At 62.1% G+C, this 57,671-nt stretch carries 52 protein-coding genes (2 of these 52 cut by a window edge); 22 read left to right on the top strand and 30 right to left on the bottom strand.

The window, feature by feature from the left end; genetic code table 11:
• The 7 genes from hemB to hemE all read right to left on the bottom strand — a co-directional run.
• A protein-coding gene (gene hemB / locus VVR12_RS00510; protein WP_368549166.1) for a porphobilinogen synthase crosses the window boundary here: on the bottom strand, positions 1–741 show its 5' portion. The gene continues 273 nt to the left of window position 1, outside the view; the window shows 741 of its 1,014 coding nt (coding positions 1–741); the start codon lies at positions 739–741; its stop codon lies beyond the left edge, outside the window.
• 2 nt (positions 742–743) lie between these two features.
• On the bottom strand, positions 744–1,616 hold the full coding sequence (locus tag VVR12_RS00505; protein ID WP_368549165.1) for a uroporphyrinogen-III synthase: 873 nt from the start codon (positions 1,614–1,616) through the stop codon (positions 744–746).
• Entirely contained in the window at positions 1,613–2,578 is a 966-nt protein-coding gene (hemC, locus tag VVR12_RS00500; RefSeq protein WP_368549164.1) for a hydroxymethylbilane synthase, read from the bottom strand. The genes VVR12_RS00505 and hemC overlap by 4 nt, the downstream gene beginning before the upstream one ends.
• A 1-nt stretch (position 2,579) precedes the next feature.
• Positions 2,580–3,917 (bottom strand): ferrochelatase, encoded by a 1,338-nt coding sequence (locus VVR12_RS00495; RefSeq protein WP_368549163.1) that lies wholly within the window; start codon positions 3,915–3,917, stop codon positions 2,580–2,582.
• Positions 3,918–4,706: a hydrogen peroxide-dependent heme synthase gene (hemQ, locus tag VVR12_RS00490; protein ID WP_368549162.1), complete on the bottom strand. Its 789-nt coding sequence runs from the start codon at positions 4,704–4,706 to the stop codon at positions 3,918–3,920. It lies immediately after the preceding gene.
• A gap of 65 nt (positions 4,707–4,771) precedes the next feature.
• Positions 4,772–6,256 (bottom strand): protoporphyrinogen oxidase, encoded by a 1,485-nt coding sequence (hemG, locus tag VVR12_RS00485; protein WP_368549161.1) that lies wholly within the window; start codon positions 6,254–6,256, stop codon positions 4,772–4,774.
• A gap of 2 nt (positions 6,257–6,258) precedes the next feature.
• Positions 6,259–7,380: a uroporphyrinogen decarboxylase gene (gene hemE / locus VVR12_RS00480; protein ID WP_368549160.1), complete on the bottom strand. Its 1,122-nt coding sequence runs from the start codon at positions 7,378–7,380 to the stop codon at positions 6,259–6,261.
• A 179-nt stretch (positions 7,381–7,559) separates the two neighbouring features.
• Between hemE and VVR12_RS00475 the strand changes: the two genes are divergently transcribed.
• From VVR12_RS00475 to VVR12_RS00460, 4 genes are all read left to right on the top strand, one after another.
• Entirely contained in the window at positions 7,560–8,861 is a 1,302-nt protein-coding gene (locus tag VVR12_RS00475) for a glutamyl-tRNA reductase (RefSeq protein ID WP_368549159.1), read from the top strand.
• A gap of 87 nt (positions 8,862–8,948) precedes the next feature.
• Positions 8,949–9,602 (top strand): TetR/AcrR family transcriptional regulator, encoded by a 654-nt coding sequence (locus VVR12_RS00470; protein WP_368549158.1) that lies wholly within the window; start codon positions 8,949–8,951, stop codon positions 9,600–9,602.
• A gap of 115 nt (positions 9,603–9,717) precedes the next feature.
• Positions 9,718–9,945, top strand: a complete 228-nt coding sequence (locus tag VVR12_RS00465) for a DUF3107 domain-containing protein (RefSeq protein WP_368549157.1) — start codon at positions 9,718–9,720, stop codon at positions 9,943–9,945.
• A 254-nt stretch (positions 9,946–10,199) separates the two neighbouring features.
• Positions 10,200–11,729 carry a DEAD/DEAH box helicase gene (locus VVR12_RS00460; protein WP_368549156.1) on the top strand — a complete coding sequence of 510 codons (1,530 nt, stop codon included), beginning with the start codon at positions 10,200–10,202 and terminating at the stop codon, positions 11,727–11,729.
• 139 nt (positions 11,730–11,868) lie between these two features.
• Here the strand turns inward: VVR12_RS00460 and VVR12_RS00455 are convergent, their stop codons facing one another.
• Positions 11,869–13,302, bottom strand: a complete 1,434-nt coding sequence (locus tag VVR12_RS00455) for a GuaB1 family IMP dehydrogenase-related protein (RefSeq protein WP_368549155.1) — start codon at positions 13,300–13,302, stop codon at positions 11,869–11,871.
• A 24-nt stretch (positions 13,303–13,326) separates the two neighbouring features.
• The gene (locus VVR12_RS00450) at positions 13,327–14,154 is read right to left on the bottom strand and encodes a PHP domain-containing protein (protein ID WP_368549154.1); all 828 of its coding nucleotides are present in this window, start codon (positions 14,152–14,154) and stop codon (positions 13,327–13,329) included.
• A gap of 95 nt (positions 14,155–14,249) precedes the next feature.
• Between VVR12_RS00450 and VVR12_RS00445 the strand changes: the two genes are divergently transcribed.
• Positions 14,250–15,779 carry an aminopeptidase P family protein gene (locus tag VVR12_RS00445; RefSeq protein WP_368549153.1) on the top strand — a complete coding sequence of 510 codons (1,530 nt, stop codon included), beginning with the start codon at positions 14,250–14,252 and terminating at the stop codon, positions 15,777–15,779.
• Here the strand turns inward: VVR12_RS00445 and VVR12_RS00440 are convergent.
• Complete coding sequence (locus VVR12_RS00440) at positions 15,776–16,663, bottom strand: general stress protein (RefSeq protein WP_368549152.1); 888 nt, start codon at positions 16,661–16,663, stop codon at positions 15,776–15,778. The genes VVR12_RS00445 and VVR12_RS00440 overlap by 4 nt on opposite strands.
• A gap of 160 nt (positions 16,664–16,823) precedes the next feature.
• On the opposite strand from VVR12_RS00440, the gene VVR12_RS00435 reads away from it, so the two are divergent.
• The 3 genes from VVR12_RS00435 to VVR12_RS00425 all read left to right on the top strand — a co-directional run bounded on the left by VVR12_RS00435 (position 16,824) and on the right by VVR12_RS00425 (position 19,991).
• Positions 16,824–18,143 (top strand): magnesium transporter MgtE N-terminal domain-containing protein, encoded by a 1,320-nt coding sequence (locus VVR12_RS00435; RefSeq protein ID WP_368549151.1) that lies wholly within the window; start codon positions 16,824–16,826, stop codon positions 18,141–18,143.
• Entirely contained in the window at positions 18,136–18,771 is a 636-nt protein-coding gene (locus VVR12_RS00430; protein WP_368549150.1) for a DUF1003 domain-containing protein, read from the top strand. Before VVR12_RS00435 ends, VVR12_RS00430 begins: the two co-directional genes overlap by 8 nt.
• 80 nt (positions 18,772–18,851) lie before the next feature.
• Entirely contained in the window at positions 18,852–19,991 is a 1,140-nt protein-coding gene (locus tag VVR12_RS00425) for a P-loop NTPase (RefSeq protein ID WP_368549149.1), read from the top strand.
• A gap of 69 nt (positions 19,992–20,060) precedes the next feature.
• On the opposite strand, the gene VVR12_RS00420 is transcribed toward VVR12_RS00425, so the two are convergent.
• Positions 20,061–20,435 (bottom strand): Sec-independent protein translocase TatB, encoded by a 375-nt coding sequence (locus VVR12_RS00420; protein WP_368549148.1) that lies wholly within the window; start codon positions 20,433–20,435, stop codon positions 20,061–20,063.
• A gap of 105 nt (positions 20,436–20,540) precedes the next feature.
• Between VVR12_RS00420 and VVR12_RS00415 the strand changes: the two genes are divergently transcribed.
• Positions 20,541–21,200 carry an O-methyltransferase gene (locus VVR12_RS00415; RefSeq protein WP_368549147.1) on the top strand — a complete coding sequence of 220 codons (660 nt, stop codon included), beginning with the start codon at positions 20,541–20,543 and terminating at the stop codon, positions 21,198–21,200.
• Positions 21,201–21,209: 9 nt separating this feature from the next.
• Here VVR12_RS00415 and VVR12_RS00410 read toward each other — a convergent pair whose 3' ends face one another.
• The 3 genes from VVR12_RS00410 to VVR12_RS00400 all read right to left on the bottom strand — a co-directional run bounded on the left by VVR12_RS00410 (position 21,210) and on the right by VVR12_RS00400 (position 22,949).
• A complete protein-coding gene (locus tag VVR12_RS00410; RefSeq protein ID WP_368549146.1) occupies positions 21,210–21,374 on the bottom strand; it encodes a DUF3117 domain-containing protein in 165 nt (54 codons plus the stop codon).
• A gap of 109 nt (positions 21,375–21,483) precedes the next feature.
• A complete protein-coding gene (locus VVR12_RS00405; protein WP_368549145.1) occupies positions 21,484–22,749 on the bottom strand; it encodes a hypothetical protein in 1,266 nt (421 codons plus the stop codon).
• Complete coding sequence (locus VVR12_RS00400; RefSeq protein WP_368549144.1) at positions 22,746–22,949, bottom strand: hypothetical protein; 204 nt, start codon at positions 22,947–22,949, stop codon at positions 22,746–22,748. The genes VVR12_RS00405 and VVR12_RS00400 overlap by 4 nt, the downstream gene beginning before the upstream one ends.
• A 212-nt stretch (positions 22,950–23,161) precedes the next feature.
• Between VVR12_RS00400 and VVR12_RS00395 the strand changes: the two genes are divergently transcribed.
• The 4 genes from VVR12_RS00395 to VVR12_RS00380 are packed head-to-tail and all read left to right on the top strand — an operon-like array spanning position 23,162 to position 26,386.
• Entirely contained in the window at positions 23,162–23,890 is a 729-nt protein-coding gene (locus VVR12_RS00395; protein WP_368549918.1) for an amino acid ABC transporter ATP-binding protein, read from the top strand.
• A 9-nt stretch (positions 23,891–23,899) separates the two neighbouring features.
• Positions 23,900–24,763 carry a glutamate ABC transporter substrate-binding protein gene (locus tag VVR12_RS00390; RefSeq protein WP_409349861.1) on the top strand — a complete coding sequence of 288 codons (864 nt, stop codon included), beginning with the start codon at positions 23,900–23,902 and terminating at the stop codon, positions 24,761–24,763.
• 40 nt (positions 24,764–24,803) lie between these two features.
• On the top strand, positions 24,804–25,487 hold the full coding sequence (locus VVR12_RS00385; RefSeq protein WP_368549143.1) for an amino acid ABC transporter permease: 684 nt from the start codon (positions 24,804–24,806) through the stop codon (positions 25,485–25,487).
• Positions 25,484–26,386, top strand: coding sequence for an amino acid ABC transporter permease (locus VVR12_RS00380; protein ID WP_368549142.1), 903 nt, complete (start codon positions 25,484–25,486; stop codon positions 26,384–26,386). Before VVR12_RS00385 ends, VVR12_RS00380 begins: the two co-directional genes overlap by 4 nt.
• A gap of 90 nt (positions 26,387–26,476) precedes the next feature.
• Here the strand turns inward: VVR12_RS00380 and dapE are convergent, their stop codons facing one another.
• Positions 26,477–27,613, bottom strand: coding sequence for a succinyl-diaminopimelate desuccinylase (gene dapE, locus VVR12_RS00375; protein WP_368549141.1), 1,137 nt, complete (start codon positions 27,611–27,613; stop codon positions 26,477–26,479).
• Positions 27,614–27,713: 100 nt separating this feature from the next.
• On the opposite strand from dapE, the gene dapD reads away from it, so the two are divergent.
• On the top strand, positions 27,714–28,679 hold the full coding sequence (gene dapD / locus VVR12_RS00370) for a 2,3,4,5-tetrahydropyridine-2,6-dicarboxylate N-succinyltransferase (protein WP_368549916.1): 966 nt from the start codon (positions 27,714–27,716) through the stop codon (positions 28,677–28,679).
• A 237-nt stretch (positions 28,680–28,916) separates the two neighbouring features.
• Positions 28,917–29,930 (top strand): UDP-glucose 4-epimerase GalE, encoded by a 1,014-nt coding sequence (galE, locus tag VVR12_RS00365; RefSeq protein WP_368549140.1) that lies wholly within the window; start codon positions 28,917–28,919, stop codon positions 29,928–29,930.
• A gap of 84 nt (positions 29,931–30,014) precedes the next feature.
• On the opposite strand, the gene VVR12_RS00360 is transcribed toward galE, so the two are convergent.
• From VVR12_RS00360 to VVR12_RS00330, 7 genes are all read right to left on the bottom strand, one after another.
• A complete protein-coding gene (locus VVR12_RS00360; RefSeq protein WP_368549139.1) occupies positions 30,015–31,301 on the bottom strand; it encodes a citrate synthase in 1,287 nt (428 codons plus the stop codon).
• Between the two features lie 191 nt (positions 31,302–31,492).
• Positions 31,493–32,626, bottom strand: a complete 1,134-nt coding sequence (gene dapC / locus VVR12_RS00355) for a succinyldiaminopimelate transaminase (protein ID WP_368549138.1) — start codon at positions 32,624–32,626, stop codon at positions 31,493–31,495.
• 173 nt (positions 32,627–32,799) lie between these two features.
• Positions 32,800–33,123, bottom strand: coding sequence for a ferredoxin (fdxA, locus tag VVR12_RS00350; protein WP_368549137.1), 324 nt, complete (start codon positions 33,121–33,123; stop codon positions 32,800–32,802).
• Positions 33,124–33,261: 138 nt separating this feature from the next.
• Entirely contained in the window at positions 33,262–33,726 is a 465-nt protein-coding gene (locus VVR12_RS00345; protein ID WP_368549136.1) for a hypothetical protein, read from the bottom strand.
• A gap of 4 nt (positions 33,727–33,730) precedes the next feature.
• The gene (locus VVR12_RS00340) at positions 33,731–34,642 is read right to left on the bottom strand and encodes a PIG-L family deacetylase (protein ID WP_368549135.1); all 912 of its coding nucleotides are present in this window, start codon (positions 34,640–34,642) and stop codon (positions 33,731–33,733) included.
• 160 nt (positions 34,643–34,802) lie between these two features.
• A complete protein-coding gene (gene typA, locus VVR12_RS00335; protein ID WP_368549134.1) occupies positions 34,803–36,710 on the bottom strand; it encodes a translational GTPase TypA in 1,908 nt (635 codons plus the stop codon).
• 259 nt (positions 36,711–36,969) lie between these two features.
• Positions 36,970–38,739, bottom strand: coding sequence for a BCCT family transporter (locus VVR12_RS00330; protein WP_368549133.1), 1,770 nt, complete (start codon positions 38,737–38,739; stop codon positions 36,970–36,972).
• A 395-nt stretch (positions 38,740–39,134) separates the two neighbouring features.
• Between VVR12_RS00330 and pgi the strand changes: the two genes are divergently transcribed.
• Positions 39,135–40,814, top strand: a complete 1,680-nt coding sequence (pgi, locus tag VVR12_RS00325; RefSeq protein WP_368549132.1) for a glucose-6-phosphate isomerase — start codon at positions 39,135–39,137, stop codon at positions 40,812–40,814.
• 107 nt (positions 40,815–40,921) lie between these two features.
• Here the strand turns inward: pgi and VVR12_RS00320 are convergent, their stop codons facing one another.
• The gene (locus VVR12_RS00320) at positions 40,922–41,614 is read right to left on the bottom strand and encodes a pyroglutamyl-peptidase I (protein WP_368549131.1); all 693 of its coding nucleotides are present in this window, start codon (positions 41,612–41,614) and stop codon (positions 40,922–40,924) included.
• Positions 41,615–41,725: 111 nt separating this feature from the next.
• Here VVR12_RS00320 and VVR12_RS00315 point away from each other — a divergent pair, with 111 nt between their 5' ends.
• Positions 41,726–42,325 carry a DUF805 domain-containing protein gene (locus tag VVR12_RS00315; RefSeq protein ID WP_368549130.1) on the top strand — a complete coding sequence of 200 codons (600 nt, stop codon included), beginning with the start codon at positions 41,726–41,728 and terminating at the stop codon, positions 42,323–42,325.
• A 45-nt stretch (positions 42,326–42,370) separates the two neighbouring features.
• Positions 42,371–42,787, top strand: coding sequence for a hypothetical protein (locus VVR12_RS00310; RefSeq protein ID WP_368549129.1), 417 nt, complete (start codon positions 42,371–42,373; stop codon positions 42,785–42,787).
• Positions 42,788–42,817: 30 nt separating this feature from the next.
• Here the strand turns inward: VVR12_RS00310 and VVR12_RS00305 are convergent, their stop codons facing one another.
• The 4 genes from VVR12_RS00305 to VVR12_RS00290 form a co-directional block, all read right to left on the bottom strand.
• Positions 42,818–44,788, bottom strand: coding sequence for a prolyl oligopeptidase family serine peptidase (locus VVR12_RS00305; RefSeq protein ID WP_368549128.1), 1,971 nt, complete (start codon positions 44,786–44,788; stop codon positions 42,818–42,820).
• Between the two features lie 56 nt (positions 44,789–44,844).
• Complete coding sequence (locus tag VVR12_RS00300) at positions 44,845–45,783, bottom strand: VOC family protein (protein ID WP_368549127.1); 939 nt, start codon at positions 45,781–45,783, stop codon at positions 44,845–44,847.
• Positions 45,784–45,892: 109 nt separating this feature from the next.
• Positions 45,893–46,897 (bottom strand): TIGR00730 family Rossman fold protein, encoded by a 1,005-nt coding sequence (locus VVR12_RS00295; RefSeq protein WP_368549126.1) that lies wholly within the window; start codon positions 46,895–46,897, stop codon positions 45,893–45,895.
• A gap of 9 nt (positions 46,898–46,906) precedes the next feature.
• Positions 46,907–47,296, bottom strand: a complete 390-nt coding sequence (locus VVR12_RS00290) for a DUF488 domain-containing protein (protein WP_368549125.1) — start codon at positions 47,294–47,296, stop codon at positions 46,907–46,909.
• A 103-nt stretch (positions 47,297–47,399) separates the two neighbouring features.
• Here VVR12_RS00290 and VVR12_RS00285 point away from each other — a divergent pair, with 103 nt between their 5' ends.
• A complete protein-coding gene (locus VVR12_RS00285) occupies positions 47,400–49,619 on the top strand; it encodes an NADP-dependent isocitrate dehydrogenase (RefSeq protein WP_368549124.1) in 2,220 nt (739 codons plus the stop codon).
• 93 nt (positions 49,620–49,712) lie between these two features.
• Positions 49,713–51,461 (top strand): DUF262 domain-containing protein, encoded by a 1,749-nt coding sequence (locus VVR12_RS00280; protein WP_368549123.1) that lies wholly within the window; start codon positions 49,713–49,715, stop codon positions 51,459–51,461.
• 242 nt (positions 51,462–51,703) lie between these two features.
• On the opposite strand, the gene VVR12_RS00275 is transcribed toward VVR12_RS00280, so the two are convergent.
• Complete coding sequence (locus VVR12_RS00275; RefSeq protein ID WP_368549122.1) at positions 51,704–52,348, bottom strand: thymidine kinase; 645 nt, start codon at positions 52,346–52,348, stop codon at positions 51,704–51,706.
• Positions 52,349–52,485: 137 nt separating this feature from the next.
• Here VVR12_RS00275 and VVR12_RS00270 point away from each other — a divergent pair, with 137 nt between their 5' ends.
• Positions 52,486–53,823: a DUF2252 domain-containing protein gene (locus tag VVR12_RS00270; protein WP_368549121.1), complete on the top strand. Its 1,338-nt coding sequence runs from the start codon at positions 52,486–52,488 to the stop codon at positions 53,821–53,823.
• 134 nt (positions 53,824–53,957) lie between these two features.
• Here the strand turns inward: VVR12_RS00270 and VVR12_RS00265 are convergent, their stop codons facing one another.
• On the bottom strand, positions 53,958–55,445 hold the full coding sequence (locus VVR12_RS00265) for an amino acid permease (RefSeq protein WP_368549120.1): 1,488 nt from the start codon (positions 55,443–55,445) through the stop codon (positions 53,958–53,960).
• A gap of 182 nt (positions 55,446–55,627) precedes the next feature.
• Positions 55,628–56,125 carry a thiol peroxidase gene (tpx, locus tag VVR12_RS00260; RefSeq protein ID WP_368549119.1) on the bottom strand — a complete coding sequence of 166 codons (498 nt, stop codon included), beginning with the start codon at positions 56,123–56,125 and terminating at the stop codon, positions 55,628–55,630.
• A gap of 129 nt (positions 56,126–56,254) precedes the next feature.
• Between tpx and VVR12_RS00255 the strand changes: the two genes are divergently transcribed.
• A protein-coding gene (locus tag VVR12_RS00255) for an ATP-binding cassette domain-containing protein (RefSeq protein WP_368549118.1) crosses the window boundary here: on the top strand, positions 56,255–57,671 show its 5' portion. It continues 950 nt past the right edge of the window; 1,417 of the gene's 2,367 nt are visible here — the first part of the coding sequence; it begins with the start codon at positions 56,255–56,257; its stop codon lies beyond the right edge, outside the window.

Genomic DNA, 57,671 nt, shown 5'->3' with positions numbered 1-57,671 from the left:
CTCCAGCACGCCTTCGCGTCCGTTGCCGGGATCTTGCTGGTAAGACTTGCGATCCCCCTGCAGGGAGGAGCCGACGGCGTCGCGGAAGGGGCCGAAGAACGCCGAGGCGTACTTCGCCGAGTAGGCCATGATGGCAACGTCCTGGAACCCGGCCTCGTCGAGGGTTGCGCGGATGGCGGCGACCTGGCCGTCCATCATGCCCGAGGGGCTGACCACGTGCGCACCGGCCTGAGCCTGGGCCAGGGCCATGGCGCAGTACGCGGCCACCGAGGCGTCATTGTCCACGACGGTGTTGCCGAAGGGGTCTTCGGTCAGCGGGCCACAGTGCCCGTGGGAGGTGAATTCGTCAAGGCAGGTGTCGGCCATGATTACGATCTGATCGCCGAACTTCTCGCGGATAGCGGCGATGGCACGGTTCAAGACGCCGTCGCTGGCCCAGGCCGCCGAACCGCTCTCGTCTTTGTCTTCGTCGCGAGGCACACCGAACAGGTCGATGCAGGCCACACCGGCGTCGATGGCCTTCTGCACCTCATCGAGAACGGTGGTCATCGTGTGCTGAAATTGGCCGGGCATCGAGGCGATGGGCTGCGGCTCTTGAATGCCGTCGCGCACAAAGAGAACCTGAATCAGGTTGCGCGGGCGCAGCTCGGTCTCGGCGGTGAGCGAGCGCATCGCGGCCGTGGTGCGGGCGCGGCGCGGACGTCGAGTCAGGTGTAGCGGGGTACGTTCTGGGGTGGTCATGGTTACTCCTTAACGTGGGGTGAGTTGCTCAGGTTGGACGCCGCGAGCGCGATGGCGGCATCGGCAAGATCGTCGGGGGCGGGGCTGGTGGAGGTCAGCTGACGCAGTCTCAGCTCCGCGGCTTTCGATGCTGTGGTCGCCCCGATCGCCACGACCGGAGGAAAATCTGCACCGTGGGCCGCGCGATACACCTTCTTCAGCAAGGACGGGGCGGTGGCGATCAGCACGTCGCACTCCCCCAGGTGTTTGGCCGCATCGGTCAGGGTCAAGGCCGTCGCGTCGGCGCTGTCGAGTGGCTGTAGCGGTGTGGGCGCGGGGAAATCGTGCATGCTGTACACCTCGAGCACCGCCACCTCCCAGCCAGCGTCCCGCAGACCCTGTTGCAGGGTGGGTCGGGCGTTGGTGCCCTGCACGCAGACCACGCGGTTATTCTCCGCCGCTACGGACGCCGGCTGCGGCCACTGCTCGAGCATGTGGCGGGCGTCCTCGACGGTGGGTACGAAGTCGACCGGCACCTCCAGCTGTGCGAGGTGGTCTCGGGTGGCTCGTCCAACGCAGGCGACCCGCGCCCGCCCCAAGGCCTCAGCCGGGTTCAATTCCTGGGCTTGAGCCCACCGGGCGAATCCGCGCACCCCGTTGGCGGAGGTGAAGGTTACCCACTCCGCCGCCCTCAGGCTCTGCGCGGTGACCCCACGCCCCCGCTGGGTCTCGAGGCTACCGTTCAGCGATTCTTCACGGAAGCACGCCTGGGAGACCGGCACGAAGACCGGTTGCAGGTGCCAGCCGCGGGCCGAGCACCGCTGGTTGAGTGCGCGCGTCAATGCGGCAGCCGCAGTGGGCGTACGGGTGATCGCCACGGTGAGGGTTTCGGTCACAGTGTCAGTTTCGCGAGGTCTCCCGCGCCCATCTGCAAGAGGTCCTCGGCCACGTGCACGCCGAGGCGGTCGGCCTGATCAACATCCAGGCTGTCGCTGGCCGCCGAGTGGCGGATGGTCTCGCTACCGTCGGGGTTGGCCACCACCGCTTCGAGCACCAATTGGCCCTCGACGATGCGGGCGTAGGTTCCCACCGGCGCGGCACAACCGGCCTCCAAGCGGCGCAAGAGCGCACGCTCGGCGGTTACGGCCAAACGGGTTTCCAGGTGGTCGATCGCCGCAACGGCACGGGCCAGTTCATTATCGGCCGCAACGTCTGAGGTGCGGATCTCCAGCGCCAGGGCGCCTTGACCGGGTGCGGGCAGCACCCGGGTGGGGTCGAGGTATTCGGTGATGACGTCGGTAAATCCCAGGCGCTCGAGGCCGGAAGCGGCCAGTACCACGGCGTCGCAGTCACCGGTGACTTTCCCGGGAATACCGTAGTCTTCGAGGCCTGCCACGCGGGCCAGGCGGGTCCCGACGTTACCGCGGATGTCCACGATCTCAATATCGGGGCGCACCGCTCGCACCTGCGCGGCACGTCGGGGCGAGCCGGTACCCACGCGAGCGCCCGTGGGGAGGGTGTCCAGCGTCAAGCCGTCTCGCGCGCACAGGGCATCTCGAGGGTCGGCGCGTTCGGGGATCGCGGCGATGGTCAGCTCATCCACCGCTGCCGTCGGCAGGTCTTTGAGCGAGTGCACCGCAAGGTCGACCTCGCCCTCGATGAGTCTGGTTCGCAGAGTCGCGGCGAAGACTCCGGTTCCGCCCATCTGAGACAGCGGCCCGGTCAGGATGTCGCCTTCGGTTTTGACGGTCACCAGATCGATCTCAATGCCGCCGGCCTCAGCCACGCGCTGCCCGGCCATGCCAGACTGGGTCAGCGCCAGCTGAGAACCGCGGGTACCGAGCAGAAATTTGCTCATACTATCGAGTTCCTTCGTCGATATCGTCGCCGGTGTAGTTGGCGATCACGGGTTTGTCGGCCCCGGGGCGTGCCGAAAGGCAACAGTTGGGGTTGCACTCGTCAAACCACCCTGGCCCGGCGCAGGCTGAGACGCGTTGAGCGTCCAGCTGCCGCGGGTCGGAGGCGGGTGCGGTCTCGGCGAACCGCTCGGCGATCATGGCTCGCAACGATTCAACATAGGCCGGATGCGTCCCCGGGGTGGGCGTGCGGACAGCGGCAAAACCGAGTTCTGCGCAGGTGTCGAGGGCCTCGGTATCGAGATCCCACTTGACCTCCATATGATCGGAGACGAACCCCAGCGGCACCAAGACCACGCCGTCGACCTCGCCCGCTACCGCGTGCAGAGCGTCGTTGACGTCGGGTTCCAGCCAAGGCATGGAGGGCGGGCCGGAGCGGGACTGGTAGACCAGCTCCCACTCGACGTCCTGTAACTGTGCGGGATCTTCATCGCGCAACTGTGCCAGTACGGCGCGCGCCGCCTCCAGGTGTTTTTCGACGTAGGCGCTGCCACCCTCGTAGTCCACACCACGGGGGCCGGCCTCGTTGGCGGCGGACGTGGGCACCGAGTGGGTGCAGAACATCACGCGGATCTTGCCATTGCCTGCGGCCCTGTTTTCGGTCTGCGCGAGCTGGGCACGCACCTGCGCCAAACCATCGCGAAGGCCGTCGACGAACGCGGTGATGAAGCCGGGGGCATCGAAGTGCTGGCGCACCTTGTCGATCTGCAGCTGGCCCGTCAGTCCCAGCTCATCCAGGGCGATCCCGTAGTCCTCGCGGTACTGGCGGCACGAGGAGTACCCCGGGTAAGCGCTGGTGGCGAGCACCAGGATCTTGCGGGCGCCGTCGGCGTAGGCCTGCTCCACGACATCTTTGACGTAGGGCTCCCAGTTGCGATTGGCCCAGGTGATCTTCACCTCCGGGCCCTTCTTCTCGAGCGCTTCGCGTAGGGCGGCGAGCAACGCGCGGTTCTGCGCGTTAATCGGTGAGACCCCGCCGTTGGCACGGTAGTGGGTGGCCACCTCTTCAAGACGCTCGTCGGGGATTCCGCGCCCGCGCGTGACATTACGCAGAAACGGAATCACGTCGTCTTGCCCCTCGGGGCCGCCGAAAGAAGAGAGGATGACCAGGTCATAGGGCTGCGGGGCAGCCGAACGCACGCGGGTCAGGTTCTCTTCGCCGTGAAAATCTGCGATGTTCTCTTCGTCCAGACGAGCAGGGCCGTTGCTGGCGGTGTTGTTCTCGTCAGTGCGCTGAGGCACGACGTCGTCGGGCACGGGGCGGGGCGCGGAATCTTTCATTTAGGCAAGCACCCCGGCTACCTCGTCGGCGGGAATGCGGCGACCGGTGTAGAAGGGGGTCTCTTCGCGGATGTGCAGACGTGCCTCGGTGTTGCGGAAGGAACGCATCATATCCACCAGCAACACGAGCTCGGGGGCCTCGAGACCGATGACCCACTCGTAGTCGTTCAGACCGAAGGTGGCAATGGTATTCGGCAACACCTGCGGGAAGTCGATGCCCTTCATACCGTGGTTCTTCAGCATCTCGCGACGCTTCTCGGGGTTCGAGTAGTACCAGTCCCAGGAACGGACGAACGGGTAAACGCAGACCCACGCCTCGGGAGCCACGCCCTTGGCGAAGGACGGAGTGTGACCGGCGGTGAACTCCGCGTCACGGTGCACGCCCATGGTCGACCACACGATCTTGGTACCCGAGAACACCTCGGTGCGGCGGATGTCGCGGATGGCGGCCTGCAACTCTTCAGGCTTGGAACCGTGTACCCAGACCATGATGTCGGCGTCGTTGCGCATGGCCGAGACGTCGTAGAACCCGCGGACGGTGACGTCTTTGGCGGCCAGCTGCTCGACCACGGAATTGAGTTCCTGGGCGGCCTCTTCACCAGTGGCGTTCGGAGATGCTACGCCCTCACGGGCGAAGACGGTGTACAGCGCGTAGTAGATACGATCGTCGCCCTCGGCCGGGGCGCCAGGCACCTGCCCCTGGATCTTTCCGTTGGCGTCTTTGGCGGTTGGCATCTGGTGGCCGTGTCCGTGGGAGTATCCGGAGTGGGAAGAAGTGGTGTCAGACATGTGGTTTTCCTTTCCGTCGGGGCACGGTGTCAACCGCTGCCCGGCAAATTTTCGGTTGGAGTGTGCTATGCGGTGAAGTCTTTTGACGCGGAAGTTTTCTCACCGCGCTGGGTGACGATGAACTCCTCGATGACGCGCTGGGTGTCTGCGGTAACGGCGGCCAGCCCGTTGCCGGCCAACCAGGCGCCCACGGCGGTCACGCCGGGGAGGTCTTTGAGCGCTTCGCGGAAGGTGTTGACCTTCTCGCGGTGGCCTGGAGTCGCGGTCGGCAACGAGCCGTTCCAGCGCACCACGTCGGCGCCGATGAGGTGAGAACGGTTCAGGGTTACCCCGAGTAGCTTCTGCGCATCGTGGAGGGCCAGCTGGATCAACTGATCATCGTAGAGCTTGACTTCCTGCAGGGGGCCGTCGTCGGAGGCTCGACCGTAGGACAGCCGCACAACGTGGCGACCTGGCCCAGCGGCGTCCTTGATCCATTCCCACTTGGCCGTGGCGTGGGTCAGCGCCTTGGCGCGCACGCTCTTGACCTGCTCGCTGACCAGCAGACCGGTCCCCCGCGGGAAGCGATCGAGCTCCGGTTGGTCGACCACTAGGGTGACCAGCGCGACCTCGGGGCCGGCACCGACCTGGGGGACGACTGCGCCCGGCAGGTGGGAACCCAGAATGCGGGTGCAGTTGGGCCCGTCGGAGGCCAGCACGATGTACTTGCCGGAGGAGGCGGCTGCCTTGAGACCGATCTCGGGCTGACGCTGAATGAGGGTCCACCGGCCGGTGGCGGGATCGCGGTCGATGGCGATGGCGTCGTATCCGGTGAGGATGCGTACCTTCAGTCGGATCACGTCGTTGACCAGGGCCTCGGAGAGCTGGTTCATGCCGCCGGCGATACCGGCCACCTGCGAACCGGCTTTGGACGCCTTGCGCAACATCATCGCGGCGGTTGCCAGCGACCCGGTCTCCCGCATCTTCTCGCGTAGACCCGGGGCGATCGAGTCCAACTCCAGGGTGTCAGGGTGGGTCGCGTGCACGCCCAGCACCACCGGGGTCACCAGGCGTTCGAGAGCGGCCTGGCCCATACGCACCCGCACCAGCTCACCCAGCGTGGTGGCCGAGGAACCGATCGAGGCGGGCAGATGCTTGTCGAACTTGGCACGGCGCAACCCCGCTCGGCCGAGGATCTCGCGAACGGTCGGGTCTGCCAGGTCGCCGGGGATCCCCAGCACGCCCGTCTTGGGCGCGGGGTGCGGGCCGTCGGGCAGATAAAGCCACGAACCGGTGGGGTTGGGCGAGACGATCTTCTCACCCAGGCCCAGCTCAGTCAGCAGGTCAGACACGGCCGAGGTGCGGGTGGCGAACGACTCGGCGCCGGAGTCGAGCACGAGCTTTCCGACCAGGTGTGCCCCTACCGCGCCACCGAGGTGGTTGCGGCGCTCGACCAGGGTCACCTTCATCCCCGCCTGAGCCAGTTGTCGCGCGGCCAAGAGACCGGCGATGCCGCCACCGATGACGATGGCGGATTCTCGTGAAGGGCGGGGCTGGTTCTGTGCCGTCATGGTTACCTAACTTCTACAGCGGTCACTTCATGAATGTATTCGACGAGTCGGGTCAGCACGGTCGGGTCGGTGGTCGGTGGAACACCGTGGCCGAGGTTGACGATGTGGCTCGGCGCCGTCTTTCCTGACTCTAACACCGAATCGGTGTGTTCCTTCAGCGCGTCCCACCCGGCAGCGAGCAAGGCGGGGTCGATATTGCCCTGCAGGGGCACGCCTGAACCGATGCGTTCGTTGGCCGTGTGCAACGGCAAGCGGTAGTCAACACCGATGACGTCCGCGCCGGCGTCCAGCATTGCGGGCAAGAGCTCGGCGGTCCCGGTGCCAAAGTGTATGCGCGGCACCCCATAGTGCGCCACGTGTGCCAGAGTGGTCGCGGAGTGCGGCTGGACGAAGCGACGGTAGTCGGCTTCGGAGAGCGAACCGGCCCACGAGTCGAAGAGCTGCACCGCGCTGGCGCCGGCCTCGATCTGGGCGGCGAGGAATTGGGCGCTGGTGCGCGCGGCCCACTGGCCCAGGGCGTCCCAGGCTTCGGGGTCGGCGTGCATCATGGTGCGCGGACGCAGGTGGTCGCGGGAGGGCCCGCCCTCCACCATGTAGGCGGCGACGGTGAACGGAGCGCCGGCAAAGCCAATGAGCGGTGTATCGCCGAGTTCCTTGACGGTCAGCGCCACCGCCTCACGGATCGGGTCGAGCGCCTCGTCTGTCAACTCGGGTAGCGCCTGAATGTCTTCTAGGGTTCGCACCGGGGTTCCAAGCACGGGGCCGCGGCCGGGAACGATGTCGACGTCCACGCCGGCAAGCTTCATGGGGATGACGATGTCTGAGAAGAAGATCGCCGCATCTACACCGTGGCGGCGCACCGGTTGGAGCGTGATCTCGGCGGCCAGCGCCGGGTTGAGGCAGGCGTCCAACATGGGTACGCCCTCGCGCACCTTCTTGTATTCGGGCAGAGAACGCCCGGCTTGGCGCATGAACCAGACCGGGGCGTGGGCACCGGTGCGTCCGGTCAAGGCCGCGATCATCGGTGAATCGGCCACGGCGGTGGTGTGCAGGGGGTGATCGGACGGTAGCGCGGAGAGCTGCTCGGCGGTGAGGAGCTCGCGTTGTCTGCTCGAAGCTGTCATACCTTCTATTGTGCCAACTTTTCTTAAGGTTTTGACGACAGGATGTCACCGGCAGGCCACCGGGCGGTATATCGCGGAGAATGATGGATTATTAAGGCACCACACCGAAAGTCGGCGCGGAGTGAAATGCGCCTCCCCGGTAGCGAGAGCGCTACAGAAATGTCTATGATGAATCTGTCGTGACTATCTTTGCACTCGTGGCATCCCACAAGAACGTCGATCTCAACACCGTGGCTCATCTGGCCGACGGTGCCCGGATGCTACCCGAAACCCTCAAGCACCCCGAGCTGGCGGGTACGGTTATTCTCTCCACGTGCAATCGCCTGGAAATCTACGGCGAGATCACCGGTAGCACGACCACCACCGAACAGGCCCTGCACGCCAAAATCAGCAAGATCAGCGCCGCCATGTTCACCGAGATCGCCGAACATTCCGGGTTGAGCTTCGACCTGGTCTCTTCAAGCTTCGATGTCTTCGTCAACGAGTCCGCCGCGCATCACCTCTTCACGGTGAGCTCAGGTCTCGAGTCGGCCGTGGTTGGCGAGCGCGAGATCACCGGTCAGGTGCGCCGCGCGATCGCCGCATCCCAGGAGGCCGGGCACAGCTCGGGCAATCTGGTGCGCTTGTTCAACGAGGCCTCTCACACCGCACGCCAGGTCGGGCAACAGACACTGTTGGGCGCCCACGGGCGTTCGGTGGTCTCTGTGGCGTTGGATCTGGCCGACGAGGTGGCCGAGGGCGACTGGGCCCACCGCACCGCCCTCATTTTCGGCACCGGTGCCTACGCGGGTGCCACCGTGGTCGCCTTGCGCGATCGCGGCTGTACCGACATTCGGGTGTATTCGCAGTCAGACCGGGCCGTCGGTTTCGCCCAGAAGCGTCAGGTCACCGCGGTGAGCGTCGACGAACTGCACGATGTGTTCTCCACCGCCGACGTTGTGATCGGGTGCTCCGGCGCGGGCGACCCGATGCCGGCCGATCAGGTTCCCGCCGGCAAGCACATCATTCTCGACCTGGCCCTCAGCCGTGATTTCGCCCCCGAGGTGGCTCAGCTGCCTGAGGTGGAGCTCATTACTTTGGAATCGGTTCGCCTGGCCGCGCCCGAGGAGACCGATGCCTCGGTGACCCTGGCACGCACCATCGTCGACAACGCCTCGGCCGAATTCGCCGTGAAAGAGAAAGCCCGCTCCGTGGACGCCGCCATCGTGGCCCTGCGCGAACACACCATGAGCGTGCTGGAACAGGAATTGACCAAGGTTCGCCATCAGCACGGTTGCGGGGCTGCCGCCGAAGAGATGGAGCTGGCGATGCGCCGTATGGTCAAGTCTCTACTGCACACCCCCACGGTGCGCGCACGGCAGCTGGCCAAAGAGGGGCGTGAAGAAGATTACGCGGCCGCGTTGGAGGCTCTTTACGGTATTGAAGTGGCCGCTACTCTCGCGCACACTCGCGACAGCTCACGTTCGGCAGACGCCAGCTAAGCCAACTGATGATCTTCGCTTCACCGGTCAGATAACCTCTCCGCTCTAGAATGGTACACAGTAATCACACAGCACTGGGGGCAGACATTGAACGAAGAAATACCTGAACGACGAGAACCGGCCACCGAAGAAGCGGTGACCGACGGCATCCGATTGCCCAAGGCACTGCGACGCCAGCAACTGGTCTACAGCGCGCTACGCGTCTTTTCCTCTCAGGGTTACCACATCAACACGATGAACCACATCGCCTCGGCGGCCGATGTCTCGAAACCGGTGCTCTATCAGCACTTCAAATCCAAGCGTGACCTGTATCTGGCCGTACTCGATGAGCAGGTAGACCTGTTGATCGCCGGCATCATCGAGGGGTTGCACCGTACCGACAACAACCGCCAGCGTTCGGAAAATGCGCTCGGTGCCTTCTTCGAATACATCCGGAACAATCCGCAGGGGTACCGCCTCATCTTCGAGTCCGACATCCAGACCGACTTGGGTGTTCAGGAGCGCATATCTCGGTTGCACAACACGATCGCCCGCCATATCGCCTCCATCCTCGGGCCCAACGCCGGTCTCGACACCCAAGAGGCCGTACTACTCTCGCGCTCGCTGACCGGCATGGTCACCTCCGCGACCCAGTATGCGGTGCAGTCTGGGGCCAGCATGGACGAGCTCGACCGCGTCGAGCGCCTGGTCTTCCGCCTCGCCTGGGGCGGCATCTCCATCATCGACGAAGACTGGAAGTAAATGGCACTGGCGGGTGCGCCCGACTCAGCTATCAGTGATATTGGCGACGCCTCAGGCACCCGCGCCCCTACAATAAAACCCGAAACAGTAATCGTTTAAGCTCCGAGGAGTGATCATGGAAATCAAGATCGGCGTACAGCACGTACAGCGCGAACTGGTGATTGAGACCGAGGAAACCTCGTCGACCATCAAGGCCCGGGTGGCTCAGGTGCTGGCGGAGGGCGGCGTCCTCGAACTGGAAGACACCAAGGGTAACGTCACCCTGATCCCCGCGCGCGAGGTGGGTTACCTCGAGATCGGCGCCGAAACCAAGCGGCGCATCGGTTTCGGTCACGCCGAATAATTGCCCCATCTAACTGGCTCGAGCACTGGGCGGTAACGATTTTTCGTTACCGCCCAGTGCCGTCTTTGATAGACTGGCCTAGACAAGTGGTTGCCCGGTCGTAACGCAATCTTGTTCTCAATTCTTCTCGCGCATAAGTCGCCGATTCCTCGACGCAACAAAGCGCCCGCATTCCACGATCGGCTACTGACGAAACACAAGACCCCAGACACGGCCGCACCGTGCCCCCGGGTCCCATCTCAAGGAAGACCTTCGTGACTGAAGAAACCAAAACATTTGCAGACTACGGCGTGCGCCAAGACATTTGCGACGCACTGGCCGATCGCGGCATCGTCCACCCCTTCCCCATCCAATCGCTGACCCTGCCGGTGGCGCTGTCGGGTTCCGACATCATCGGTCAGGCGAAGACCGGTACCGGTAAGACGCTCGGTTTCGGCCTGCCCGCAATCCAGCGCGTGGTCGGTCGCGAGGACGCCGCGTGGGATTCTCTGGTCTCCCCCGGCGCTCCGCAGGCACTGATTGTGGTGCCCACCCGCGAGCTCGCTATCCAGGTGGGTTCGGACCTCGAAGCCGCGGCCAAGAAGCGTAACGCGCGCATCGTCACCCTCTACGGTGGCGTGCCCTACGAGCCGCAGGTCAAGAAGTTGGACGCCGGCGCCGAGATCATCGTCGGCACCCCCGGGCGCCTCATCGACCTCCACCGACAGAAAAAGCTCAACCTCTCGCAGGTGAAGATCGTGGTGCTCGACGAAGCCGACGAGATGCTCGACCTGGGCTTCCTGCCCGATGTGGAGCGCCTGCTGTCCGCGCTGCCCGAGGTTCGTCAGACGATGCTTTTCTCGGCGACCATGCCCGGCCCCGTGCTGACCATGGCTCGTCGCTACATGACCAAGCCGATGCACATCCAGGCGTCCTCGCCCGACGACGAGTCGTTAACCAAGAAGTCGATCCGCCAGGTGATCTACCGCGCTCACCCGCTGGATAAGGACGAACTGGTGGGCCGCATCCTGCGCGCCAACGGCCGCGGCCGCACCATCATCTTCACCAAGACCAAGCGTTCCGCCGCCAAGCTCTCCGAAGAGCTGCAGTCCCGCGGGTTCGCCGCCGGCGCATTGCACGGTGACCTGAACCAGGGTGCGCGCGAACAGGCTCTGCGGGCCTTCCGTGAGAACAAGGTCGACGTCTTGGTGGCCACCGACGTCGCTGCCCGCGGTATCGACGTCGACGACGTCACCCACGTGATCAACTTCCAGTGCCCCGAAGATGAGAAGACCTACGTGCACCGCGTGGGTCGCACCGGCCGCGCGGCACAGACCGGTACCGCCGTGACCCTGGTGGACTGGGAAGACGTGCACCGTTGGTCGCTGATCAACAAGGCGCTGGAGCTGGGCGTTCCCGAGCCGGTGGAAACCTACTCCTCATCCGACCACCTCTTCGCCGACCTGGACATCCCCGCCGGCACCAAGGGCCGCTTGCCCAAGGAAGAGCAGACGCTCGAGGGCATCGACCAGTCCGGTCAGATGCGCGAGGATTCCCGCGGTGGACGCGGTGGCGAGCGCGCCCGTCGCGGATCCGGCGATGGTGGCCGCGGTGGTCGAGGCGATCGTTCCCGTTCCGGACGCCGCTCCGAGGAGACCCGCTCGAAGGGTAAGACCGAGGGTGGTCAGTCCGATCCCGGCGAGTCCAAGAAACCTCGCCGGGAGCGTGAGAAGTCGGTAGAGAAGACCGAGGGTGGAGCACGTCGTCGCCGTCGTCGCCGCCCGGCGAAGAAGAACTCGGACTAGTAGCGACAGGCGTAACCGGCCGTAACCGTTCCGGTAGCGCCTGAGAAACATAACGCCGCGGGGGCGTTCCCAACGTCTGGGAACGCCCCCGCGGCGTTATCATGCTGTCCCCCGAACGTTTCGGGCGGGGCTACTGCGGTTAGCGTGTGGCCCGAGGCTGACCTTCCGCGTAACCGGCCGCCGATTGAATGCCGACTGTGGCGCGGTCGAAGAACTCCTCGATGGTCTGCGCCCCGGCGTAGGTGAAGGAAGAACGCACACCCGAGATGATCGAGTCGATCTGGTCTTCCACGCCACCGGCGTTCTCCGGCAGGTAGATGCGGGCCGAGGAGATGCCCTCTTCGAACATGGCGCGGCGGGCCTTCTCGAATGCCTCGGTCTTCGAGTTGCGGTTCTCCACGGCGCGGCGGGAGGCCATACCGAAGGATTCCTTGTACTCGCGACCTTCGGAATCGACCACGATGTCTCCGGGGGATTCGTAGGTTCCGGCGAACCAGGAGCCGATCATCACGTTGGAGGCTCCGGCGGCCAAGGCCAGGGCGACGTCGCGCGGGTCTTTCACACCGCCGTCCGCCCAGACGTGCACGCCCAGCTTGCGGGCCTCTTCGGCGCATTCGAGCACGGCGGAGAACTGCGGGCGGCCCACGCCGGTCTGCATGCGGGTGGTGCACATGGCGCCGGGGCCCACGCCCACCTTGATGATGTCGGCGCCGGCCTCGGCCAGGTCCCGCACACCGGCCGCGGTGACCACGTTACCGGCGGCGATCGGGATGCTGGGGTTCAGCGCGCGCACCTTCTTCAGCGCCTCGATCATGGTTTCTTGGTGACCGTGGGCGGTATCGACCACGAGCACATCCACGCCGGCATCGATGAGAGCCTGAGCGCGCGCCGCAACGTCGCCGTTGATGCCAATGGCCGCGCCGATGCGCAGACGGTTCTCGCTATCCACGGCGGGGGTGTAGAGGCTGGCGCGCAGAGCGGCCTGGCGGGTCAACACACCCACGAGTTTGCCCTCGGCGTCGACCACCGGCGCCAGCTTACGGGAGGCCTCGTTGAGCTGGTCAAAGGCGGTGCGGGCGTCCACGGTGTCGGGCAGGGTCAACGGGTTCGAAGACATCACGTGGGAGACCTGGTCGAAGTTGTCGCTACCACGCAGGTCTTTGTGGGTGACGATGCCGATCGGGGCGCCGTCCTCGACCACGATGGCCGCGCCGTGGGCCCGCTTGGAGATCAGGTTGCGGGTGTAACCGGCGGTGTGGTGCGGCTTGACGGTGATCGGGGTGTCGAAGACCAGGTGCGAGGACTTCACCTTCTGGATGGTCTCGGTGACGATGTCGGTGGGGGTGTCCTGCGGGATGATCGCGATGCCGCCGCGGCGGGCCACGGTCTCGGCCATGCGACGCCCGGCGACCGCGGTCATGTTGGCCACGACCAGCGGGATGGTGGTGCCGGTGCCGTCGTTGGTAGTCAGATCTACTCCCATGCGGGAGCCGACGTTGGAGCGGGAGGGCACCATGAACACGTCGGAGTAGGTCAGATCGGTGGTTGGGGTCATACCATTGAGGAACTTCATACCCCAGATATTACCTGTGAACCACTACACTTTGGCGAGGGTTCGCAACTGGAAAACAGTCTGCACGTCGGTGGTGTTCTCGCCGAGACGGTTGAGCTTCCCGCCGCCGTGGTAATCGGAGGATCCGGTGGCCAGCAGGTCGTGTTCGGTGACCAGCGATTCTAGCCAGCGACGGTCCTCCTCGGGGTTATCGCGGTGGTAGATTTCCAGCCCCGCCAAGCCCGCGGCGATCATCTCCTCGATCAACTCCGCCGAGGCCACGCGCCCCCGAGAGCGTGCACGCGGGTGCGCCATGACGGGCACTCCCCCGGCCTCGCGAACGAGCTGTACAGCCCGCACCGGGTCCACCGCATAGTGGTTGACGTAATACTTCGACTGCGGGGTGAGCACGTTTGCGAACGCCTCGGTGCGGTTGTGCACCGCGCCCGCCGAAACCAGCGCGTCGGCGATATGAGGACGCCCGATGGTGGCTCCCTCGCCGGTGTGCGCCAACACGTCCGCCCACGAGATCGGATAGTCCTCGGCCAACAGCTCCACCATCCGCTGGGCGCGTTGCGTGCGGGAGTCCCGGGCTCGGGAGATCTCGTCCAGCAGTGGTTGATAGTTGGGGTCGTGCAGGTAGCTCAACAGGTGAACGCTTACCCCGTTCGACGAACACGAGATCTCCATGCCGGGGATGAAGTCTAACCCGTGTTTCTCGGCCTCTTTCGCTGCGGTCGTCCAACCCGCGGTGGAGTCGTGATCGGTCAGGGCGAAGCCTTCGAGATCGGAATCTGCGATCTCGGCGACCAGCTCGGGCACGGACTGGGTTCCGTCGGAGACTCGGGAGTGAACATGCAGGTCATAGGTCATATCTGTATCTTAGCCACCGACCTCGCCGGCTGCCCACCGGTTGCGCTCAACCGGTTAACGTGACCGGGGACGGGTGAAAGCTCTACAGTTGAGTTATGAATACCCACGAAGAACAACCCCTTGAAGAACGCGTCAACAACCGCTCTCAGCCGCCCCAGTCCGAGGCTTTTACCTCGTTCATGGCCTCGAGCTGGGCGCCGGATACCACCGAGTTGCCCGAGCGTGCCAAGGTAGCGGACTTTGCCGCCGCCCGCCGTGCCAAGATCTCGGCACAATTCCCCGGTGAACGCCTGGTGATCCCCGCCGGCCCGCTGAAGGTCCGCTCGAACGACACCGACTACCGCTTCCGCCCGCACTCAGCCTTCGCCCATCAGACCGGCCTGGGCACCGACCACGAACCCGACGCCGTGTTGGTCTTCGAACCCGTCGACGAGGGCACTGGCGATGACGGTTCGAATCACGAGGTCACCCTGTACTTCACGCCGCTGGCCGGCCGCGATACGGCCAAGTTCTATGCGGACCCCCGCTACGGCGAATTCTGGATCGGCCCCCGCCCCACCCTGGCGGCGGTCGAGGCCGAGTACGGCGTCCGCACCAAAGACCTCGCCGAGCTGGAAGTCGCGGTGACCAAGAACGCCGGCAACGCGGCCCTGGGCGGGGTACAGATTCGACTGGTGCGCGAGGTCGACCTGAACGTGGACGCGCTCGTCGATACCTCCCGATACAACACCGGCGTGGATCTGGAACAGGCTGACGCCCAAGACGCGCTGTTGACCGAGGCGCTCTCCGCCGCACGACTGGTCAAGGACGAGGTCGAGATCGAGAACCTGAGCCGTTCGGTAGAGAACACCATCGCCGGCTTCGAGAACGTCGTGCGCGCCATCCCGCGCGCGGTGGCTCATCACCGCGGCGAGCGCGTGATCGAGGGTGCGTTCTTCGCCAAGGCCCGCGAAGAGGGCAATGACTTGGGTTACGACACCATCGCGGCCTGCGGCAACAACGCGACCATCCTGCACTGGATTCGCAACAACGGCGCGGTCGAAGAGGGCAAGCTCATGTTGGTGGACGCCGGGGTGGAAGACGACACCCTCTACACCGCGGACGTCACCCGCACTCTGCCGATCTCGGGCAAGTTCACCGAGGTGCAGGCTAAGGTCTACCAGGCGGTGCTAGACGCCGCCGACGCTGCCTTCGAGGTGGCCGTGCCCGGGAACAAGTTCCGCGACGTGCACGCGGCCGCGATGAAGGTGCTCGCCGAGCGTCTCGAATCCTGGGGATTGCTACCGGTCTCGGCCGAGGTCTCCCTCACCGACGATGGCGGGCAGCATCGCCGGTGGATGCCGCACGGCACCAGCCACCACCTGGGTCTCGATGTGCACGACTGCGCCCAGGCCAAGCGCGAGCTGTACCTGGACGGCATTATCGAACCCGGCATGGTCTTCACGATTGAGCCCGGTCTCTATTTCAAGGAAGAAGACCTGGCCATCCCTGAGGAGTACCGCGGCATCGGCGTGCGTATCGAGGACGACGTGCTGATCACCGAAGAGGGCAACCGCAATCTCTCGGCCGCTCTGCCGCGCACCGTTGAGGGCGTAGAAGAGTGGATGGATAGCCTGAAGAGCTAGTTCTCGCTCCCCTGCTCGGGGGCCTTGCGGATCGTCTTCTCGAATTCCGCGGGGTCGTCGATGCGCAGGCCGTAGCGGTTCTCCGACTGTTGTGCACGAACCTGTTCGACCCGTTCATTCGTCGACGGGCGGACAGGTTCGTCGCGTACTGTCTGGGCGTATTCTTCCGGGTCTTCAATGCGCAGCCCGAATTTTCCGCTGGCGCGTGAGCCGTCGCGGTTGTACTCGGGGCCCACGAAGCGGGTAGCTTCGTCGGCGGTAGGCGGGGTAGCACGCTGGGGTTCGGCTGTCACCGAAGCGGGGGCCTCGGAACCCTGCGGTGCGCCGACCGAGCCGGGCAGGCGTCCATCATGGCCGCCGGACGCCGGGACGAACCCGTTGCGCTGGCTGTACTGGCCCACGCCCAGAATCTGACGGGCGCGGTCGACGGTGCGGAAGTGCGCGCGCAGCTCGATAGCACCGGGGATGGTGTGGGCGTGCATCGCGAAGCTCGACCCTGCTCCGCGCTTGGTGCGCAGATAGCCGAAGAGGCCGGTGGCGCACCAGATGACGATGCCCAGCGGGATCGAGGAGAGCAGGTGCGGCCCGATCGAGGTCGAGGTAAAGGCAGCGGTAAACAGGCCGATCAAGGCGCCGAAGAACGCACCCGAGAGCGCCGACGACATCAGCACCCGGTTGAGGGTAATCTTCGGACCAAAGTATTCGACCTGGGTGATGTCACGCCCCACCACAAAGAGTGAACGCATGGGAAAGCCCGCTTCGGTCAGGCGCCCCACGGCGTGTTCGAGCTCGCTGCGGTCACGGAAGTAGGCCACGAGTTCACCGTCGGGAACGGTGTTCGGGTCGGCGTGTTGGATCGTAGTGGAAAGGTCGTTTTGGTCCATGGTTCTATTTTTCCTGATGACGGGGCTGGGGGCATAGTCGGTTCTGCCAGGTATCGCAACAGGCGAAACCGGCTTCACTGCTCTCAGGTGGGTGTGGGAATTTGTCACATTCTTCGCCGTTCGGCCTTGCCACTGTGCCGCCACCCCTTACCCTAGAAAGGTGAGTACTGCACCAAATAAAATCTTCATTGCACGTTTGTTGGGCCTGGAAGTCTTTGACCCCGTGGGTGATCGTCTCGGTCGTCTGCGTGATGTTGTGGTGCTCAAACGTAATTCAGGCGCGTTGGCGACCGTGAACACCGTGGCCACGGCGAAGAACCAAGAGCCGATCGTGGTGGGTATTGTCATCGAGGTGCTGGGCAAGAAGCGCATCTTCGTGCCGATGACCCGCGTTACCTCCATCGACGCCTCGCAGATCATTTGTACCGGTTTGGTCAACCTGCGCCGTTTCGAGCAGCGCGGATCTGAGGCGTTGGTGGTCGGTGAGATCTTTGACCGCAAGGTGGCGCTGCTGGACGGCTCGGGACAGGCCATCGTCGAGGACGTGGCAATGGAACAGCGCAAGAACGGCGACTGGTTCCTCTCCGAAATGTTCGTCTCGCGCGCCCAGGAAAGCGGCGGGCTGTTGCGCCGCCGCAAGGCGACGCTGGTGATCGACTGGTCTGAGGCGACGATGTCTGCGGGCATGGAGCCCCAGGCCGCCACCGCGTTCGTGGCCAACCACGAAGACGCGAACCCGGCCGACCTGGCAGACGCGATCCACGAGATGAACGATAAGCGCATGGTCGAGATCGCCCACGAGCTCAACGACGAGCGCTTGGCCGACGTGCTCCAGGAGCTACCCGAAGACGACCAGGTCGAGATCCTCTCCCACCTAGACGTTGAACGCGCGGCCCAGGTGCTCGAAGAGATGGAAGCCGACGACGCGGCCGACCTGTTGAACGAGCTCTCCGATGCACAGCGCGAACAGCTATTGCTGCTCATGGAACCCGACGAGGCCGAGGACGTCCGCCGCCTGCTGGAATACGAGGAGGGCACCGCCGGTTCGCTCATGAACCCGGTCCCGATTATCCTCTCCCCCGAGGCCACGGTCGCCGAGGCGCTGGCGCACATCCGCCAGGAGGAGATCCCGCCCGCCATGGCCGCCGCGGTGCTCATCACTCGCCCGCCGCTGGAGACCCCCACGGGCAAGTACATCGGTATGGTGCACATGCAGCAACTCCTGCGCTACCCGCCCAGTGAGCAGGTGGGCAACCTGATCGACTCCTCAATTGAGCCGGTCTCCGATATGTCCTCCCTCGAGGAGCTCTCGCGCGTGCTGGCGACCTACGACCTGACGATCCTGCCGGTGGTCAACGAGCTCGACCGCCTGGTGGGCGCTGTTACAATTGACGACGTCCTCGACGCGTTGTTGCCGGAAGACTGGAGAACCAACGACGACGGAACACCGATCCGAAAGGTAGGTCGCCGCTTTGAGTGAGAAGAATCGCGAGCGTAACTCACAAGACGACCGCCTCGCCACCCCGCAGCAGGCCCGGCGTCGGTTCGTCCCTTCCGGCGGTGGCAACGATCGGTTCGGCCGCGCCACCGAGGCTATCGCGCGGTTCATGGGTACCCCGCAGTTCATTCTCTGGATGACGATATTCTGTGCCCTCTGGCTGGGGTGGAACACGCTGGCCCCCGAAGAGGTGCAGTTCGACCCCCGCTCACTGAACTTCACGCTGTTGACCCTGGCGCTGTCGTTGCAGGCCTCCTACGCCGCTCCTCTGTTGCTTTTGGCGCAGAACCGTCAGGACGACCGTGACCGCGTGGTGGCCTCTCAGGACCGCCAGCGCGACGAGCTGAACCTGGAAGAGACCCAGTATCTGACCCGTGAGATCGCCGCGCTACGCATCGCTCTACGCGAGGTCGCCACCCGCGATTACGTCCGCAGCGAGCTACGCGACATCATGGAGAAACTGGATCAGATCGAGTCTCGCCAGCAGCGCCTGGAGCACCCCGCCGACGACGCCGACCCCGCTACCAGTTCGTTGACCGTCATCGGGGAAGACCGCATCAAGTCGCAGAAGAAGATCAAGGTCAAAGACGTCGACTCCGAATTGCAGTAGACACATTTACATCCCGTGCTCGGCCCACCACGCGTTCTGGTGGGCCGTTTCGCATATGTTTTAGAGAGGAAGGCCCCGTCGTGAGCCACATTGCCGCAGAACTTGTCGACGCCCTCGCCACCGTCATCGATCCCGAGCTACGACGCCCCATCACCGAGCTCGGCATGGTCTCCTCCGCCACGCTGAATGATGGCACGGCGTCGGTGCACATCTTGTTGACCATCGAGGGGTGCCCCCTGCGATCGACCATTGAAAACGATGTGCGCTCGGCCCTGCAGCAGGTACCGGCTGTGAAGGCTGTGGAGGTCTCGATCGGGTTCATGACCCCCGATCAACGCGCTGAGCTGAAGTCTCGCTTGGGGCACACCAAGAAGAATCCCTTCACGGAAGACAACACGCTCACCCGCGTGTACGCCGTGGTCTCGGGTAAGGGCGGGGTAGGTAAATCCTCGATGACTGCAAACCTCGCCGCCGCCTTCGCCGCTCAAGGCCTCGGCGTGGGCATCGTGGATGCCGACGTCCACGGATTCTCCATCCCGGGTCTCTTCGGCATCACCGACTCCCCCACGCGCATGGACGACATGATCCTGCCGCCGGTGGTGGACGTCCCCGGCAGCCGGGATAAAACCCACGGTTTCGTCAAGGTCATCTCGATCGGCATGTTCGTGGAGGGCAACGCCCCGGTGGCCTGGCGCGGGCCCATGTTGCACCGAGCGCTTGAGCAGTTCCTCACCGACGTGCACTTCGGCGCGCTAGACGTGTTACTGCTCGATCTGCCTCCCGGCACCGGTGACATCGCGATCTCCATGGCACAGCTCGTTCCGCACGCCGAACTCGTGTTGGTCTCCACACCGCAGCAGGCGGCCGTGGACGTCGCCGAGCGGGCGGGCACGCTCAGCCAACAAACCGGGCAGAAGGTGGTCGGTGTCATCGAGAATATGTCGGCGATGGTGATGCCTGACGGTTCCACGATGGAGGTTTTCGGTTCCGGCGGCGGTACATTGCTCTCGAAACGGCTCACCGAGGAGCTCCACTATGAGGTACCCCTGCTCGGATCGGTGCCGCTGGAAATGCAGTTGCGCACCGGCGGCGACTCGGGTCACCCGGTGGTCTGGTCGCACCCAGACTCCCCCGCCGCCCAAGAGATCGTCAGTATAGCGCGTCAGCTCTCGCACCGCCGACGCGGTTTGGCGGGTAAATCACTGCCCCTGAACGTCTAACCCGGCCCATCATCCCCAAAGAAAAGCCCCGTGAAATCTTCACGGGGCTGATCTGTGCTGTCTGAAATTTTAGGTGGCTTCGGTATCGAAGGGCGCATAGGCGCCGGCCGGCAGGCGTCGTGCGGGGCTCTGTTGCTCCTGGTTGCCCGACTTCGCCGCCTCCTCACGGGCCGCGGCGCGCTCGGCGTCGTCCTCAGCGAGGGCCTCACGCACGATGGTGCGGGGATCGTACTGGCGCGGGTCGTACTGCTTCCAGTCGAAGTCACCCAGCGGGTTATCGCCGAGGGTTTCTTTCAGCTCGTCCTTCGCATCGAAGGCGACACCGCGGACGTATTTGACACCGTCCTTGAGCTTTTGCGCGTATTCGGGCATGCGTTCGGGGCCAATCACCACGAATGCGATGATGACCAGAATGATGAATTCCATACCGCTAATACCGAACACAGTATGGAAGATTACCAGCTTTAACTGGGTAAAACCCGCAAAGAGCAGTAAGTTCTATATGATGTTCAACAGCGAATATACGAGTCGAGTGAGGTAGGGAGAACCATGGCGATTTCATCCTCCGCTACCGACCGCAGGGTCGAGTGGGCATATACCGAAGAGTTCCCCACCGAACACCAACTGCTCAAGGATGCCCGTGCCGAATCGGTGCGGCTGGGCGCGGTTCCGGTCTCCCCGGCCACCGCATCGTTGCTGACTTTATTGGCGGCCTCAACGGCGGCCTCTAACGTGCTGGAAATCGGAACCGGCGCCGGGGTCTCTACTCTGGCTTTGCTCGACGGCATGCTCCCCAGCTCGGCGCTGACCACGGTCGATATCGACCGTTCGCGTGTGCAGGCGGCGAAGTCGCTCATCGACCAGCACCGGGACGTCCGCAAGCACCGGGTACGCACCATTACCGGCGACGTAGCCGACGTGCTCCCCCGCCTCTCGGCAGGCTCCTACGATCTCATTTTCGTGGACGCCGGGGTCGAGGTCTGCGAGTACAGCGCCTATCAGGCACTGGCGCTGTTGAAGAATGGCGGGTTGCTTATTCTCAATAATGCGCTGAATTCGGGATCGGTGGCCCAGCCGGCGGCCCGAGACGAGATTACCGTCGCTTTGCGCCGACTCATCCACGATATTGCCGAGTGCACCTCAGATGTGCACGTCTCGCTTGTGCACGCCCAACAGGGCATCTTCTTGATCTATAAGAAGTATCAATAGGCCCGCCGATTACTCGAACTGGGCGAGTTCTTTCTTCAGCGCTTCGACTTCGTCTCGCGAGATATCGAGCACGAGGCGGCCACCGCCTTCGAGCGGGATGCGCATGATGATGTTGCGCCCTTCGTCCACTATTTCTAAGGGACCGTCTCCGGTGCGGGGTTTCTGTGCCGCCATGATGACTCCTTGCGATGCTTGTCCGGTGCACCGGCGAAAATGACCTGGCGCACACACGTCTCCAGGTAATCGTAACCCAACTTACTGTTTAGATTGGGCACCTTTGACCTTAAGGCGGAAAGTCTCCCCCACCCGGCAATTCCTTCCAGTGCCACAGCCAACCGACCCAGCCGAACTGAAGCACCAACCCGGCCACTACCAGCGTTACCCGAAAGGCGCGCGAAACCGATACCGCAGCCGCCGCCAGACACAGCGGAAACAGCGGCAAGAGTAACCGAAACAGGGAAGACTGCGGGTTGAGGAAGATCAGCAGGTATCCGGCGTAGGCCAGACACCAGAGGATTAGCACCGGGTGCAGGTTCGCCACCACGGGGCGACTGATCATCAGCACCACGAAGGCTGCGATGAGCAGACAAAGCACCGCCGGGCCGAACGCCCCAAAGTATTTCTCTCCCTGTAAGAACCAGGGTTCCACCGGCACGAAATGATCGCCGCGCCAGGCGCTCTCGGTGGCGGTATACGCATCGGGCACACCGGTGACCACCCACGCGATGGCGGGCCAGGCCAACGCCCCGGCGCACGCGACGAGGGCGGCCAGCAACTGCTGACCGGTCGCGCGCAAGGCCGCCAGGCAGCGCACGCCGAGGGAACCCTCGTGGCCGCGGGCGGCGTCCACCGCGCAAACCAACCACCACAGGCCGGCGGTCGCACCCAACGGAACCCCCACCGGTCTCGAGAGGCAGGCCAGCCACCCCACCGCGGCGGAGGACCACCAGCGACGACGTAAAAGAAGGTAGAGGCTCCAGGCGAGAAAGAGCAGGTTGATCGACTCGGCGTAGGCCACCTGGATTACCGGGGTGACCGGCGCGCACAGGAACACCGCGGTGCCCCACAGCGCTGTGGCGTGCGGACGCCGGTGGCGTAGCGCGCGCAGGGACACACGAAACAGCAGATACACCGCCCACGTAGCCACGGCCCCGGCAACGAGCGAAAGCCACACGGCCGCGACCTCGTATTGGGCGCCGGTCATTTCCGCGAGCCCGCGCGCGAGGACGGGGTACAGTGGGTAGAACGCCCAGGGGTTTTGACTCACGTGCCCTGCGGAATCATGGGGCAGTTCAGAGGGGTAGCCGCCCTGAGCGATCTGCCGGTACCAGCCGGCGTCCCAGAAATTAGCAAACTCGATGTAAGAAACCGGGCCGGCGCCCCAGGGGCTGACGAGCTGTTGCCGGCCCACCATAAGGAAGACGACCCAACCCCACAGGCGGGTGATCACATAGAGGAAAAGCACCTGCACCCAGCCTGGCGCCCTCCCCCAGCGGTCGATCAGCGCGGCGGTAACGGCCGAGCCACGCTCGTAGAGCGCGAGACTCACGCGTTATCAGCAGAGACGGAACGATCGTCATCCTTTTGCGGGGCAAGCCGCGGGCGCGCATCGGGGATCTCGACACCGTCTTCGGCGAAACGCTCGGCGGTGCGGCCGAGCGGGAACACCCGATCGCTGGCCAGCATAGCGACGCCGACCATCGTGAAAAGCAAGACGATCATGGTAAACGCGACCAGCAGAAAATTCATGAGTGGAGTTCAGCTCCGAGGAGGTAGGGGGCGAAGTAGGGCAACTTTAGGGTATCAACACGACATTATGTAACATGATCGTTACCATACGTATGTATTCTGTAGATCACACTACGATTGGTGTTCTTGCTCTCACCTCCCGCCGCTTCTCATCGCGGGACGGTTCTGGGCACGCCACACATTCTGCTAGGAGAAACCACGTGAGCAATGCACTGGTTCAGCTCAAGTCCGTGAACAAGCATTTCGGCGAGCTGCACGTTTTGAAAGACATCAACCTCGATGTCGCCGCGGGCGAGGTCATCATCTTGCTCGGCCCCTCCGGCTCGGGTAAGTCTACCCTGTGCCGCACCATCAACCGCCTGGAGACCATCGATTCGGGAACCATTCTGATCGACGGCAAGGAGCTCCCCTCCGAAGGTAAAGAACTGGCCGCACTGCGCGCCGAAGTCGGCATGGTGTTCCAGTCCTTCAACCTCTTCGCGCACAAGTCGATTCTCGACAACGTGACGCTGGGCCCCCGCAAGGTACGCGGGATGGGCAAAGAGGAATCCGAAGAACTGGCGATGAGCCTGCTACGCAAGGTGGGCGTCGACTCGCAGGCATCGAAGATGCCCGCTCAGCTCTCGGGCGGTCAGCAGCAGCGCGTGGCGATCGCCCGCGCGTTGGCCATGAAGCCCAAGGTCATGCTGTTCGACGAGCCGACCTCCGCGCTCGACCCCGAGATGGTCAACGAGGTTCTGGAGACCATGGTCTCCCTGGCCCGCGAGGGCATGACCATGATCGTGGTGACCCACGAGATGGGCTTCGCGCGCCGCGCCGCCGACCGCATCGTCTTCCTCGCCGACGGGGAAATTGTCGAGCAGGCCACCCCCGATGAGTTCTTCACCAACCCCAAGTCGGAGCGCGCCCGCGACTTCCTCGGCAAGATCCTCAACCACTAGGAGGCCCGCGTGAGTAGCTTCAAAACCTTCAAAGCCAAGGTGGTCACCGCCGCGGCGCTGGCCGCCTCGGCCACCCTGGCGCTCTCCGGTTGTGCGACCGGTAACGACGACGCCGGCGACAAAATCCGTATCGGCATCAAGTACGACCAACCCGGCCTGGGTTACCAAGACGGTAAGGACTACACCGGTTTCGACACCGAGGTCGCCCGGTATGTGGCCAAAGAACTGGGTTATAACGAAGACCAGATCGAATGGGTCGAATCGCCCTCGGCAAACCGTGAGAACATGCTCTCCAACGGACAGGTCGACATGATCTTTGCGACCTACTCGATCACCAACACCCGTCTGAAGTCTGTGGACTTCGCCGGGCCCTATTTCGTGGCGGGCCAGGATCTGCTGGTGCAGAAGGATAACAACGATATCCACGGCCCCGAACAGCTCAACGGAAAGGACCTGTGCTCGGTCACCGGTTCTACCTCCGCTAAGAAGATCCAAGATAAGTTCGCCTCTGACGTACAGCTCGTGCAGCAGAATTCCTATTCCGACTGCGTGGTGGCGCTCAACGCCGGCATGGTTGACGCGGTGACCACCGACGACATCATCCTCGCCGGTCTCGGTTCCACCAAGGCGAACCAGGGTCAGCTCAAACTGGTGGGTAACACCTTCACCACCGAACGCTACGGTGTGGGCCTTCCCAAGGGTTCCGATAAGTGCGGCAAGATCAACGCCGCCATCAACAAGATGGTCGAAACCGGTGAGTGGGAGAAAGCATTGGACAAGTCGGTGGGTGAATCAGGTTTCAAATACAACCAGAAACTGAATCCGCCGAAGCTCGACAACAGCTGTTCCAAGCCCACTCAAGATTCCAAGTAACCACACCACATTCATTCCTTTTCAAGAAACGGAGGCTCCCGTGTCATTCGGCGAACAGCTCTCCACGCTCTTTGGCAAGTACAACGTCCTTGAGGCGTTCTGGGCCAATGTTCAGCTGACCTTTTGGGCCGCGCTGGGCGCGTTCGTGATCGGCTCGGTGCTGGCGCTGATGCGCATCTCGCCCGTGCCGTCCCTGCGCTTTGCCGGTGCCGCTTACGTGCACCTGGTACGTAACACCCCGCTGACCATTCTGATGACCCTTGCCATTCTGGGCGTCTGGACGCAATTCCAGCTTCAGCTGGTTTCAAACTTCACCGCCAACTTCTTCATCTACGCGGTCATCGTATTGGCGATCTACCACGCAGCGTTCGTGTGCGAGGCGATCCGCTCCGGTGTGAACACCGTGCCGGTCGGCCAGGCGGAGGCGGCCCGCGCCATCGGCCTGGGCTTCTTCCCCGCCGCCCGCCACATCATTTTCCCGCAGGCCCTGCGCGGTTCTATTACCCCGCTGGGTAATACCCTGATCGCGCTGGCCAAGAACACCACCGTAGCCACCGTAGCGTCGGTGGCTGAGGCCTCGGGCATGATGAAGTCGATGATCGAGTTCGACTCCGACCTCATCTTCCTCATCTTCGCGGTCTTCGCGATGGGCTTCGTGATCATCGTGGTGCCGATCGGCATCCTGACTACCTGGGCTTCCCGTAGATTGGCGGTGAAACGATGAGTACATCGGTTCTCTTTGATACCCCCGGCCCTCGCGGCCGCAAGCTGACCAATATCTTCAACATTGTGGCAGCACTACTGTTCTTGGCCTTTCTCGCCTACGTGCTGGTGGTCATGCACCGCCAGGGCCAGCTCGAAGCCGAGAAATGGACGGCGCTGTTCACCGGACGTGCATGGGAGTACTACTTCATCCCCGGTATCGTCTCGACGCTGAAGGCGGCGATGCTCTCGGTCATCACCGCACTGGTCTTCGGCATGGTCTTCGGTTACATGCGCCTGTCGACGAACGCTTTCGTACGTGGCGTGGCAACCGTGATCGTGGAGTTCTTCCGCGCCGTGCCCGTGCTGATCATGATGATCTTCTTCTGGCTCTTCCTGGGTCGCTTCGCGATTTTCTCACCGCAACAGCTGCCGTTTATCGCGGTGGTCATCGGTCTGACGCTCTACAACGGCTCGGTGATCGCCGAGCTACTGCGCTCCGGTGTGAAGCAGTTGCCGCGCGGTCAGGGTGAGGCCGGCCTAGCCATCGGTCTGACTCCGGGTAAGGTGCTGCGCACGATCCTCATGCCGCAGGCAATGGTGACCATGCTCCCCTCGCTGGTTTCTCAGTTCGTGGTGATCCTCAAAGACACCGCCCTGGGTTACATCATCTCCTACCCCGAACTGCTGGCCTCGGCCCGCCGCTTCGGATCGGGTGAGGGCAACGTGTTGCAGACCCTGCTCTTGGCGGCGCTGATCTTCATCGTCATCAACTTCGCGTTGACGATGCTGGCTCAGTACCTCTCGAAGTTCTTGAGCTCGCGCTCCTCCTCCGGCATCAAGCACGCCGACGGCATCCCGGGCGAGGTCGACAACGCCAACCCGGCGACCGCGCTGATGTTCAAGCTCCCGAAGGCTTAACCGCCGGTTCCCCACCAAAAAGCCGGGAAACCCGCCCCGTCATCGTCTCCGCGATGGTAGGGCAGGTTTCCCGGATTTTGAGTTTAAGGATTATTCGGCCAACCAGCGGTGCAGCTGCGCATAGCAGGTGCGCACTGCCTCGTCGGTGACGTGTTCGTCGTCGGTGTGCGCCAGGAGGGCGTCGCCGGGGCCGAAGTTCACCGCGGGGATGCCGATGGACGAGAACCGGGCGACGTCCGTCCAACCGTACTTGGGTTGGGGTTCGTGCCCCACCGACGCCACCAACGAGGCGCTCATGGGGGCGTCCAAACCCGGACGCGCCGCCGCCGACTGGTCGACGAAATCCAGCTCGAAACCGGCGAACACCTCGCGCATGTGCGCAACCGCTTCGTCGAGGGTCTTGTTGGGGGCGAAGCGGTAATTGATGTGCACCGAGGCCTCATCGGGAATTACATTACCGGCCACTCCCCCGGAGATCTGCACAGCGTTGAGACCCTCGCGGAAGGCCAGCCCCTCGACCTCGTGAGTCGCCGGTTCGTAGGCGTCGAGGCGGGCCAGCACCTCGGCGAGCTTGTGAATCGCGTTCTCACCCTTCCAGGCGCGTCCGGAATGGGCCCGCAGCCCGGTGGTGTGAATCCAGAATCGCATCGTGCCGTTGCAGCCACCCTCGATGGTGCCATTGGTCGGCTCCAGTAGCACGGCGAACTCGGCGTCCGTCAGCAGTTCGCGATGATGCTCCATCAAGCGGCCCAGACCCGATAGATGTGAGGCGACCTCTTCGTTGTCGTAGAAAACGTAGGTGATGTCGTAGTGGGCATCGGTTAGCGCGGCGGCGAGCGCCAGCTGCACCGCCACACCTGACTTCATATCGGTAGCACCGCGGCCATAGAGCACCCGGGTTCCGTTGTCTTCGACCCATTGGGCGGGCACGGTACCTCGGGAACCAGGCACCGAGGGCAGCGGGACGGTGTCGAGGTGCCCAGCCAGAACCACGCGCTGCTCTTTGCCCCAGTCGGTGCGGGCGATGATCGAATCGTCATCGCGCACCACCTTCAGGTGCGGAAGCTTCTTGAGGGCCGCCTCCACCATGTCTGCAAGGCGACGCTCCTCGCCGGAGACCGAGTAGACGTTGAGCAGGTCTTCGGTCAGCGCGGCCACGTCTTGAGTCAGGTCGAGCTCGGCGGGACCGCATTCGGTGAAATCAGCGGATGTGTGTGCATCAGTCATGTGCCCCACTGTACCCGTGCTCCCCTTCCCGCGCCCCGGTTTGCCCTGAGTGGTTTCATATTGAGAAATGGCTGTGACCTCGCATGCGGCCACCACTAGACTGGCAGACATGACTGAAACTATCTCTCGCCCAGCTTCCGGTCTCGGACTCGCCACCGTGGTCGCCGACGGTGAGCATGCCGGTACCGTGTTAGACACCTGGTACCCGGCCCCTGCACTAACCGCGACCCCGTCCACCGACATCCGCGACCAACTCGAGGCGCTGGTCGGTGAAGACGCCGACCGCAACGTGCGTACCGAGGTCGTTGAGACCTCCATCGACTTGGACGCGGCGCCCTCAGGAGCCTCCGACGCCTACCTGCGCCTGCATTTGCTCTCTCACTGCCTGGTGGAGCCGAACACCATCAACCTCGACGGTCTCTTCGGCCAGTTGGCGAACGTTGCCTGGACCAACTTCGGCCCCGTGCTGGCTGCCGAAGCCAACGCCGCGGTCTTGTGCCTGCGCCGGCGCGGGCACGTGATCATCAGCCACGTCGATAAGTTCCCCCGCATGATCGACTACGTGATTCCTGCCGGTGTGCGCATCGGCGACGCCGACCGGGTGCGCCTCGGCGCGCACCTGGCCTCGGGTACGACCGTGATGCACGAGGGCTTCGTGAACTTCAACGCCGGAACCCGCGGCACCTCCATGGTGGAAGGACGCATCTCGCAGGGAGTCGTTGTCGGCGACGGCTCGGACATCGGCGGCGGTGCCTCCACCATGGGCACGCTCTCCGGTGGCGGTACCGAGCGCGTCTCCATTGGTGAGCGTTCGCTGGTCGGTGCCGAGGCCGGGGTCGGCATCGCCCTCGGTGACGACTGCGTGGTCGAGGCCGGTTTGTACGTGACCGCCGGTTCGCGCGTGACGGTGCTGGTTACCGGTGAAGAGGACCGCGTGGTCAAGGCCGCCGAACTCTCGGGAGTCTCAAACCTGCTCTTCCGCCGCAATTCGGTGACCGGGGCCATCGAGGTGTTGCCGCGGGCCAACAACACGGTCGAACTCAACGACGCGTTGCACCACAATTAGCCACATCTTCACAGGGCGGGAACCGTAGCGTTCCCGCCCTTTGTGTACGAGGGATACGCACAAGGGCCCACAGCGTGAGGGGTTCATTCCACCGGTTCGCTCGAACTTCACGTGGTAGCGGCACGGTAAAATGTGGCGTGAAGCGTCCCCCGTCAACCGGGGAATAACGGGCCATGGCCCGTGGAGACCGGTCGGCACGTGATTGCGCTCAGCCGAAGAGAAGAGGAATTTACAAACATGAAGATTTTGGTCACCGGCGGATCCGGTTACATCGGTTCCCACACCGTTCACGAACTGCTCAACGCGGGCCACGAGGTCGTCGTCATGGACAACCTCGCCAACTCCTCCGAGGAGTCGTTGCGCCGCGTGGCTGAACTGACCGGAAAGCAGGCCGAGTTCCACCAGGTCGACCTCCTCGACCCCGAGGGCATGAAGAAGCTCTTCCGCGACACCCGCCCCGAGGCCGTCATTCACTTCGCAGGCCTCAAGGCCGTCGGCGAATCGGCAGAGAAACCGCTGTGGTACTACCAAACCAACGTGGCTGGCACCTTGAACCTGCTCTACGCCATGGAAGAAGTAGACTGCAAGACCATCGTCTTCTCCTCCTCGGCGACCGTCTATGGCGAGCCCGAAGAGATGCCGCTGACCGAGAAGATCAACATGGACGCTCAGTCCTGTTACGGCCGCACCAAGGAGCACATCGAAGACATGCTCCGCGACCTCGGCGCCTCGGACGCCTCGTGGAACATCGCGCTGTTGCGCTACTTCAACCCGGTGGGCGCGCACGAGTCCGGCCGCATCGGCGAAGACCCCGCGGGCATCCCCAACAACCTGGTTCCCTTCATCGCGCAGGTGGCTGTGGGACGCCGTGAACACCTGAATGTGTTCGGCAACGACTACCCCACCGTCGACGGCACCGGCGTGCGCGACTACATCCACGTGGTCGACCTGGCCAACGGTCACCTCAAGGCGCTGGAATACCTGGCCTCCCACGGTGGTCTGCACACCTGGAACCTGGGTACCGGCAACGGTTACTCGGTGCTCGAGGTGCTCCATGCCTTCGAGAAGGCCTGCGGTAAGGAGCTGCCCTACAAGATCGTGGACCGTCGCCCCGGTGACGTCGCCGTCTCCTACGCCGACCCGTCCTCGGCGCTGGCCGATCTGGGTTGGTCCGCTGAGCGCGACATCGACACCATGGTGCGCGACCACTGGAACTGGCAGAAGAACAACCCCAACGGGTACGAGGCTTAAACCTCCTCGCCGAAGTCCGGGTTAAACACCGAGGTCCTACCAATTCTGGTAGGACCTCGGTGTTTAAGGAGGACTTCGCGAAACTTAGTTGGCTGTCGGGTAGTGACGCTCGGTCTCACCGACGTAAACCTGACGGGGACGTCCGATCTTGGTGTCGGGGTCGTTGATCATCTCGGTCCACTGAGCGATCCAACCCGGCAGGCGGCCCATGGCGAAGAGCACGGTGAACATCTGCTCGGGGAAGCCCATGGCCTTGTAGATCAGGCCCGAGTAGAAGTCGACGTTCGGGTACAGCTTACGCTCGATGAAGTAGTCATCGGCCAGTGCCTTCTCCTCGAGGCGACGAGCGATGTCGAAGAGCTCCTCGTTGCCACCGATCTTGTCCAGCACCTCGTCGGCGCGGGCCTTCACGATGCGTGCACGCGGGTCGTAGTTCTTGTAGACACGGTGACCGAAGCCCATGAGTCGCACGCCGTCTTCCTTGCGCTTGACCTTCTCCATGTACTCCTCGGGCTCGATGCCGCGATCCTTGATCTCGTTGAGCATCTTCAGCACCGCCTCGTTGGCGCCACCGTGCAGCGGGCCGTAGAGGGCGTTGATGCCGGCGGATACCGAGGCGAACATGTTGGCGTGTGCCGAACCGACCAGGCGCACGGTCGAGGTGGAGCAGTTCTGCTCGTGGTCGGCGTGCAGAAGCAACAGGGTGTCGAGCGCCTTCGCCACGACCGGGTCGGGCTCGTACTCTTCGGTGGGGAAGCCGAAGCACATCTGCAAGAAATTCTCGGTGTAATTCAGCTTGTTTTGAGGGTACATCAGGGGCTCGCCACGGGACTTCTTCAGCGCGTAAGCGGCCAGGGTGGGCACCTTGCAGAGCAGGCGGAAGGTTGAGATCTCGACCTGACGCGGATCGAACGGATCCAGCGAGTCGGCGTAGAACGTGGACATCGCCGAAACCGAGGAAGCCAGAACCGCCATGGGGTGGGCGTCCTTGGGGAATCCGGCGAAGAACATCTTCATGTCTTCGTGGATCATGGTATGCCGACGAACGGTGTCGTCGAACTCCGCGTACTGCTGCGCGGTCGGCAACTCGCCATAGATCAGCAGGTAGGCGGTCTCCAGGAAGTTCGAGTGCTCAGCCAATTCTTCGATCGGGTAGCCGCGGTAACGCAGAATGCCGTTGGCGCCGTCGATATAGGTAATCGCCGATTTCGCGTTAGCGGTGTTCATGAAGCCCGGGTCGTACGCCGTGGTGCCGGTTTCCGAAAGCAGTCCGGTGGTGGTGAAAGCCCCGGCGCCTTCGCTGGCCTCCACGTACTTAAGCGTCAGCTCTTTGTCCTTGTGCTTGAGAACTGCGTCGTTGTTTTCAGTCATTCTTCCCCCTCGTCTTCAGGACTGTTCGGTTGAGATTTCCTGGTATGAACCCCAGACCATTCGGGGGCTCCTCTGCATCGTCAGCCTTCACAGCTACATACTTTGCCTGTGTTGCAGTTTACCCATTTGTTTGCCGTAAATCACATTGAGCCCGTGCGGTCCCCCACTTTCGGGTTATTTTGACCATATGTTCATTCTGAGCTCAAACGCTGTGCCGCTGCCGCGATATCGGCATCGGAACCAGTCAGCGCGATACGCACATAACCGGCCCCCTCATCGCCATAGAAAACACCCGGGCCGATCAAGATCCCACGTTGCGCGAAACGTTCCACGGTAGTCCAGGTGTCCTCCCCCGCGGTGGCCCAGAGGTACAGACCCGCCTCAGACCCCTCGATCTTCAGGCCAAACTTCTCCACTGCGGGAAGCAACAACTCGCGGCGAGCGCGATAGCGGTCTTTCTGTGCCGAGACATGCTCATCGTCGTTCAGCGCCGCCACCATCGCAGACTGCACCGGGGCGGCAACGATCATGCCCGCGTGCTTACGGGAGTTGACGAGGTTGGGCATGATCTTCTCGTCACCGGCCAAGAATGCCGCGCGGTAGCCGGCCAGATTCGATTGTTTCGAGAGCGAGTACGCGGCAAAGAGTAGCTCGTTGGAACCACCTGTCACGCGCGGATCCAGGATGGACGGCACGGCCTCCCCACCGCGGGCGGCGTCCCATTCGCCCCACCCCAGTTCGGCGTAGCATTCGTCCGAGGCCACGGCGGCACCCAAATCGCGAGCCTGCTCCACCAGCCGACGCAACGAGGCGATGTCCCGCACCTGGCCGGTGGGATTACCCGGCGAGTTCACCCACACCAGTTTCACGCGGGCGCGGGTTGCGGCGTCTAACTCGTCGAGGGAGTCGGCGGCAACGTGTTCTGCCCCGGCCAGCCGCGCACCGATGTCGTAGGTCGGGTAGGCCACCCGCGGGCGCACGACAACGTCCCCCTGCCCCAAGCCCAACAGGAACGGCAACCACGCCACCAATTCCTTGGAACCTACCGTGGGCATCACCTGAGCGGTATCAAGACCGGGGACGTTGCGGCGGCGAGCGAACCAGTTGACGATTGCCTCGCGCACCTCGGCCGTTCCGTGGGTGGTCGGATAGCCGTGTGCATCGGCGGCCTCGGCCAGCGCCGCACGAATCACCTCGGGGGTGGGATCCACCGGTGTACCAATCGAAAGGTTCACCAGGCCATCGGTATGAGCCTGGGCCTTGGCGCGGTAAGGTTCCATCTGATCCCACGGGTAATCGGGCAGGTCAAGGCCAAAACGGGGCACGGGTTTTTCCTCTCGAATCAGGCAGTACTCTTTCGACTCAGTCTAATGCCTGGGCCCCGGCTCCCCTCACTCACTCTTCCGCATGGTGAACTCTGCACCACACTCCCCTAGATACGACAACACCGCGCCACCTGAGGTGACGCGGTGTTGAACACAAGTTGCGGGATACTGCCCTAACCCTGGTTCTGTTTGGGCAGGGCGGCGATCCAGTCGACATCCTTACCCGTGTTGCCCAGGCGAGCCGCTCCACCGGGCGAACCGAGGTCGTCGAAGAAATCGACGTTAGCCTGGGTATAGTCTTCCCATTCCTCGGGAACGTCGTCTTCATAGTAGATCGCCTCAACGGGGCACACTGGCTCGCAAGCGCCGCAGTCTACGCACTCGTCGGGGTGGATGTACAGCGTGCGCTCGCCCTCATAAATGCAGTCAACGGGGCATTCTTCAACGCATGCGCGATCTTTGACGTCAACGCAAGGCTGGGCAATCACATAGGTCATGCGGGGGCCTTTCTTCGGGATGTCGCTGAGTTCTCTGATCCTTGAATCGAGAACCGAATCTTCATCTATAGTAGTCACCGCAGACGCGGTGAATCGAGTTTAGTGGCCTAATTGACAGGGCACATAAATATAACTTAATTATTTTTGAACACGCTGGGTGCGACGCCTGAGGCTACGCCCCACCACCACATTGGAGACGGCGGTGGCCGCCATTGTCCCCAAGAGCCAGAGGGTGCCGGCGACACCCACGGGTACCACCGGGTTCAAGAGCACCAGTACCGAGCCGGTCTTGGCGAAGCCGAAGACCGCGATCAGCATGAACGCGACCACACCCACCAGCGATCCCGCCCAGGTCTTCTCAGCCCTCAACGAGCACCAGGTTGCCGCGCAAAACACCAGCAGAATGCCGAGTACAGCTCCCCAGGGAAGATAGATGTCCGGGGTGATATGCCAGATGAAAGCGTGGTACATCGTGCCCGCGAACCCTGTCAACAGCCCCAGGCAGATGGCGGTCAGCACCGAGTTGGCGGGGGTGGGAGCCACCCGCGCGGGGGCCTGTTCGGTGAGTCGGTCGTGCCGTCGGAACGTGGTGAAGAAAGACAAAATATCAGTCCTGGGCCAGATAGCGGGTCGTGGCGTCCGCAGCGGACCACAGCAGTCGATAGGTCTCGCGCGGAGAGATCTTCTGCGTCACGCCGTTGGAGTACTCGAAGGTGTCTTCCCCGGTGATGGTGAGCTGGGTGACATGCTCGGCCATGCCCGCTTTCTTGCGTTCCAGGGAACCGTCGATGACCGCCTGTTGGCGCGTGTCGTTGGCCTGCACGTCCCCCTCTAGTCCCCAGAAGTAGACCGGGAACTGATGTTCGTCGGCCACCAGGGTGCGAATCGCGAGGTCGGCGGCCTGGAAGGTGCGCAGGTGATCGGGGTGGCCATACCCGCCGTCGTGATCATAGGCAACGACGACGTCCGGGTTCAACTGATAAATCACCGTGGCAATAGCGCGGGCCTGAAGCGTGAGATCGGTAGCCGTCAAACAATCCGATGCCGCCTGAGAGTTGGCCGTGGCGCGCCCATCGGCGCCCCATTCCATCCCAGAGTCGCGATAGTAACCGGGTGAACCCGGCACGAATGAGGATTGCTGCCCCAGGTAGAGACGTTTCTTGATCCCCAGTGCCTTAGCGGCCGCACGCAACTCGATGGTGCGCAGACGACCCAGGCCGTCCCCGTGGTCGGTGGCGGGACCGTCCGCCGCCTGCAGATACTTGAACTCCTCGGGAATCACCTCGCCCATCTCACCGCGGGTCATCGTCAACAGGTAAACCGAAGCCCCCTGTTCCGCGTAGTGCCCGATCGTTGCGCCGGTGGCGGTTGATTCGTCGTCGGGGTGAGCGTGCAAGAACAGAATTTTGGCCTTGGCCGGATCAAGACCGGGCGGCAAGAGTGAATCCACCGCGTGGGAATCTACCACCGTACCCTGCGGCGGGTAATACGGCTGAACGGAGGAGTGAGCATCGGTCACGTCAGGACGTCCCTTCGTTGGGTATCAAGGATATCTACGGCACAGCGTCAGCTATGGCTCAGGGGCCACCGGCGGCGCAAGCCAGGCCGGTGGCCCCTGGATCGCTACCCCGCACCCCATCTACGGGTCACCGGATAGCGGTTGAAATGATGTGCGAGGATTAGCCCTTAGCGCGGCGGCGTGCGGCACGCACGCGCTCGTTGGCGTCCAGAATAACCTTGCGGATGCGGATCGCCTCGGGGGTAACCTCAACGCACTCGTCCTCGCGAGCCCATTCCAGGGACTCTTCGAGGGTGAGCTTCTTGGGCGGAGTCATGTTCTCGAAGTTGTCCGCGGTCGAGGAACGCATGTTGGTCAGCTTCTTCTCGCGGGTGATGTTGACTTCCATGTCGTCCGAACGGGAGTTCTCACCGATGATCATGCCCTCGTACACCTCAGAGGTGGGTTCCACGAAGATCGTGCCGCGCTCCTGCAGACCGATGATCGCGTACGGGGTGACCACGCCGGCGCGGTCGGAGATCATCGAACCGTTGGAACGGTAGTCGATGTCGCCAGCCCAGGGCTCGTAACCGGTGGAGTACGAGCTGGAGATACCTGCGCCGCGGGTTTCGGTCAGGAACTGGGTGCGGAAGCCGATCAGGCCACGGGCAGGCACGGTGAATTCCATGCGGACCCAGCCGGTGCCGTTGTTCGACATACCCTCCATGCGGCCCTTACGCGCCGCCATGAGCTGGGTGACCGCGCCGAGGAATTCCTCGGGCACGTCGATGATCATGTGCTCCATGGGTTCGTGCAGCTTGCCGTCGATCTCGCGGGTCACAACCTGGGGCTTGCCCACGGTCAGCTCGAAACCTTCGCGACGCATCTGCTCCACCAGGATCGCCAGGGCGAGCTCGCCGCGGCCCTGAACCTCCCACGCGTCGGGACGCTCGGTGGGCAGCACGCGCAGGGAGACGTTACCGATGAGCTCTTTGTCCAGGCGATCCTTCACCTGGCGTGCGGTCACCTTGGCGCCCTTGACCTTACCGGCCAGCGGCGAGGTGTTGATACCGATGGTCATCGAGATCGCCGGGTCGTCCACGGTGATCAGCGGCAGCGGCTTGGGGTTCTCGGGGTCGGTGAGGGTTTCACCGATGGTGATGTCTTCGATACCTGCGACCGCCACGATCTCACCGGGGCCTGCGGACTCGGCGGGCACGCGCTCGAGCGCTTTGGTGGCCAGCAACTCGGAGATACGCACGTTCTTCACGGTGCCGTCCTGGCGGGCCCAGGCCACGGTCTGCCCCTTCTTCAGGGTGCCGTTGAAGATACGCAACAGCGCCAGGCGGCCGAGGAACGGCGAGGAGTCGAGGTTGGTCACGTGCGCCTGCAGAACCTCGTCGGGGTTGTAGCTGGGGGCGGGCACGTGCTTGAGGATGGTTTCGAACAGCGGTTCGAGGTCGTCGTTGTCCGGCAGCGCACCGTCGGCGGGCTGGTTCAGGGATGCCGCTCCGGCCTTACCCGAGGCGTAGACGACGGGCACGTCGAGCAGGGCATCCACGTCGAGATCGGGTACCTCATCGGCCAGGTCGGAGCCCAGGCCCAGGAGCAGGTCCATCGATTCGCCGACGACCTCATCGATGCGGGCGTCGGGACGGTCGACCTTGTTGACCACGAGAATCACGGGAAGCTTAGCGGCCAGCGCCTTGCGCAGCACGAAACGGGTCTGCGGCAGCGGGCCTTCGGAGGCGTCGACGAGAAGAACCACACCGTCGACCATCGACAGGCCGCGCTCGACCTCGCCGCCGAAGTCGGCGTGGCCGGGGGTGTCAATGACGTTGATGGTGACGGTCTCACCGTCGGCAGAGGGGCCGTTGTAGAACACGGTGGTGTTCTTGGCCAGGATGGTGATGCCCTTTTCCTTTTCCAGGTCACCGGAGTCCATGACGCGATCTTCGACGTCTGCGTGGGCAGAGAAGGCGTGGGTCTGCTGGAGCATGGCATCCACGATGGTGGTCTTGCCGTGGTCAACGTGGGCCACGATTGCCACGTTGCGAAGGTCGCTACGTGAAGCGGTGTTTTCTGACATGCGTAAGGATCTCGCTTAAATCTAGGAAATAGAACTGCCCGCCGCGTACACGCGGATGGCGGGCACTCAAAAGTGCTCACCGCGCAGGTGGGCTCAGTGCCACTATACCCGCCTGCCCTACGCGGGACAGACCCAGGTGAGCAAAGTGACGTAAATTGTTGGCAAACCTTCAACGGTATAGAAAAACCCACCCCGGGAGAACTCCCGGGGTGGGTTGTGCTGAAGGCGCTCTTTGAATCAGCTCACCAGCTGTGTTCAGTTAGCGACGGCTCCACGGCTTCTTAGGTGCCTTTGCGGAGCCCTTGCTCAGCTCGGGACCTTCACCGCGGTCAGTCGCCGCTGCCGGGGCCGAGGTCGAACCGGCAGCGTTACGTTGCTCGGTGACGACCGGGATTTGTCCAGTGTTAGCGAGCTGCTGGATCGCCGCGGTGTTAGCGTCGGTCTGCAGCGCGACGTCCGAGACGGCCGCCTCGAGTCGGTTGTCGACGGTGGAGAGGATCTCCTCGCGGACGCTGCGACGCTGAGCACGAACGAACAGGCGGTGTTCGTAGCTGAGTGCCTTGTACAGCGACACACACATCATCAGAATAACGACCGAGAACGGGATGGCCGTGAGGATCGCGACCGTCTGAATCGCCGAGAGTGAGTCGGTGCCACCGGCCCAGATCAGGGCGATCGCGGTAGCTGCTGCCACAAGCACCCAGAACACGCGAACCCAGGTCTTGGGCTCGGGCGAACCATGGGTGGAGATCATACCCAGCACCAGCGCACCGGAGTCGGCGGAGGTCACGAAGAACACGATGACCAGCAACAGTGCGCCGATGGTCAGCGCGCCGCCAGCCGGCATGTTCTCGAACATGCGGAACAGGGCGTTCTCAGCTGAGACTGTGCCGTCGGCTTCCAAAAGGGTCTTGTCGCCAAAGAGTTCCTGGTTCAGTGCGGTGCCACCGAGCACCGAGAACCAGAAGAACGAGGTCAGCGCGGGCACCAGCAGAACACCGGTCACGAACTCGCGCACGGTGCGTCCCTTCGAAACGCGGGCGATGAACATACCGACGAAGGGCGACCAGGAAATCCACCAGCCCCAGTAGAAGGTGGTCCAAGCGGCCTGGAACTTCTCGCCGTCGCTACCGTAGAGCGCCAGGGTCGAGAAGGTCAGGGAGACCACGTTCTGCAGGTAGTTACCGATGGCTGCCACGAACTCGCGTAGCAAGAAGAGGGTGGGACCAAGGAAGAGCACTGCCAGGCAGACGATACCCGCCAGGATCAGGTTGCCATTCGAGAGCCACTTCATGCCCTTCTCCAGGCCGGTGACCACCGAGAAGAGGGTGATGCCCATCAACACGATGATGATACCGGTCAACCACCAGTTACCCTGCGCCGGGATGTGGATGTAGTTCAGGCCGGCGGCAATCTGCATGACGCCCAGGCCCAGGGAGGTAGCCACACCGAAGAGGGTACCTACCAGCGCCACTACGTCGATGACGTCGCCCCACTTGCCTTTGATCCGTTCCCCCAAGAAAGGTTGCAGGGAGTAACGGATCGAGAGCGGCTGACGCAGGCGGTGGGTTGCGTAGGCGATGGCTAGGCCAACGATCACGTAGATCGCCCAAGGGTGCAGACCCCAGTGCAGGAACGCCTGGCTCATAGCCGCCTGGGCGACCTGCTCGCTGGTGCCGGAAACGCCCGGACGCGGCGAGACGAAGTGCATCAGCGGTTCGGTAGCACCGTAGAAGACCAGGCCGATACCCATGCCCGCTGCGAACAGGAAGGCTACCCAGGTAGTGAACGAGTAATCGGGCTCGTCGTCATCGTCGCCGAGCTTGATGTCGCCCATGCGAGAGAAACCCAGATAGAGTGCGAAGACTACGAAGAACGCCACGATGGCGACGTAGTACCAACCGAAATAGTTAATGACGTCCGACTGCAGAGCGTCGAAAATGCCTTTGGCTTTTTGCGGAAAAACAAGGGTAAACCCGATGAACAAAGCCATGATGATGGCTGCGGGCCAAAAAACGCGGGGCGCCAAAGATCCTTCGCGAACGTTGTCGCGAATTTCCCGAGGTATATCGTTTTTTCTCAAATCCGGCTCGTGATGAGGCGGAGCGTCGTGTGAGACTGCCATAGAAAGTACCTCTTTAATCTGTATGCGATTATCAGTGACCCCGCAATGAGAGGGCGGGGCACCATGCGCATGGGCACAGCAGTGCCCATCGCTACTCCTTCCACCGTAACGAGTCAAGAATATAAGGGCAACCAATAGGCCAATTCTGCCGGCAAGAGTGCTCGATCTAACGATTTTGAATCATCGATGCTCATTAGGTAAGACCACAGCAGTAACGGTGTGGTGCTGAGAGAATGATTCGAACTACCATGGTGCTGAACCGTCAAACCGAATACCCAAATCTGAAGGACACGGCACGTATGAGCAAGCACATCGTCGATCCCACCACAACCGGTGCCTGGGCTGAGCTGAAGTCCCTGCGCGAGGACCTCTCCCCCGATCTGCGCGGTTGGTTTGCCACAGATCCTCAACGCACAGAAAAGCTAAGCTTCACCGCCGCTGACCTGCATGTAGACCTTTCGAAGAACCTCATCACCGACGACGTCCTAGCGCAGTTGCTCAAGCTGGCCGACGAGGTAGGCCTCGAGGATCGTCGCACCGCCATGTTCTCCGGCGAGCACATCAACGTGACCGAAGACCGCGCCGTGCTGCACACCGCGCTGCGCCGCCCCAAGGACGCCGCCGAGAAGCTCACCGTCGACGGGCAGGACGTCGACGCCGACGTTCACGAAGTACTCGCCAAGGTCTACGACTTCGCAGATAGCGTGCGTTCGGGCGAGTGGACCGGCGTGACCGGTAAGAAGATCGAGACCGTGGTCAACATCGGCATCGGCGGTTCGGACCTCGGCCCCGTCATGGTCTACGAGGCACTGAAGCCCTACGCGCAGCAGGGCCTGCAGGCACGCTTCATCTCTAATATCGATCCCACAGACGCCGCCGAGACCGTCGCCGACCTGGACCCCGAGACCACACTGTTCATCGTGGCCTCGAAGACCTTCGGCACCCTGGAGACTCTTACCAACGCCCGCGTGTGCCGCGCATGGCTCCTGGATGGTCTGCGTTCGAACGGTGCGCTGGAAGGCAAGGAAGACAACGAGGCGGTGGCCGCACACTTCGTGGCCGTCTCGACCGCGCTGGATAAGGTCGAGGCCTTCGGCATCGACCCCAAGAACGCATTCGGTTTCTGGAACTGGGTCGGCGGCCGCTACTCGGTCGATTCGGCCATCGGAACGGTGCTAGCTATCGTGCTCGGCCCCGACTCCTTCGAAGAATTCCTGGCCGGTTTCCACGCCATGGACGAGCACTTCCGCACGACCAAGCTGGCGCAGAACGTACCCGCGCTCATGGGTCTGCTGAATGTGTGGAATGTGAACTTCCTCGGGGCACACACCCACGCCGTGTTGCCCTACGATCAGTACCTGCACCGCTTCCCCGCGTACCTGCAACAGTTGACCATGGAGTCCAACGGCAAGGGTGTGACCGCTGAGGGCAAGCAGGTTTCGTACCAGACCGGAGAGGTGTTCTGGGGCGAACCGGGAACCAACGGTCAGCACGCCTTCTACCAGTTGATCCACCAGGGCACCCGCATCATCCCCGCCGATTTCATCGCCTTCGCCAATCCGGTACACCCCACTCGCGACGGCGAGCAGGACGTGCACGAATTGTTCCTGGCGAACTTCCTCGCACAGACCAAGGCTCTGGCCTTCGGCAAGACCGCCGACGAGGTGCGCGCCGAGGGAACCGCAGAGAATATCGTTCCCGCCCGCGTCTTCACCGGCAACCGCCCGACCACCTCGATCATGGCCTCGAAACTGACCCCCTCGGTACTGGGCCAGCTGATCGCGCTCTACGAGCACATCACCTTCGTTCAGGGCGTGGTCTGGGGTATCGATTCCTTCGACCAGTGGGGTGTGGAGCTGGGCAAGCAGCTGGCCCTGCAGCTGGCTGACGCCGTCGCCGGCGACCGTGAGGTGCTGGCGCAGCAGGATTCCTCCACCCAGTCGCTGATCGGTTACTACCTGGAGCATCGCGCTCAGTAGGCTTCTCCCACAGCGCCTCGCGGGCGGGAGTACCGAGAATTCGGTGCCCCCGCCCGCGGTGTTTAAAACCGAGGTCTCTGTGCCCGTTACGTTGCGTTGCCCTCGGTTTAGTGTTCGGAAGATTCGAGTTCGGCCAGAGTAGTCAGCACGACCAATTCGAGAACCCGGGCGGCCTCGGCGAGCGCTACGCTGGGCATCTTTTCCGTGGCGGGATGAGGGACGCCTCCGGCAGTGGTCTCCGCCTGCATGTGGTCGGGGTGGAGTTCGGTGATCGCGGGAACGTGAACGAACCCGGCGGGCACGTCGGGGCCGACCAGAGACATTAAGGAATAGAAGACGTGGTTGCAGACGTAGGTGCCCGCCGAATAGGAGAGGCTCACCGGCAGGTTCTCGGCGACCGCCGCCTGCCAGGACGCGCGGGTCGGCAGGGTGGAGAAATAGGCGGCGGGTGCGTCCTCGGTGATGGGCGCGTCCGTGGGCTGAAATCCGTCGTTGTCGGCGATGCGCGCGTCGTCGAGGTTGATGGCTACCCGTTCGAGGCTGACGCTGTCTCGCCCGACGGCCACCCCGCAGCTGATGGCCAGCACCGGTCGGGTCTCATCGAGGGCGACCGCCAGGGCCTTACCCGACCCCGCGAACGTGACCGGCAGCTCCCGGGTCTCGATGCGAAGGTGCGGAGCCGATGAGTATAAAAGCCGGGTTGCTTCGTCCACGACGGCCTGGCTGGGATTGAGGGGAACCCCTTCGAAGGCGCCGAAATATGTCAACAACACCGTGAGCTGTTTCTGCTGGTCAATCAAGGGATTGTCTCCTAACGCCGGACGTCATAATCGACCGTTTCGGGTAGATGAATTAGAGGTGCGGTTACAGTGGTATATAACCACGCACACCCCCACCCACGAAAGAGTCACATGTCTGAGCAGTCACCTTACGGTAACTACCCAACGCCCCCGAACAATGCCGCTCCGCAACAGTCTCCCTATACCCAGAACGGTTATCAGGGATACCAGCAGAACGGTTCGTTTAATTACTCGCAGAACACGATGCAGGGATACAACCCGGCGGGCAATGGTCAGTCCCGGCCGCGCCCGAAGGTGGGATTCGGCACCGCGATTCGCAACAGTTTCAAATACATCTTTCACTTCTCTGGCCGTGCTTCGCGTTCGGAATATTGGTGGGTTTTCTTGTTGTGGGCGATCCTCTTTACCCTGGTGGGTCTGGGCATGATCGTCTCGCTCCTGGTGAGCGCCGGTGCGTCTTCAAGCGCTGCGGAAGACATCGGATTCTCCATCTTTTTCGGCCTCTATCTGTCTCTCTTTCTTCTCGGGCTCTTACACGCGGTCCACATGCTGGCGCTGACCTGGCGCCGGTTGCAGGATGCCGGCTACCCGGGAGCGCTGTCCATCCTTATGTTCGTGGGTATCGGCATCGTCCCCTTCGTGATGTCTTTCTTCCCGAGCTCTCCCGAGGGGTATCAGTACGACCGCCCCGCCGACTACAACCGTCCGTAGGCACGGTGTGGCCCCTCGATTGCGCCACCGCGTAAACTGAGGGGCATGGCCGAGTACATTGCACCTACCGAAGATGACCCCGATGCGCTGAACCTCGACGGTTTCGATGAGGAAATCCGTCAGGAGTCGGCTCGCGTTGCCCACCCTGTTCCGCACGCGTCGTTCTTGACCGCGTTGCGGAATTTCTATGGCCAGTACTGGCTGACGCGCGGTTCCTCTTCTAGCAGCGAGTTCGGCTGGGGCGTGGGTTGGGCCGTGCTGAGCACGCTCGCGCTGACCCTGTTGACGATGTGGATGCACGACGTCGTGCTCACCGGGGGCGACGCGGTCAGCTCCCTCTTCCGCGTGCTGTACATGCTCATGGTGTGGGTCGCTCCCGGTTGGTTGATGGTGCACATCGGGCCCACCGTCTCGCTCATTAAGCGTTATCGAAACGGCAGGCCCGCGCGCACCCGAAAGTAGTTAGCTACCGGGTTACTACCCCGCAGAAAGCTAACCCAGAAGCTCGGGGGCTTCGAAGCGCTCACCGCGCACGTGGGTGTTCAGGTAAGCGAGCACCGTCTGGTACCACAACCGTGAGTTGCCCGGTTTGGTGATCCAGTGTCCTTCGTCGGGGAAGTACAGGTATTTGTGGTCCAGTTGCGGGCTGTACCGCTTGAGATCGAACCAGAGCATGTGCGCTTGCGAGATCGGTACCCGGTAGTCCTTATCGCCGTGAATCACCAGCATCGGGGCCTGGATCTGATCGGCGAACTGGTGCGGCGAGAAAGTGTCGTGCACGGCGTCCGGGCCTTCGGCCATCCACTGTTGCCAGCTGCCGTTGTCTGTAGTGGTGTACATGTGCCCCTGGTTCCAGATGGACGCGTGGCTCACGTAGCACTTGAAGCGAGTTCCGGCGTGCCCGGCCACCCAGTTGGTCATGTACCCGCCGTACGAGCCGCCCATGAATGCGGCGCTCTCGCCGTCGACGTCGTCGCGGGCGCTAACGTGCTCAATGCAGTCCATGATGTCGAAGTAGGGTTCTGCACCCACGGAGTGACCGCCGCGGTCGATCATGGCCTGGCCGTATCCGGTGGAGATGCCGGGATCTGGTAGTAATACCGCGTAGCCGGCCTCGGTCAGTACCCACGGGTTCCAGCGGTAGGTCCACGAGTTCCACGATCCCCAGGGCCCGCCGTGGGCGAAAACGGCCAGTGGGGCAGGTTCCGACGAGTGCTCTGGTAGCGCGAGCCAGGCGGTGAGTTCGGCGCCGTCGCGGGCGGTGACGCTGAGTTTCTCCAGCCGCCCGGGGGCGCGTAACGGCTCGATAGGGCTGGTCAGCTCGCGCACGGTGGCCATACCGACCGAGGTGGCAGAGAGCCGTACCGGGTGCGGGGAGACATTGTGGGCATCGCGCAGGGCGACCAATCCTCCCCCGCTGAACTGCAACGCCGAGTAGTGATAACCGTCGTCGGTGAGCTGGGTGACGCTGTCGTCGAGGCCCACGCGCCAGACCGCCCCGGCGCCGAGGTGGTCGGTGGTCATGGCCAGGGTCTTGTCGTCGATCCAGCAGACATCGTTGGGCCAGCGGTCGATGGACGCCGCCAGCCGGGTCATCTCGCCCGTCGCCAGTTCCACCACGTTCAGCTCGCTGTTGAGTGACTGATCGGAGAGCCACACGTGTGTCTTGAAGATCATCGCGTGGGTGCCGGAGGGGCTGAAGTCGCCGGCACCGAAGCTGACGCGGTCGTCGGCCTCGGCGATCAGGCGCGGTTCGCCCCGCTCGAAGAGGTCGATGTAGTAGACGTCGGCGCGTTGGTAGACGCCATGGAGTTTCCGTTCGATGGTGACCAGTGCGCGGCGTCCGGTGGGGCCCAGGGTGAAGTCGACGAGCCTACCCTCGGGCAGGCGCACGCGCCGCGGTTCCTTGCCGGTCTCCTTCACGAAGAGGGCCCGCTCGCCCAGCGGATCGTCGTGGTCCCAAAAACGAGTGGGGAAATCTTCGTGGAGCACGCCGGAGACCTTTTCTTTGGCACGGCGTTCGAGGATCTTTGCTGCCTCGTCGAGGTTGTCGCCGAGGGCCTGGGCGGTGAAGACCAGGTTTCGCCCGGATCCGGTGCCCCGCGCCTCGAGATGATGGATGTCGCCGGGAAAAGTGAATTCCAGTTGCGGTTCTCCACGGGAGGATAGGCGGTACAGGCCGGTCAGCGACGTGTTCTCGGCGCCGTCGACGGGCTTGTCAAGGGTCAGGTAGATCGAACCGTCCTCGCCGATGGCCTGCAATCCAGCGCCCGATTCGGGGGCCGTGAGGGGAACGACCTCGGATTCGGTGGAGGGGGTCGCCAGCGAGTAGAGGCGGGGTCGATAGCGGCTGCCGTCGTCGCTGAGGCTGTTGACGGTCAGGACGACGTCGCCGGCGCGGTTGGCCGCAAGCCCCACCGCGCGTGGTGTGGTGATGAGTTTCTCGAGATAATCTTCAGACATGGCACCACCCTAACCAGGCGCCTGTGATGCGCGCTACATCGTGACCGATTGTTGCGTCAGTCTGCAGGGCGGAGCACCAGAAGGTTGTTCCACGGGTCGCTCAGTCGCAAAGAGTTGCCCTCAAAAGTGGCCTGGATACCGTGAAACTTCAGCCGATCTGCAGCCCGGGCTATCGAATCATCATCGGGGAGATCAACATTGATCACACCCAACCCCAACGTCTTCTCGCGAGGGCCGGCGCCGCGAGAGTTCCACACGTTCATCGCCATGTGGTGGTGATATCCACCGGCTGCAACGAATAGTGCCTGGTTGCCCAGGGTTGCGGTCTGATCGAAGCCGAGGGCCTTGACGTAGAACTCGCGGGCGGTGGCGGTATCACCAACCTGCAGGTGAACGTGCCCCACGGTGCCAAGAAGGTCAAGCTCAGCCTGGCCTTCCGCTATGCGAACGACCTCCTCTTCGGTGAGGTTTGCGCGGATGAACTGGGCGGCGTCGATGAATAGCGTATCCATCTGCACCTGGCCGTTGGTCCAGGCCCATTCCTCGCGGGGGCGATCCCAGTACAGTTCCACTCCGTTACCCTCGGGGTCTGCGAAGTAAAAGGCCTGCGAGACGAGGTGATCGCCGGGCCCCATATAACGCTCCTGATAGCGACGCATGGTGGAAAGCAACGAGAGCGCGAGGTCGTGCTTGGTATCGAAGAGAATGGCTACGTGGAACAGGCCCGCTTCGGTACGGGAGGGGTGCCGTAGCGAGGGGTCGTGTTCGAGGATGAGCACGACGTTCTCCTCGCCACGCCCGCCTGTTCCCTCGCGGCGCAGACCCAGCATGATCTCCCCGCTGTTCTCGGTAAGCACGGTGAGGCCAACCCCGTCGGTGTAGAAGGTCAGCACCGAGGCCACGTCGCGCACTCGAAGGCGCACAGCACCCATCGAGGTGACCGCCGGGAGTTTGGACTCTGATGAGGAGGGTTGCGCGATAGTTGCGTGGGTCATGAAGATGCTTTCCGGGTGAGGGCTTCTCGTCACTTTTACTTTACAGGTAAAATAAAAACTGGCAAGAGGTCCCGGCCACGAGCATCTCTCAGGAGTGGCCTTATTGCGCCTAGAACCCCAACTTGTCGAGTAGCTCTTCCCCCGTCTCCGCCACGATCAACGCCTCGAGGTAGCGCTCGTTCACAAAGCCCTTCTCGCGCATCGATTCGATCATGTTCAACAGCGGATCCCAGAAACCATCCACGTTCAACAGAGCCACGGGTTTCTCGTGGCGGTTCAGGTAGCGCCAGGTCCAGACCTCGAAGAACTCCTCTAAGGTTCCCGGGCCACCGGGCAACGCGACGAAGGCCTGCGCCTGATCGGCCATGCGCGCCTTGCGCTCGTGCATCGTACCCACCACCTCCAACTGGGTGGCTTCGGTGAAGGCGACCTCCTTGCTCGCCAAGAAATCGGGGATCACGCCGAACACCTCTCCCCCTGCGTCTAGCGCGGCGGAGGCCACCTCGCCCATCAGTCCGGCGCGTCCGCCGCCATAGACCAGGCGAATCTGGCGCTCGGCCAGGAGAGCGCCAAAGCTGCGGGCGGCCTCGGCATATTTGGGGTCACTCCCCTGCGATGAGCCGAGAAAGACCGCCAGCGAGCGCTGCGATGCGGACACCACACCCGGCTGGTGCACACCATGTTCGGCCAGTGCAGGGAACACCGCGTTGACGTTCAGCGGAGCCTGGTCGGCGAGGTTCTCCTGTGCGGGATCCACCCAGCGTAGCTCGGCGATCTCGGCGGCCGGTTGCAACTCGGCCAACCGGTCGAGGTCTTCACCGGGTGCGGGCGTCCAGAGGAAAACGTGGGCGCGCACCGTGTGGTCCGGTTCGTTCAGCGCCGGTTCCTCGAAGGTGCCCAGCGGGTTGAGTTGTTCGGCGGTGAGCTGAAAATTCAGTTCCTCGGCAACCTCACGGCCGACGGTCTCCAGCGGGGTTTCGCTCGGTTCGGGTTTGCCGCCGGGAAGCATGAACCCTTCGGTGCCGCGCTTGCGAACGGTCAGCACCTGGCCTTCGTGGTTGCGGATGACGACGGCGGACACGGTGATCACTGCGGAATGGTTCGAGGAAGTCATAGTTTTACTCTAGACGCTACGCGGTGAGGCGAAGCTGGCGCCGGCAATATGTTTCTGCAGGTAGCGCTGCAGCACCAGGGCGTGGTTGCATTCCTTGTCGCGTGCGGCGTAGAGCAACGTCATCCGATCGGGGTCTTCGTCTTTGATCTCCTCGATCAGGTCGGCGGCCTCGTCCCGCTCGGCCAGCTCCTTCTCGTAGTCTTGAGCGAACTGATCGAACTTCTCGGGGTCGTGGTTGAACTCTTTGCGCAACTCGTCGGAGGGGGCGAGGTCTTTGGCCCAGAGGTCGACGTCGGCGTCTTCCTTTTTGATCCCCCGCGGCCAGAGCCGGTCGACCAAAACCCGCAGGCCGTCGTTCTGCGCGGCATCATCGTAAATGCGCTTGATCTGTATCTCCATAAGTCCTTACGTTACCGAAAGACGCAGAACTGTGTCAGGGCACACGTTAGAGGGTATTGTAGGTATGAAACTGTGACCTACGAGAACACGGAGAGTCCTGCCCATGGCAAAGATCATTTACACGCACACCGACGAGGCGCCCCTGCTGGCCACCTATTCGTTCAAGCCCATCGTGGAGGCCTTTGCCGCAAGCGCCGGTGTGGAGCTGGAGACCCGCGACATCTCGCTGGCCGGCCGTATCTTGGCCCAGTTCGCCGACGTCCTGCCCGCCGACCAGCAGGTCAACGACGCGCTGACCGAGCTCGGCAACCTCGCGCAGACCCCCGAGGCCAACATAATCAAGCTGCCGAACATCTCGGCCTCCGTGCCGCAGCTGAAGGCCGCCCTCAAGGAGTTGCAGGCAGCCGGCTTCGACATCCCCGACTACCCCGAAGAGGTCACCTCTGACCAGGACAAGGACGTCCGCGCCCGCTACGACAAGGTCAAGGGCTCGGCCGTGAACCCCGTGCTGCGTGAAGGTAACTCCGACCGCCGCGCGCCCCAGTCGGTGAAGAACTACGCCCGCAAGCACCCCCATTCGATGGGTGCCTGGAGCGCAGACTCGAAGACCAACGTGGCCACCATGGGCGTCAACGACTTCCGCTCCAACGAGAAGTCGGTGATCCTGGAACAGGACGACACCCTGCAGATCAAGCACATCGCAACCGACGGCACCGAGACCGTGCTGAAGGAATCGCTGCCCGTACTTAAGGGCGAGATCGTCGACGGCACCTTCATGAGCGCCGCCGCACTGGACAAGTTCTTGGCCGAGCAGGTCGCCCGCGCTAAGGAAGAGGGAGTGCTCTTCTCGGTGCACCTGAAGGCAACCATGATGAAGGTCTCCGACCCGATCATCTTCGGTCACGTGGTGCGCGCATTCTTCCCCGCACTGTTCGAGAAGTACGGTGAGCAGCTCAACGCCGCCGGCCTCAACGGCAACAACGGCCTCGGCGCGATCCTCTCCGGCCTGGACGAGCTGCCCGCGGACGTCCGCGACGGCGTGCGCGCCGAGATCGAGAAGGGCCTGCAGGACGGCCCCGCGCTGGCGATGGTGAACTCCGACAAGGGCATCACCAACCTGCATGTGCCCTCCGACGTAATCGTGGACGCCTCGATGCCGGCGATGATCCGCACCTCCGGCCACATGTGGAACAAGAACAACGAGGAGCAGGACACCCTCGCGGTTCTGCCCGACTCCTCCTACGCCGGCGTGTACCAGGTGGTCATCGACGACTGCAAGAAGAACGGCGCGTTCGACCCGACCACCATGGGCACCGTTCCCAACGTGGGCCTCATGGCGCAGAAGGCCGAAGAATACGGCTCGCACGACAAGACCTTCGAGATCGCAGCCGACGGTAAGGTGCAGGTCGTGAATTCGGCAGGCGACGTGCTGATCGAGCACGAGGTCTCCGCAGGCGACATCTGGCGCGCTTGCCAGACCAAGGACATCCCGGTGCAGGACTGGGTGAAGCTGGCCGTGACCCGCGCCCGCGACTCGAAGACCCCCGCCGTGTTCTGGCTGGACGAGTCCCGCGCCCACGACCGCAACCTCATCGAGAAGGTCAATCAGTACCTGCCGGAGCACGACACCGAGGGCCTGGACATCCGCATCCTCTCCCCCGAGGAGGCCACCCAGTTCTCGATCGACCGCATCCGCAAGGGCGAGGACACCATCTCGGTCTCCGGCAACGTGCTGCGTGACTACCTCACCGACCTGTTCCCGATCCTGGAACTGGGCACCTCGGCGAAGATGCTCTCGATCGTTCCGCTGATCAACGGCGGTGGCCTGTTCGAGACCGGTGCCGGTGGTTCCGCGCCGAAGCACGTGCAGCAGCTGGTGGAGGAAAACCACCTGCGCTGGGACTCGCTGGGCGAGTTCTTGGCGCTGGCGGCGTCCTTCGAGCACCTGGCGAAGAACTACGACAACGCACAGGCGCAGGTTCTTGCCGACACGTTGGACAAGGCGACCGGCACCTTCTTGAACGAGAACAAGTCGCCCTCGCGTAAGGTCGGCGAGATCGACAACCGCGGTTCGCACTTCTACCTGACCAAGTTCTGGGCTGAGGAGCTGGCCGCTCAGTCGGATTCGCCGGAGCTGGCCGAGAAGTTCGCCCCCGTGGCGAAGGCCTTGGGCGAAAAGGAAGACGCCATCGTGGCCGAGCTGCTCGAGGTTCAGGGCAAGCCCGTGGACCTGGGTGGCTACTACCGCCCCTCGGACGAAAAGGCTGAGGCGGCGATGCGCCCGAGCAAGACTCTGAACGAGGTTATTGACGGGCTGAAGTAAGATTCTGCCTCAACGCGCAATAAAATAAATAAAAAGTGGCTGGGTGCTATATACAAGTGCCCAGCCACGATTGTATTGATTCGGAGGAAAACAATGGAAAGACAGTATAAAACTGAAACATTAGTCGGCAAAGACCTAGATAGGATCAAGATCCCAAAATTTCAGCGAGGGCTGGTATGGAGCAAGTCAACTAAGCATGAATTCATCAAAACACTCCACGATGGCTTCCCCTTCGGATCCCTACTTGTCTATCCAGAAAAACCACACGATCCTAAATCGAAGCTACTATTACTGGATGGACAACAGAGATTAAACACAATTAATGAGCTGGGCAAAAATCCTTTAGACTTCTGGATACCACTCAACAAAGAAGTTCTATTGTCTCGTCTAGAAGCTATTAATAGTGAGCTAAAGCCCGTTGAGAAGTTATCAGAAAAAAAGCTAATTGAACTGCTTGCAAGCGACGATATAAGTAATGCCGTGCCCGATTGGGCTGACGACTTAGACCCATCAACCGATAAGAAAAAAATTAGAAAATATATATTTGCCCTTCATGAAGAAATAGGAAAATATATCGACCTAGACTCACTACAAATCCCATTAATCGAGTTTACTGGAGATAAAAAGTATTTGCCTAAGGTTTTTGAAAATTTAAATAAAGGCGGCGTCCCCCTCACTAAATACGAAATCTTTAATGCCTCTTGGGCGAGCTCTGAAATAAATCTCCCCTCTTCCAATGTAATAGCGGATGAAATTCTTGACCTTACGATTGAATATTATGAGCAGAAAATACAGGACTCTGCATTTGATCTCGACAATTTTTCACGCGATGAAATAAAGCAAGACCGGAAGCTTACACTCGCAGAACTTGGAATCGCATTAGGTAGATTTATAGAAAAAAACCTTCCCTCTATTGTTCCGCAAGGCACTAAAAATACCGGCTCAGAGTTGGGATTTGGCATCCTTGGAATTGCCTGTAACATCGATAATAAAAAATTAGATGAATTAATTAATAAGCAAGAGTTCATTAACCAAAATCTGCCAGAAATATTAGATAAGGTTGACTCGATTTGCTTTAATCTCAATGAAACTTTTAGCAAGCTTCTAACTACACCTAGCTCTCGTTCTAGATATCAAACCGGTCTTTCAACAACCTTTAAAACTTTATCCTACTTCTCGGCTCTGTGGAACCTAAAGTCTGGCTCATGTGATTATATAAAAACTATGAATAATTTGCCGGGATATTATCTCTATGACCATTTCTATGGCACATGGGCCGCACATGGAGACACTAGACTCTATGATTATTATCCAGAAGTTAACCAAAAGAATTACCTAACTATATTAGATATTGATGACTTTAGAAATTCTTTTATTCAATGGCTAGATGAGAAAAATTCCGGAATTAATTTTAATGCTGACACCACAGCAATAACCGCCATCCATGCCAATTTGACCTATCTTTCAAATAAACTGTTTGACACTGATAGGCTCGAGAGGGAACATGTGATAGCTAAAAAGAAAATCAACTCTATTGAATCCGGCGATAGGAAAATCTTTGGAAACTCAATAGGAAATTGCATGTACCTAGTAAAGTCCAAAAACAACTCCAAGAAAGATAAAAATCTCTACGAATTTCTAAGTGAAGCTGAGATCAAAGATTCAAAGATCCAATACCTAATTAATGAGTCCCATTATCTGACTAAAGAAGAGTTTGCGAAAGTTGATTCGCACCTAGCGCAAGAAGAATATGATGAAATAAACAATATAATTGAGTTTAGAGCTCGCAAGATAATAGATTCAATTTCTAAACTATTGTTGCCCCAATCTGAACTAGACTGATTTTATCATTCCCTATGGGGCTCTATTTAAGATGTAGCGCCCCATAGGGAGTATTTAATGAGCCACTTAACTTGATTAAATAAGCCACCTCATGATAAATTTATAAAATACACGCCCCCTTCCCTTGAATGTATTAATAAATAAATTTCGCAACTTTAGATTTTATTCTAATTCATATATAAAAGTATTGCGGTTTTGCTATCAATAGCTAATTGATTTTAGTCAGATCTATTACTTTTGATTCAGTGAAATTCTGCCTTTATGTCAATCCTAGGCAATAATACTCCTCCCGACTCCTCCAAATAACAGTTCGCACACAGCGACTCATACCCCACATGCACCCCGTCGATCGCTACCTGGGAGCCGGAGAACACGAACGTGCCGTCTACGGTGCGTCCGTTGAACAGCGCCTTCTTGCCGCAGCGGCAGATGGTCTTCAGCTCCTCCAGGGTGTGGGCGATCTCCAGCAGGCGCGCCGAGCCGGGGAACGCCCGCGTCTGAAAGTCGGTGCGAATGCCGTAACACATCACCGGAACGTTATCGAGCACGGCGATGCGCATCAGGTCGTCCACCTGCTCGGTGGTCAAGAACTGCGCCTCGTCGATCAGCAGGCAAGACACCTCAAGATCCCGGTGCGCCGAGTCGGGGTGCGCGTTGGACGCCGCCCGGTGGAAGAGCTCGCGAAGGTCGGCGTCGTGCCCCACCAGAAAGTCCACGTGCCGGGTCACGCCCAGCCGAGAGACGACGTCCTCGTCGCCCTTGGTGTCGATCTGCGGCTTAGCCAGCAGCACCCGTTGGCCGCGCTCCTCGTAGTTATAGGCGGCCTGCAGCAACGCCGTTGACTTACCCGAGTTCATCGCGCCATACCGGAAATAAAGCTTGGCCACGGCCGTCCTTCCTCACAGATGCAAAACCTCAGCAATTCTACCCACACCCCCGCGCGGACAACACCGGAACGACACCCACACTCCCCCGCGGCATCTATACTGGGGTACGGCACAGCAACCACAGAGAAGGTCACCGAATGATCCCCTTGTCAGACATCGAGGCGCTCACGGCTCCACCCGAGCGCGAGCTCGATCCGCTCGACATCATCATCGAACAAAACGGATCGCGATTGACCGAGCTGGTCCCCGTGCGACACGGCCGCATGTCGGAGTCGCCCTTCACCTACTACCGCGGCACCGCCGGCGCGATGGCCGCAGACCTGGCGACCACGCCCAACTCCGGCGTGATGCCGATGCTCTGCGGGGACGCCCACATCGGCAACTTCGGTTACTTCGCCTCCCCCGAGCGCAACCTGCTCTTCGACCTCAACGACTTCGACGAAGCCGGCCGCGGCCCCTTTGAATGGGACCTCAAACGCCTGGTGGCCTCCGTCTACCTGGCCGCGATCGACAACGGGGAGTCCGAAAGCACCGCCACCGTGCTGGCCGAAAAAACCTCAAAGTACTACCGCCGCACGATCCTGCGCATGAACGAGGAACCGGCGCTGGAACGCTTCTACTCGCGGGTCAACACCGACACCTTCGAGGAACTCATCAAAGAAGAGTACCTGCCGCTGTTCAACAAGTTCGAGAAGAAGGCCCGCAACCGCGACTCCCTGCACGCGCTGCACAAGTTCACCGTCACCGACGAATCCGGCGAGCCGCGCATCGTCGACCAGCCGCCGCTGACCATGCACGTCGACGAAATCACCGACGAGATGATGGAGAAACTCTGGCTGGAGTACAAATACTCCGCCAGCCCCGATGTCCGCTACCTGCTACGTAACTTCCGCATCAAGGACCACGTGCTGCGCGTGGTGGGCGTGGGCTCGGTGGGCACCCGTTGCTTCATCGTGCTGTTGCAGGACCGCCTGAAGAACCCGCTGTTCCTGCAGATCAAAGAGGCACAAGACACCGTGCTACACACCTACGGCAAGATCGAGCAGACCTCCGAGTCGCTGGGCTTCCCCGACCGCCCGATGGGCAACGGCTTTCGCGTGGTCGCCGGGCAACGCGTCATGCAGTCGCAGTCGGACCCTTTCCTCGGTTGGTTCGAGGGCGTTCCGACCCGCCAGGGAACGACCGCCGACTACTATGTGCGGCAGTTCCGCGACATGAAGGGCTCCATCAACCTGGCCGTGCTCGACCGCGACGGCCTCAAACAGACGGCGAAGGTCTGCGCCTCCCTGTTGGCCCGCGCGCACGCGCAGTCCCGCCACATCGACGACATCGCGGTGTTCTGCGAGGCGGGGCATGATTTCGACGAACACATGGGACGCTGGGCGCACGAATATGCGCAACTGTGCACCGCCGATTACCACAAGATGATCGAGGCCATTAAGAAAGGACGCCTGCCCGTGCAGTACGCACTCTAGGGCAGGTTTTCCGCCGGACGCGTTTCTGCTTTGTGCATCTACCCAGCGCGTCCACACCGCGCCTCCACCAACGTCCATAAAAATGCCCGGGGCCACTCATCGCTGTGAGTGGCCCCGGGCATTTTTAGACCAGATTAGTCGATCACCTTGTGCTGTTCGACGTCCAGGCCGGTCACGTCTACCTGCTCGAGCGGGATCTTCTTGTCGTGGGTCACGACTTTGTGAATCAACCAGACCGCCAAGAACACCGGCAGACCGATGTACGCGGTGACGACTTCCATGAGGCGTCCGTCGAAGACGGCCTCGTAGTTCTGACCCAGGATCACCAACACGCACATCACGAACGCAAGAATGGGGCCGAAGGGGAAGAACGGGGCAACGTACGGTAGTTCCTTCAGCGAGTGGCCCTGTTTCAGAAACGCACGGCGGAAGCGGTAGTGGCACACGGCGATGCCGACCCAGGCGATGAAGCCCGACAGACCTGAGATGTTCACCAGCCAGGTGTACGCCCCGCCCTGGCCCATGACTGCGGTCAAGAAGCCGAAGATGCCCACGGCCGCGGTCATGATCAGTGCCGGCATGGGTACGCCGCGCTTATTCACGCGAGCGAAGATTCGCGGTGCCTTACCCTCGATCGCCAGCGAGTACAGCATGCGGGAGGAAACATAGAGGCCCGAGTTACCCGCGGAGAGGATGGCGGTGAGGATCACCGCGTTCATCACGGACGCCGCAAACGCGATACCCGCGTGCTCGAAGACGAGGGTGAAGGGCGAGTAGGCGATGTCGGTGGCGTCGGTGCGCAAGAGGTTCGGATCGGTGTAGGGGATCAAGAAACCGATGATGATGAACGCGCCAATGTAGAAGAGCAGGATGCGCCAGAAGACGGAGTTGATGGCCTTGGGCACGTCGCGGCGCGGGTTCTCCGATTCACCGGCGGCCACGCCCACCATCTCAGTGCCCTGGAACGAGAAGCCGGCGACCATGAAGATCGCGATAATGGAGATCGGTCCGCCGACGAACGGAGCTTCACCCTTCGTCCAGTTCTCGAAGCCGGGCGAGGTGCCGCCGATAATACCCAGCAACATGGCCACACCGGCGATCAGAAACACGATCACGGTGACCACCTTGATGGTGGCCAGCCAAAATTCACCCTCGCCGTAGGCGCGAGAAGACAGCGCGTTGAGGCCGAAGAGCAGGATCAGGAAGACTGCAGCCCACACCCATCCGGGCACTCCCGGGAGCCAGAAGTTCATGATGATCCCGGCGGCCACAAGTTCGGCAGCCACGGTGATGGCCCAGTTGAACCAGTAGTTCCAGCCCATGGCGAAGCCAAAGGAGGGCGAGACGTAGCGCGAGGCGTAGGTCTGGAACGAGCCGGGCACCGGCAGGTACGAGGCCATCTCGCCCAGGGACTGCATGAGCAGCAATACCATCAGACCGATGACGGCGTAGGCGACCAACGCGCCACCGGGGCCAGCGTTGGCGATGGTCGCACCGGATGCCACGAACAGGCCGGTTCCGATGGCGCCGCCGATGGCGATCATTTGCATGTGGCGCGATTTGAGACCGCGCTTGAGGTCGCGCTCCGATACCGGAGTTTGACTGTGGGAAGCTTCAGACATGGTCCCGATCTTTCGATGAAGAATATCTAATGGGAGTTAAGGCAAAGTTCAGACTACCAGAGGGGCCACCAATCATCAGCCTGAACAACGATAAATTATCGCTTCGCGGCGCAAAGGGGTGGATGCAACAGAAAACCCGGCAACGGCATGCGCCGCTACCGGGTTTCGGGGTTGCTCTCTCGTTACTTCAGAGCGTTCAGTGCCTCGTCGTAGTTGGGCTCCTCGGTGATTTCGGGAACCAGCTGGGTGTAGGTCACCTTGCCGGCCTCGTCCAGAACGATGACCGCGCGAGCCAACAGACCCGCCAGCGGGCCGGAGGCCTGGGTGACGCCGTAGTCTTCGCCGAAAGTGGAGCGGAAGGCGGACGCCGAGACGACGTTCTCGATGCCCTCTGCGGCGCAGAAGCGATCCAGCGCGAAGGGCAGATCCTTAGAAATACACAGCACGGTGGTGTTCTCCAACTTCGAAGCCTTCTCGTTGAAGGTGCGCACGGATTGAGCGCAGACGCCGGTATCGACCGAGGGGAAGATGTTGAGCACAACCCGCTTGCCCTTGAAGTCGGCCAGCGAGATGTCGGAGAGGTCGGTGCCTGCCACGTTGATCTCGGGGGCAACCGAGCCAACCTCGGGCAGGTCGCCACTGGTAGTTACAGATTCACCTTGAAATTTAGTTTCAGCCATACCCCTATTCTTGTGCACTGCGCGGCGGCTGACAAGGTAAGGGGCCCGATTTATCGTCCAGTGAACGGTGCGGGCCGCTACGATGAGACCGAGAGATCACTTGCCGCACACTGACACGCAGGAGCACCCATGACGGTTCATCCCCCGCACGATACCCGCTTCATCACGATCGAAGGCGCCCACCAGAACAATCTGAAGCACCTCAGCCTGAAGATCCCCAAGCACCAGCTCACCGTGTTCACCGGTGTCTCGGGTTCCGGTAAATCCTCGCTGGTCTTTGGCACGCTGGCCGCCGAGTCGCAACGGCTGATCAACGAAACCTATCCCGCCTTCGTCCAGGGGTTCATGCCGCAACTTCCCCGCCCCGAGGTGGACGTGCTACGCGGGTTGACCACCGCCATCGTCGTCGACCAGGAGCGCATCGGCGGCAATCCCCGCTCGACCGTGGGTACCGCCACCGACGCCACCGCCCTGTTGCGCATCCTGTTCTCCCGCCTGGCCGAACCGGCGATCGGCGGCCCCAACGCGTACTCCTTCAACGTAGCCACGGTGCACGCACAGGGGGCACGCACCGTCGAGAAGGCAGGGGCCAAGAAAGAGGTCGTGAAGTTTCACCGCGCCGGCGGCATGTGCCCGCGATGCGAGGGACTAGGACGCACCACCCACCTCGATCTCGCCGAGCTCTACGACGATAACCTCACGCTGGAAGACGATCTCTTCACCGTGCCCGGGTTCAACCACGGCGGTTGGAACGCCCGCCTCTACCGCGAGTCCGGCCTCTACCCCGCGGACGTCCCCATCAAAGACTTCACCGAGCAGCAACTGACCGACTTCCTCTATAAAGAACCCACGCGCATGAAGATCGCCGGGATCAACATGACCTACGAAGGCCTGGTTCCCCGCATTCAGAAGTCGATTCTGGCCAAAGACAAAGAGGATATGCAGAAGGCCAACCGCGCTTTCGCCGACCGCGCGGTGACCTTTGTGCAGTGCCCCGAGTGCGGGGGCACGCGCCTGAACCAAGCCGCGCTGAGCTCAAAGATCAAGGGTAAGAACATCGCCCAGCTGACCGCGATGCAGGTCTCCGACCTGGCCGAGTGGCTACGGCAACTGAACGCCCCGCAGTTGACCCCGCTGGTGGCCTCCCTGCAAGAGACCCTGGACTCCTTCGTTCAGATTGGGCTCGGGTACATCTCGCTGGATCGCCCCGCGGCGACCCTTTCGGGAGGCGAGGCCCAGCGGGCCAAGATGATCCGCCACCTGGGCTCGGCGCTGACCGATGTCACCTACATCTTCGACGAGCCCAGCATCGGTCTGCACCCGCACGACCTGGCGAAAATGAACGAGCTCCTGCTCTCGTTGCGCGATAAGGGCAACACCGTCTTGGTCGTGGAGCACAAACCCGAGACCATCGCGATCGCCGACCACGTGGTCGACCTTGGCCCCGGCGCCGGTAACGGCGGCGGTGAGATCACCTTCGAGGGCACGTTCGAGCAGCTGAAGACCTCTGACACCCTCACCGGCCGTCACCTGGCCTACCGCGCGG

The organism is Rothia sp. LK2588, assembly GCF_040946465.1.
Classification (GTDB): domain Bacteria; phylum Actinomycetota; class Actinomycetes; order Actinomycetales; family Micrococcaceae; genus Rothia.
This window is presented reverse-complemented; position numbering and strand designations above follow the sequence as displayed.

What these genes read in the sequence shown, in the direction of transcription:
- VVR12_RS00265 (WP_368549120.1), bottom strand. Translation starts at nt 55,445, where the DNA reads ATGTCTGAAGCTTCCCACAGTCAAACTCCGGTATCGGAGCGCGACCTC.
- VVR12_RS00495 (WP_368549163.1), bottom strand. Translation starts at nt 3,917, where the DNA reads ATGAAAGATTCCGCGCCCCGCCCCGTGCCCGACGACGTCGTGCCTCAG.
- VVR12_RS00380 (WP_368549142.1), top strand. Translation starts at nt 25,484, where the DNA reads ATGAGTACATCGGTTCTCTTTGATACCCCCGGCCCTCGCGGCCGCAAG.
- pgi (WP_368549132.1), top strand. Translation starts at nt 39,135, where the DNA reads ATGAGCAAGCACATCGTCGATCCCACCACAACCGGTGCCTGGGCTGAG.
- VVR12_RS00315 (WP_368549130.1), top strand. Translation starts at nt 41,726, where the DNA reads ATGTCTGAGCAGTCACCTTACGGTAACTACCCAACGCCCCCGAACAAT.
- VVR12_RS00445 (WP_368549153.1), top strand. Translation starts at nt 14,250, where the DNA reads ATGAATACCCACGAAGAACAACCCCTTGAAGAACGCGTCAACAACCGC.
- VVR12_RS00310 (WP_368549129.1), top strand. Translation starts at nt 42,371, where the DNA reads ATGGCCGAGTACATTGCACCTACCGAAGATGACCCCGATGCGCTGAAC.
- VVR12_RS00360 (WP_368549139.1), bottom strand. Translation starts at nt 31,301, where the DNA reads ATGACTGAAAACAACGACGCAGTTCTCAAGCACAAGGACAAAGAGCTG.
- VVR12_RS00280 (WP_368549123.1), top strand. Translation starts at nt 49,713, where the DNA reads ATGGAAAGACAGTATAAAACTGAAACATTAGTCGGCAAAGACCTAGAT.
- VVR12_RS00285 (WP_368549124.1), top strand. Translation starts at nt 47,400, where the DNA reads ATGGCAAAGATCATTTACACGCACACCGACGAGGCGCCCCTGCTGGCC.
- VVR12_RS00295 (WP_368549126.1), bottom strand. Translation starts at nt 46,897, where the DNA reads ATGACTTCCTCGAACCATTCCGCAGTGATCACCGTGTCCGCCGTCGTC.
- hemE (WP_368549160.1), bottom strand. Translation starts at nt 7,380, where the DNA reads ATGACAGCTTCGAGCAGACAACGCGAGCTCCTCACCGCCGAGCAGCTC.
- hemG (WP_368549161.1), bottom strand. Translation starts at nt 6,256, where the DNA reads ATGACGGCACAGAACCAGCCCCGCCCTTCACGAGAATCCGCCATCGTC.
- VVR12_RS00300 (WP_368549127.1), bottom strand. Translation starts at nt 45,783, where the DNA reads ATGACCCACGCAACTATCGCGCAACCCTCCTCATCAGAGTCCAAACTC.
- VVR12_RS00400 (WP_368549144.1), bottom strand. Translation starts at nt 22,949, where the DNA reads ATGAATTTTCTGCTGGTCGCGTTTACCATGATCGTCTTGCTTTTCACG.
- galE (WP_368549140.1), top strand. Translation starts at nt 28,917, where the DNA reads ATGAAGATTTTGGTCACCGGCGGATCCGGTTACATCGGTTCCCACACC.
- dapE (WP_368549141.1), bottom strand. Translation starts at nt 27,613, where the DNA reads ATGACTGATGCACACACATCCGCTGATTTCACCGAATGCGGTCCCGCC.
- VVR12_RS00440 (WP_368549152.1), bottom strand. Translation starts at nt 16,663, where the DNA reads ATGGACCAAAACGACCTTTCCACTACGATCCAACACGCCGACCCGAAC.
- VVR12_RS00290 (WP_368549125.1), bottom strand. Translation starts at nt 47,296, where the DNA reads ATGGAGATACAGATCAAGCGCATTTACGATGATGCCGCGCAGAACGAC.
- tpx (WP_368549119.1), bottom strand. Translation starts at nt 56,125, where the DNA reads ATGGCTGAAACTAAATTTCAAGGTGAATCTGTAACTACCAGTGGCGAC.
- fdxA (WP_368549137.1), bottom strand. Translation starts at nt 33,123, where the DNA reads ATGACCTATGTGATTGCCCAGCCTTGCGTTGACGTCAAAGATCGCGCA.
- typA (WP_368549134.1), bottom strand. Translation starts at nt 36,710, where the DNA reads ATGTCAGAAAACACCGCTTCACGTAGCGACCTTCGCAACGTGGCAATC.
- VVR12_RS00410 (WP_368549146.1), bottom strand. Translation starts at nt 21,374, where the DNA reads ATGGCGGCACAGAAACCCCGCACCGGAGACGGTCCCTTAGAAATAGTG.
- VVR12_RS00450 (WP_368549154.1), bottom strand. Translation starts at nt 14,154, where the DNA reads ATGACCTATGACCTGCATGTTCACTCCCGAGTCTCCGACGGAACCCAG.
- VVR12_RS00305 (WP_368549128.1), bottom strand. Translation starts at nt 44,788, where the DNA reads ATGTCTGAAGATTATCTCGAGAAACTCATCACCACACCACGCGCGGTG.
- VVR12_RS00465 (WP_368549157.1), top strand. Translation starts at nt 9,718, where the DNA reads ATGGAAATCAAGATCGGCGTACAGCACGTACAGCGCGAACTGGTGATT.
- VVR12_RS00415 (WP_368549147.1), top strand. Translation starts at nt 20,541, where the DNA reads ATGGCGATTTCATCCTCCGCTACCGACCGCAGGGTCGAGTGGGCATAT.
- VVR12_RS00270 (WP_368549121.1), top strand. Translation starts at nt 52,486, where the DNA reads ATGATCCCCTTGTCAGACATCGAGGCGCTCACGGCTCCACCCGAGCGC.
- VVR12_RS00455 (WP_368549155.1), bottom strand. Translation starts at nt 13,302, where the DNA reads ATGAAGTTCCTCAATGGTATGACCCCAACCACCGATCTGACCTACTCC.
- hemQ (WP_368549162.1), bottom strand. Translation starts at nt 4,706, where the DNA reads ATGTCTGACACCACTTCTTCCCACTCCGGATACTCCCACGGACACGGC.
- hemC (WP_368549164.1), bottom strand. Translation starts at nt 2,578, where the DNA reads ATGAGCAAATTTCTGCTCGGTACCCGCGGTTCTCAGCTGGCGCTGACC.